Below are 41,093 nucleotides of genomic sequence, written 5' to 3'. Positions count from 1 at the left end.
CGTAGAGGATCGGCGCGAACGTCTCGGTGTGCACGATGTCGGTCTGCGACGGCATCCGCGCCACCGCCGGCGCGACATAGTAGGCACTCGGGTGGCCGGCATCGTGGCGCTCGCCGCCGACCACCTCGCCGCCGTCGGCGCGCGCGTGTTCCAGCGCGCCCACCATGTCGCGGTAGGCAGTCTCGTGAATGAGCGGGCCGACCAGCGTGCCTTCGGTCGACGGATCGCCGATCGGCAGCTGCCGATAGGCGGCGGCGATGCGCTCAACGACCTCGTCGGCCACCGATCGGTGCACGATCAGCCGGCGCAGCGTGGTGCAGCGCTGACCGGCGGTGCCGGCGGCGGCGAACACGATGGCGCGCACCGCGAGGTCTAGGTCGGCCGATGGCGTGACGACGGCGGCGTTGTTGCCGCCCAGTTCCAATAGCGAGCGGCCGAATCGCTGCGCGACCTGCGGACCGACCTGCCGGCCCATGCGCACCGAGCCGGTCGCGGAGACCAGCGCGATCCGCTCGTCGTCGACGAGCTGCTCACCGACCTCGCGGCCACCGATGATCAGGGCGCTCACGGCGCGTGGCGCGCCGACGTCACTGGCCGCGCGTTCAATCAGCGCCTGGCAGGCCAGCGCCGTCAACGGCGTCAGCTCGGATGGCTTCCACACCACGGTGTCCCCGCATACCAGCGCCACCGCGGTATTCCACGCCCACACCGCGACCGGGAAGTTGAATGCGGTGATCACGCCGACCACGCCGAGCGGATGCCAGGTCTCCATCAGCCGATGCCCCGGTCGCTCAGAGGCGATCGTGCGGCCGTACAGCTGACGCGACAGGCCGACGGCGAACTGGCAGACGTCGATCATCTCCTGCACCTCGCCCAGCGCCTCGGAGGTGATCTTGCCGGCCTCGATCGTCACCAGGGTGGCGAGATCTTGGTTGTGCTGGGTGAGCAGCTCGCCCAGCCGGCTCACCAGCGCACCGCGTACCGGAGCGGGGGTGGCCCGCCACGCCGAAAACGCTTGTGCGGCAGCGGCGATATCGCTGTCGACCTGTTCGGGCGTGGTCTGCTCGACGGTGAACAGGACGTCGCCGGTGATCGGAGTGCTCGCCGGCTGGCCGTGCTCGCCGGGCTCACCGAGGGTGACATCACAGCCGACGGCATCCAGCGCGCGGCGGGCGCGGGCGCGCAACTCGTCGACGGCGGGCAGGTGGGTGCTCACGCGAGTGCCTCCTTGCAAAGCGATTCGTAAAGCACGTACGGGTCGTGAATGTGGCGGCCGATCGCCCCCGCCATCCAATCGATGCTGTAGCCGGAGTCGTCGGCGATTCCGGTGGCCGCTATAGTCTCGGTGTCGCGGTCCAGATTGGACCGAAAGATCCCGGCCGCTGAGGCTGGCAGAAAGTCTTCGTAGACAACGGGTTTGGATGGGTCGCCGCCGCGGTAGTAGGCCAGCCCCGCAGCGGCCATCTCGTCGTTGGTCGACGGAAAGTACTGGCCCCAGACTTCGGCGGGATCGTCGTTACCGGAAAGACGAGCCATCGCCGCGTCGTAACGCTGCCGGCCCCTGGGCGTCAGCGCCACGCCGCGTGCCTCGACCTCGCCGAAGCGGACCCGCAGCGAGCCGTCGACAACCGTTCCATCGTCGTGGCGAAACCGGCGTGGTTCGGCGAGGGCGCGAAACGACGTCTGGCGCAACAGCACCGCGGGGCCGTCCCAGCGGGGCGGTCCCTGGATAGCGTCGATCATCGTGACGCCGCGCGCGGTCATCCGCTGGTAGAGCTCGTCGATGTCGAGCACCCGCGGCGTCAGGTGATTGATGTGGGTGGACGTGACTCCGGCGATGTCGGCGGCCACCGCGGACACCCGCGACAGCTCGTCATACCAGGACTTGTCGATCGTTTCACCCGACAGCGCGAACGCCGCCACGGCTTGGGCGACAAAGTCATCGGCCTGGTCGGCGTCGCAGCCGCCGTCTGCCGCGATCACCCGGGCCCGGGCGATCAGCGCCGGATCGAACAGTTGGCGGCGTGCCAGGAACGTGTGCACACGAGCGTTCAGGTCGGCGTCGAAGAAACGTGCATCCCTGAGCGCCAGCATCGACGTGAAAACCCGAAACGGGTTGCGCGCCAACTCTTGCGCGGCGATGGGCCGAAACGCGGTGGAGACCACCGGAACCGGTGAAACGGCGTCGCGCAGATCGTAGTAGCCGACCGGGACCATGCCGAAGGCCGAGAACAGGTCGGCGACAGCGGCCAGCTCGTCGGGCGTGCCGACCCGGATCGCGCCGTGCCGCTCGGCGGTAACCCGGGACAGCGTGCCCAGTCGTTCGGCGCCCGCATGCCGTGCGGCGTAATCCCTGTTGACCTGGGTACTGACCTCGACCAGCGTGGTGTAGGCAGGCACTTCGCTGCCGTACATGGCAGACAGGCCGGCGGCGAAGAGCTCCCGTAGCCGCCACGTCGGCAACCTTTTCGCACGGCTCAACGGCGATCACCGCTGCGATACTCTCCGGCCATGGCTGAGACGCTCGACGACATCGACCGGATATTGGTGCGCTCGCTAGTCGCTGACGGGCGCGCGACATTGTCGGAGCTGGCGGCGAGCGCCGGCCTGTCGGTCTCGGCGGTCCAGTCGCGGGTGCGCAGGCTGGAGTCTCGCGGCGTCGTCACGGGGTACTGCGCGCGGATCGATCCCGAAGCGATCGGGCATCTGTTGTCGGCGTTCGTGGCCATCACCCCTCTCGATCCCTCTCAACCCGATGATGCGCCGGCCCGCCTGCAACACATCGAGGCGATCGAGTCGTGTCACTCGGTGGCCGGCGAGGAAAGCTACATCTTGGTGGTGCGCGTCGAGTCCCCGCGTGCGCTGGAAGAGCTCTTGCAGCAGATCCGGACAGCCGCCAACGTGCAGACCCGCAGCACGATCATTTTACAGACATTTTACGATGGTCGACAATTTGTACCGTAATAAATACTGTGCTGGGTCAAGATACCGTAAAAATTCCTGATAGGGTTGACGTCATGACCGGCGTACTGGAACCCACCGATCTGCACCTCGCACCCGACCACGTCCACGAGGTGCTGGCGCGCAGCATCCTCGTCGACGGCCTGGATTTCGTGCTCGACCTGAACCGCTCGGACGGCTCGTATCTGGTCGACGCCCGCGACGGCCGGCGCTACCTGGATATGTTCACGTTCTTCGCTTCGTCGGCGCTGGGCATGAACCACCCGGCACTGGCTTTCGACGACGACTTCCGCGCCGAGCTCACCGACGCCGCGGTTAACAAACCGAGTAACTCCGACGTGTACTCGGTGCCGATGGCCCGCTTCGTCGACACCTTTGCCCGAGTGCTGGGCGATCCAGCGCTGCCGCATCTGTTCTTCGTCGACGGCGGTGCACTGGCGGTGGAGAACGCGCTGAAAGTGGCGTTCGACTGGAAGAGCCGGCACAACGAAGCGCGCGGCATCGACCCGGAGTTGGGCACCCGGGTGTTGCACTTGCGTGGGGCGTTTCACGGCCGCAGCGGCTACACGCTGTCGCTGACCAACACCAACCCGGTCACGGTTGCTCGCTTTCCGAAGTTCGACTGGCCGCGCATCGACGCGCCTTACCTTCGACCGGGCGTCGAGATGGACGCGTTGGAAGCCGAATCGCTGCGGCAGGCCCGGGCAGCTTTCCAGGCCTACCCGCACGACATCGCCTGCTTTGTCGCCGAACCCATCCAGGGCGAGGGTGGCGACCGGCACTTCCGACCAGAGTTCTTCGCCGCCATGCGCGCGCTGTGCGACGAATACGACGCGCTGATGGTCTTCGACGAGGTACAGACAGGTTGTGGTTTGACCGGAACCGCTTGGGCCTACCAGCAATTGGGCGTTGCACCCGATGTGGTCGCGTTCGGCAAGAAGACACAAGTCTGTGGGGTGATGGCAGGAGGGCGGGTCGACGAGATCACCGACAACGTGTTCGCGGTGGCTTCCCGGCTGAACTCGACGTGGGGTGGCAACCTCACCGACATGGTCCGGGCCCGCCGCATCTTGGAGGTCATCGAAGCCGACGACCTTCTCGACAACGCCGCCGCGGCGGGCCGCTACCTGCGGGCGCGCCTCGACGAACTCGCCGACGACTTCCCGACCGCCGTGCTCGACGTCCGCGGTCGCGGCTTGATGTGCGCGTTTAGCATGCCGACGACGGCGGGCCGCGACGAGGTACTCCGCCGACTCTGGAAACGCGGGGTGATTGTGCTGCCCAGTGGCCCAGTCAGCGTGCGTTTCCGGCCGGCCCTGACTGTTTCACCCGCCGAGATCGACGAGGCGGTGGCCGCCCTCAGCGACGTCCTGGCGGAGCGTTTGTGGGTTTAGAGTCGCCTGCTCATGGGTATGCGGGTGTGGCGCGTGTGACGGCACGCGCTAACAGCATTTTCATCGGCCGGTGGTTCACCAGCAGCTAGAGGTTCGTGATGCAGACACAACGTCACCGCTCAGGAGGCGACCGCCTTGGGCGTGAAGACACCGAGGTGCATGCCGCCATTCGGTTCGCGGTTCTGGCCGCGGTCGCCGGGCTGGCGTTCGTGGTCGTGGCCGCGGTGTGGGCCAGCACCTGTACGGGCGCGATGGCCATCGACACCGTCGCATGTGGCGCCCCCCAGCGGACAATCCTGGCGTTCGGTGCGCCGGTCCTCCTGTTTGCCGCGGGCTGCTGGGCATTTGTGCGCACTTATCGCATCTGGCGCGACTGCGGCACCTGGTGGGCGTGGCAGGGCGCCGGCTGGTTTCTGTTGATGCTGATGCTCCTCACGCTCACAATGGGCGCACCCATCATCGCCGGACCTGCGCTGGGTGGTTGACCGGACTCTCGGCAATTACTTCCGTGCCGTCTCCGGGCGTTCTACCGTGGTAGATACGGCCCAAAGGGCAGGGGAGAGAGGGCCGGAGAAAGGTGCAGTCAATGGGTGACACCTATCGTGACCCCGTCGACCATGTGCGGACGACGCGGTCACACGCCGGCGAGTCGATGATCGATGTTTTGCGCTGGCCCGGCTATCTACTCGTGGTGGCCGGCGTGATCGCCGTCGTCGGTTGTCTGGCGGCCTTCGGGACCGGGCACCAAAGCCAGGGCATGACCACAGGTGTCGTCGCCGTCGGGACGATGACGTTCGGTCTGGTCTGGCTGGCGGTCGAGCACCGGCGCGTGCGCAGAATCGAAGATCGCTGGTACGACGCACATCCCGAGGTTCCGCGCCAACGGCCGGCAAGCTGACGAGCCGAGCACCGACACCGCTCAGTGGTTACGGAGCTTCGTAATCAGCTTGTCCTTGGTCAAGTGCGAATAACCGGAAATGCCAAGCTGTTTGGCCCTCTTTTTGAGTTCTGGGACAGTCCAGTCTTGGTACGAGCCGGACTTCCCACCCGACCTGCCCACGCTGGAACGGCCGCGCGCCGCAGCGGCGTTGGAGATCCGAGCGGACTTTTCCTTGGAGTCTCCTTGCTTGCGCAGCTCCTGATAGAGCTTCTCGTCTTTGATTGACGGATTGGGCATCGCAACCTCCTTCGGGTGCTTTGGTGTTGCTGTTTTTCCCCACCCGGCACCGTGCCAAACGCTGGAGGTTTTATTCGCCGAGGCTAATGGGTATCTGCTCTACACCATGATGAGCTTGCAAGCGGCCGCCGCTGTCCCGGTATCCCGGTCATCCGAGCATCGGCGACAGAATCACGAACGCAACAACGTAAACGGCCACGGCGACCAATACGAGCACAGCCAGCGTGATAACCGCGGCACGCCGAAGGCGGCGGGTGCGCCGAATTTCGGTTGTCTCGCTCGCGTCCATACGAATCGGGCTACCCGGCGGCGATCATGACAAACCGGCTTGAGCACGAGGGTAGTCTCGGTCAAACACTGCCGGAGGGCCCCATGATCGCTGCTGAAAAGCCTCAGAAGAACCAGCAACGCGGTGACCGCGCTGTCGAGCTGCGAGTTGCCGCGCGGCTGGAGAATCTAGCGGTGCTGCGCACACTGGTCGGGGCGGTCGGCACCTTCGAGGATCTCGATTTCGACGCGGTGGCCGATCTCCGGCTGGCGGTCGATGAGGTGTGCACCCGGTTGATTCGCTCCGCGACTCCGGGTGCGACGCTGGCCATTGTGGTCGATCCGCGGGACGACGAATTGATGGTCGAAGCGTCAGCGACATGTGACAACTACGACGTAGTGACGCCGGGCAGCTTCAGCTGGCACGTGCTGACATCGCTGGCCGACGACGTACAGACCTTCCACGACGGTCACGAATCTGCTGGCGGGCACGGTATCTTCGGCGTCACGCTCACCACCCGAAGGGCGGGCCTCCACAGGTGACAGTGCGAGCTGCCGGCGGTTCTGCATCTCGTCCCAACGAATACGCTGACGTTCCGGACATGTTCCGTGAGTTGGCGGTTCTCGACGCCAACTCGTCGGAGTTCCAACGCCATCGGGACAAGATCGTTGAACGTTGCCTGCCGTTGGCCGATCACATCGCGCGGCGTTTCGAGGGTCGCGGGGAACATCGTGACGACTTGGTCCAAGTGGCACGCGTCGGACTGGTCAACGCTGTTGCCCGCTTCGATGTTGATACCGGCTCCGACTTCGTCTCGTTTGCGGTGCCCACCATCATGGGAGAGGTCCGCCGGCACTTCCGGGACAACAGCTGGTCGGTCAAGGTTCCGCGGCGTCTGAAAGAACTGCACTTGCGGCTCGGCGCGGCGACGGCCGACCTTTCCCAACGGCTGGGCCGAGCACCGACCGCCTCCGAACTCGCCGGAGAACTCGAGATGGACCGGACGGAGGTTATCGAGGGGCTGGTGGCCGGTAGCTCCTACAACACCCTGTCCATCGATAGCGGTGGCAGCAGCGGCAGCGGCGACGACGAAGCACGAGCCATCGCCGACACGCTCGGCGATGTGGACACCGGTCTCGAGCGGATCGAGAACCGCGAGGCGCTACGTCCGCTACTCGACGGATTGCCGGAGCGTGAACGAACCGTGTTGGTGCTCAGGTTCTTCGAGTCGATGACACAGACGCAGATCGCCGAACGGGTTGGCATTTCGCAGATGCACGTGTCGCGGTTGCTCGCTAAGTCGCTAGCGCGGCTGCGGGACGAGTTGGAATAGCCGGCGCGGCTGTTCGTTCTCGTCGGGGATGTCGGGCACCGACTCGGCCACCGGCAGCGCGTTGTCAGGGTCGCAAATACGTAGCAACCGGGAGACTGCTTTACCTGGCACCACAGCCCAGTGCACAGCGGCGCCCGCGCACCGGACATTGATGGTGTGCAGCGCCGAAAAGCCCGCCGTTCCAAAGAATTCCAGGTTGCTGAGGTTCACGATTACCGACTTGGAATTCGCCGCGCAGCACTGAACGTAATCGGCGAGCTGATTGGCGTTGGATGCGTCGAGCTCGCCGTGTGCCGTAATGACAACGAACGACGGGTCCCACTCCGCCGTGAAGCGGGCACTGTGGTTTTCCCACGGCTCCGACGGGATTGCGGCATCGGTTCCAAGAACCGGGGAAGCCGAATTGGGGTGTCTCATAGCAAACATCAGGTGACTCCATCAGTCGTCAAGCAGTCTGTGGATCACGTCAAGCGGTTGGCCCCGCACGCGGAGAGAAGCCGGGAGTACTAGCCTCCCCCTACGTTAATTCAACGTTGTTCCGGGCGGCTGTGAACTCAACCTTCTTCGAAGACTACTCCGGCCGCAGGGGGCCGACAACGACCTGAGGACGTTTCTAAGAAACCCCGTTCAGCGCGACAGCCAGTCGCCGCACGGACTCAGCGGCCGCGCTCGCGGCCTGGGTTTGGCCGGCGCGTGCTCGGGCGGCGATCTCACCGGTCTCCAGGTCGAGTGTCACCGCTGCCAGCAACTCGCCCGTCGTCGGCTCGCACACCGCCCAGGAGTAGCTGGTATCCGATGACCACTGAGCGGCGCAGCGCGCGACATAATCCGGGTCGGTTACCCCCAGGTCCGCGAGCGCCGGACGATCGTCGATGCGGTTGTCCGCGCGCAGTGCACGCAGATACCACTGCCCGGCGTTGATCTCGACAGGGTCCATGCTCGCTCCGCAAAGATCTACTTGATCTCGGCGAGAACCGTGCCCTGGGTGATTGCGGCGCCCGCCTCCACCGCCAGCCCGGTGATGATGCCGTCTTTGTGAGCGGTGACCGGGTTTTCCATCTTCATCGCTTCCAGGACCGCCACCAAATCACCGGTGGCGACCTCCTGGCCCTCTTCGACCGCGACCTTCACCACGGTGCCCTGCATCGGTGCGGTGACCGCGTCGCCGGAGGCGGCGGCACCCGCGTGCGCCCCGCGCTTGCGCGGCTTGGGCTTCTTCCTGATGACACCGGCCGCGTCGGACCCACCGCCGTTGGATAGCGCGAAGTCGCCGGGCAGCGAAACCTCGAGTCGTCGGCCGCCGACCTCGACCACGACTTTCTGCCGCGGGCGGGCGTCGTCTTCGTCCAGCGGCTCGCCGCCGGTGAAGGGTTCGAGGGTGTTGTTCCACTCGGTCTCGATCCAGCGGGTGTGCACCGTGAAGCCGTTGTCGTCGCCGATGAACGCCGGGTCGGACACCACCGCACGGTGGAACGGGATGACCGTGGCCAGCCCTTCGACGTGGAACTCAGCAAGAGCACGGCGGGAGCGTGCCAACGCCTCTTCGCGGTTGGCGCCGTACACGATGAGCTTGGCCAGCATCGAGTCGAACTGCCCGCCGATCACCGAACCGGCTTCGACACCGGAGTCCAGCCGGACACCGGGCCCGCTTGGCGTCTCGTACTTTGTGACCGGCCCGGGTGCGGGCAGGAAGCCGCGTCCGGCGTCCTCGCCGTTGATCCGGAATTCGAAGCAATGACCTCGGGGCACGGGATCTTCCGTAATATCCAACTTCTCGCCGTTGGCGATCTTGAACTGCTGGAGCACCAGGTCGATGCCGGCGGTCTCCTCGGTGACCGGGTGCTCGACCTGTAGACGGGTGTTGACCTCCAGGAAGGAGATCAGACCGTCCTGGCCGACCAGATATTCGACCGTCCCGGCGCCGTAATAGTGGGCCTCTTTGCAGATCCGCTTGGCAGATTCGTGGATCTCCTTGCGCTGCGCATCGGTCAGGAACGGCGCGGGTGCCTCTTCGACCAGCTTCTGGAAGCGGCGCTGCAGCGAGCAGTCGCGGGTTCCGGCGACGACGACGTTGCCGTGCTGATCGGCGATCACCTGGGCTTCGACGTGGCGGGGCTTGTCCAGGTAGCGCTCGACGAAGCACTCGCCGCGGCCGAACGCCGCGACCGCCTCGCGGGTCGCCGACTCGAACAGTTCGGGGATCTCCTCGAGGGTGCGGGCCACCTTCATGCCGCGACCACCGCCACCGAAGGCCGCCTTGATCGCGATCGGCACGCCGTATTCCTTGGCGAAAGCAATCACCTCGTCGGCGTCTTTCACCGGGTCGGGAGTACCGGGCACCAGCGGGGCCTGCGCGCGGGCGGCGATGTGCCGGGCAGTGACCTTGTCGCCGAGATCGCGGATCGACTGCGGGCCCGGCCCGATCCAGATCAGGCCGGCGTCGATCACCGCCTGGGCGAAGTCGGCATTCTCCGACAGGAATCCGTAACCAGGATGGATCGCGTTGGCACCGGACTTCTCGGCGGCCTCCAGGATCTTGCCGAAGTCCAGGTACGACTCCGCCGAGGTCTGGCCGCCCAGTGCGAATGCCTCGTCGGCCAGCTTTACGTGAGGCGCGTCGGCGTCGGGCTCGGCGTACACCGCCACGCTGGGCAGGCCGGCATCTTTGGCCGCGCGGATCACCCGCACCGCGATCTCACCGCGATTGGCGACAAGAACCTTGGAGATCGTCGAGCTGGCGTGACTAGGCACTGCGCCTCCTGTATTGCTGAACACTTCTCACGTGTCTAAGAGAAATTCTTACAAGTCGTGTCGGGGGAAGTTTAAGCGCCGCGCCGTGGGCGATATGACCCGGTGCCTACTTCAGCCGGACTCGCGCAGCCGCCGCTTGATGCGGGCCAGCATCCCCGCCATGCCACGCAGCCGCAGCGGGCTGATCAACGCGGCCAGGCCCAGCTCGGTGTAGAAATCGTCCGGCACCGACAGGATGTCGACGGCGGGCTGCTCGTCGAGGCCGGCGGCCAATATCGACGCAAAACCGCGCGTGGTGGGCGCTTCGGCCGGAGCGCTGAAGTGCAGCCGCACCCGGCTGACGTCGCTGGCGTCGACGTGCATAAACACCGGCGATTGGCATTCGGGGACCGGTTCCATGGCCGCCTCTTCCAGGTCGGCGGGGAGTGCCGGCAGGTCGTCGGCGAACTCCAGCAGCAGCCTGAGCTTGTCCTGACCTTGAACTTCGGCGAAGTCGGACACCACCTCCGCCAGCGGCGCGGGCATGCTCATCAGACCGGCACGGCCCCCGGGCTTTCACCGGCGACGATCGGCACCCGGACGGTGTTGCCCCACTCCGTCCAGGAGCCGTCGTAGTTTCGTACGCCGGGGATGCCGAGCAGATGTGTCAGCACAAACCAGGTGTGGCTGGACCGCTCGCCGATGCGGCAATAAACGACGGTTTTGTCGTCCGGCCCGATGAACCCGTAGAGCTGCCGCAGCTCGTCGCGGCTGCGGAACCGCCCACTGTCGTCGGCGGCCTTTCCCCACGGGATCGAACGCGCCGTGGGGATATGCCCGGCGCGCAGCGCGCCTTCCTCGGGATAGTCGGGCATGTGTGTGCGCTTGCCGGTGTACTCGTCGGGCGACCGCACGTCGATCAAAGGCTCGGAGCCCAGGATTGCCAGCACGTCGTCTTTGAACGCGCGGATCGGTTCATCATTGCGCTGCACAACGGGATAGCCGCTCGACGCCTTGGTCGGAACGTCCAAAGTGGTGTCGCGCCCGTCGGACATCCACAGATCGCGGCCGCCGTTGAGCAGCCGCACATCCGGGTGGCCGAAGAGCGTGAAGACCCACAGCGCATAGGCAGCCCACCAGTTGCTCTTGTCCCCGTAGATCACCACGGTGTCGTCGCGGGAAATGCCTTTACGGTCCATCAATTCGGCGAACTGCTCGCCGTTGATGTAGTCACGCACCCGGGGGTCGTTGAGGTCGGTGTGCCAGTCGACCTTGACCGCCCCGGGGATGTGGCCGATGTCGTAAAGCAGGACATCCTCGTCGGATTCGACGATCACGAGCCCGGGCTGACCCAGGTTGCCGGCCAGCCAGTCGGCGGTCACCAGCCGTTCCGGGTGGGCGTAAGCGCTCAGCGTCGGGCTGGGATCTGCTGGTAAAGGCACACTGTGAGCCTACCCGCCAGGTTGCTACGCGTTGTCGTCGCTGGGCACCCGATTCGCCGTCCACAGCTCGGCGACCGCCAGGCCGACACGTTGTAGCAGGGCTCGGGTCAACGGCAGACTGAGCCCGACGACGTTGGACGGGTCACCCTCGATCCGCTCGACGAACCAGCCGCCCAGGCCGTCCAGTGTGAATCCTCCGGCGACGGCCAATGGTTCGCCGCTGTCGATGTACGCTTCCAATTCTGCCGCCGTCGGTGTCGCGAAGTGCACTGTGGTAGACGATGATTCGGACGCCCGCTGGCTAGCGTTGCCGTCGCGCAGCCGCAGCAGGCAGTGGCCGGTGTACAGCTGGCCCGACCGGCCACCCATCGACCGCCACTGGGTGCGGGCTGCATCGGCTGATGCCGGCTTGCCGACCAGTCGGCCGTCGATGTAGAGCATCGAATCACACGCAATGACAACACAATCCGCGGCAACCGCGTTGTCCAGGGTGGCCGCCACCCGATCGGCCTTAGCCTGGGCCAGGACGCCAACGACATCACCAGGGGAGGTATTCGATCCCAAAGCCGCGATGACGGCGTCCTCGTCGATGCCGGACACCACGACCAGTGGGTCGATGCCGGCCTGCCGCAGCACCTTGAGTCGGCCCGGCGAGGCGGACCCGAGCACCATGCGGGTCATCTGCGGGTCATCGCCGCATGTGCATCCGTTCCAGCAGGGTGATCTTCTGCCAGCTGAAGACCGGGTAGCGCAGTTTGTCGACGGGCAACCCCCACCGGCTGTGGTCCGGCGGTCCCGGCTCGCCTCCGCCGCCGGCGGCGCTGCCCAGCACCGCGATCAGCGCGGCCAGCTCCTCGGCGGTCGGCTCGCCCTTGAGCACCTTGATGTGCGGCTCATGCGCTTGGTGCGCTGGCGCGGCGCCCTGCGGCTCTTCAGTCCCGTCGCTCACTGCGTTCGTTTCGCTCACAGCGGAATGTTCCCGTGCTTCTTGGGCGGCATCTGAGCGATCTTGCGCTCCAGCAGCCGCAGTGCCGTCCCGATGTAGCCGCGAGTGTGCGACGGCGGGATGACCGCGTCGACGTAGCCCCGCTCGGCGGCGATGTACGGGTTGACCAGGGTGTCCTCGTACTCCTGCTGCAGTTGTAAGCGAAGCGCATCAACATCCCGGCCGTCGTCGCCGGCTTCTTTCAGCTGCTGGCGGTAGACGAACCCGACCGCGCCGGATGCGCCCATCACCGCGATCTGCGCGGTCGGCCAGGCGACGTTGACGTCGCAGCCCATGTCCTTGGAACCCATCACGCAGTAGGCGCCGCCGTAGGCCTTGCGGGTGATGACCGTGATCTTGGGAACGGTGGCCTCGCCGTAGGCGTACAGCAGCTTGGCGCCGCGGCGGATGATGCCGTTGTACTCCTGGCCGGTGCCTGGCAGGAAGCCCGGCACGTCCACCAGCATGACGATCGGAATGTTGAAGCAGTCGCAGGTCCGCACGAACCGAGCGGCCTTCTCCGAGGCGTCGATGTCCAGGCAGCCGGCGAAATGGGTGGGCTGGTTGGCGACGATGCCGACAGGGTAGCCGTCGATGCGACCGAACCCGATCACGATGTTCTGGGCGTATCCGGACTGCACCTCGAGGAACTCGTCGTCGTCGAGAATGCGGGTGATCACCTCGTGCATGTCGTAGGGCTGGTTGGCCGAATCCGGGATCAGGGTGTCCAGCTCGTGGTCCTCGGCGGTGAGGTTGTCTTCGATGGCGCCCTCGGGAACCGGCACGGCGAACCGCGGCGGATCGGTGAAGTTATTGGGCGGCAGGTAGCTCAGCAGGTCGCGGACATAGTCGAACGCGTCCTGCTCACCAGAGGCGACGTAGTGCGCGGTGCCGGACTTGGCCATGTGGGTGTGCGCACCACCGAGCTCCTCCATCGTTACGTCCTCGCCGGTGACCGTCTTGATCACGTCCGGGCCGGTGATGAACATCTGACTGGTTTGGTCGACCATCACCACGAAGTCGGTCAGCGCGGGGGAGTAGACGTGCCCACCGGCGGCGGCGCCCATGATCAGCGAGATCTGCGGGATCACGCCGGAGGCCAGGATGTTGTTGCGGAAAATTTGGCTGTACAGGCCCAGCGAGACCACGCCCTCTTGGATCCGCGCACCGGCGCCGTCGTTGATACCGATCAGCGGCCGGCCGGTCTTGGTCGCCAGCTCTTGGACCTTGACGATCTTCTCGCCGTACACCTCGCCGAGGCTGCCGCCGAACACCGTCACGTCCTGGCTGAAGATGCAGACGTCGCGGCCGTCGATGGTGCCGTAGCCGGTGACGACTCCGTCGCCGAGCGGACGCTTCTCGCCCAGCCCGAAGTTGGTGCTGCGATGCCTGGCAAGCGCGTCGAGCTCGACGAACGACCCCTCGTCGAGCAGGGCGTAGATGCGCTCGCGGGCGGTCAGCTTGCCCTTGGCGTGCACCTTGTCGACGGCGGCCTCGCCAACCGGGTGCAGCGTCTCCTCGGACCGCTTGCGCAGTTCGGCGAGCTTGCCCGCGGTGGTGTGGATGTCGATGTGGTGCTCGGCCTTCGCTTCCACATGGCCTTCGGCGTGGGTCTCGGAAGTGCTCGTCATGGCTGTCGATCTTAGCGCTCCCTTAAGTTGCGGTCCGAATGCAGCACCGCGTCTCGGGCATGTCGGGTGTGCGCCCATGGCGCCGAATGTGCATCTAGGGCGGGAATTTTGCGAGAATCCCGCCGTCAGCGCACAGTGAAAGCCCAGAACGCACACTCGACCTGACGCGCTCGACGAAAGGAGAACAGCATCGTGCCAGCCGACGCCCTAGACCGCCCGCCGTTGGACGCGGCGGCGTTGCGCGACGGGTTGGCCGGACCTGGCATGCCGTGGCGTCAACTCGATGTGGTCGCCGAAACCGGCTCCACCAATGCCGATCTGATCGCCCGGGCCGAGGGCGGCGCCGACATCGACGGATCGGTGTTGCTCGCCGAATACCAGAACGCCGCCCGTGGGCGTCATGGTCGCCACTGGTCGGCGCCGCCGCGCGCGCAGATCGCCTTGTCGGTCGGGGTGGGTGCGGCGTCGGTTCCCCGGTCAGGCTGGGGATGGTTGCCGCTGGCCACCGGCGTCGCGGTGGCCGACGCGACGACCGCGGTGTGCGGCGTCCCGGCGGGCCTCAAATGGCCCAACGACGTCCTCGTGGACGGCGGCAAGCTGGCCGGGATCCTCGCCGAGGTCGCGACGCCGACGCCGGTGATCGTGCTCGGGTTGGGGCTCAATGTGACGCTGACCGCCGACGAGGCGCCGGACCCGGTGGCGACCTCGCTGCTGATGCTGGGGTCATCGGTGACCGACCGAAACATGTTGGTGCGCCGGATACTTCGCGAACTAGCCGCGCGCATCGATGCGTGGCGCAACGCCGGCGGCGCCGACGCGGCGCTGGTCGCCGATTATCAGCGCTACAGTGTGACGTTAGGTTCTCGGGTGCGGGCCACGTTGCCCGGTGATCGTGAGGTCGTGGGTGCGGCGCGGGCCATCGACGAGACGGGCCGATTGTGCATCGACACCGGCGGTGAGACGGTGGCGATCTCGGCCGGGGACATCACGCACCTACGCCCCAGCGTTTAAGGTGCCAGCGTGGGCTACCCCGATAACGTGCTGGCCGGCGATGAACAGGTGGTCTTGCATCGACACCCACACTGGAAGCGGCTGGTTTGGCCGGTCATCGTCCTTATCCTCGCGAGCGCGGCGGCGTCGTTCGGTTCCGCGGTCGTCAATAGCACCAGTTGGGATCCGACCGCCAAAAGAGTCATCTTTGCCGTCATCGGAGCGATCTGGCTGATCGTCATCGGCTGGTTGACCCTGTGGCCATTCCTGAATTGGCTGACCACACATTTCGTGATCACCGACCGGCGGGTGATGTTCCGGCACGGGATATTGAGCCGCAGTGGCATCGACATTCCGCTGGCCCGGATCAACAGCGTCGAATTCCGCCATCGGCTGATCGATCGGATATTGCGCACGGGCACACTGATCGTGGAATCGGCGTCACAAGACCCGTTGGAGTTCTACGACATTCCGCGCGTGGAGCAGGTCCACGCGCTGCTGTATCACGAGGTTTTCGACACCCTCGGATCTGAGGAATCGCCGAGCTGATTCAACCGGCTGCGGCGTGACCGCCACGCCCGCATCAGGGTGACCGTGCCGTCGCCCCCCTCGAAGTTGTCCTCGAGGACCTCGGCGATCCCGCCGGCGGTAAGGGCCGATTCCAGCGCCTTGTCCTGGCTGCGGCCGACCTCGTCGGGGAACACCCAGCGCCGGAACGCCCAGAAGCGGAACGCCATCTGCAGCAGGTTGCCGATGATGTACGCCGAGATGAAGTCGGCGATGTTCTCCACGGTCAGTGACACGTTCGGCACCCGCAGACCGAAGACGTAGCTGGAGACCCACAACGGCGCCATGCTCAGCAGCACGCCCACGCCGCTGAGCGCAAAGAACAGCAGCGCCTCGTGGTGTCGCTCCCGACCGCCGCGGTCCCGGAAACTCCACTCCCTGTTCAAGATGTAGGACGCGATGACCGCGACGATGCCGGCGATGACCTTGGCGGTCACCGGCTTGGGCTCCAAAATCGTCAGCTTGAGGGTGTAGAAGATCGCCGAGTCGATCACGAATGTGGTGGCGCCGACGATCGCGAACTTGATCAGTTCGTGATGGCGTTCGGCGAAAGGACGCACCGGCTGCGGCAGCCGGGCGATCGTGGCATCGGCAAAGGACACAATGTCGCAGTCTACGTATTAACCGTTAAGCGTGCCCAGCGGCGGGTGTCACCGCCGGTAAACACCCCGTTCAGTGGCCATGACACCATGATTGCCGTGCCGAGTACCCCCACCGCTGCGCCGTTGGTTGCGATGGTCGGCGGCGGCCAGCTCGCCCGAATGACCCACCAAGCGGCGATCGCCCTGGGTCAAAGCCTGCGGGTGCTGGCCGCCGACGTCGACGACCCGGCGGCCCAGGTGAGCCCGGATGTGGTGATCGGCTCACACACGAACCTCGACGATCTGCGGCGCGTCGCCGCCGGCGCCGACGCGTTGACCTTCGACCATGAGCACGTCCCGACCGAGCTGCTGGAAAAGCTGGTCGCCGAGGGCGTCAACGTCGCGCCGCCGCCGCAGGCGTTGGTGCACGCGCAGGACAAACTCGTCATGCGGCGACGTCTGCAGGCGCTGGGGGTCCCGGTACCGCGCTACGCCGCGGTCGAACGCGGCGATGACCTGGACAGCATTGCCGCGTTTGCAGCGCGTGTCGGAGGCCCGATGGTGATCAAGGTGGTCCGCGGCGGCTACGACGGTCGTGGGGTGCGGATGGCGGCCGACCTACCGCAGGCCCGTGAGATCGCGTCTGAGTACTTAAAATCCGGTGTACCGGTATTGGTCGAGGAGCGGGTCGCGATGCGCCGCGAGCTCTCGGCGCTGGTGGCCCGGTCGCCGTTCGGGCAGGGTGCGGCGTGGCCGGTGGTGGAGACGGTGCAGCGCGACGGCATTTGTGTACTGGTGATCGCGCCGGCGCTGGCGCTGCCCGACGACCTGGGCGCCGCGGCCCAGCAGCTGGCGCTGCGGTTGGCGGCCGAACTCGGCGTCGTCGGCGTGCTGGCCGTCGAGCTGTTCGAGACCGTCGACGGGCAGCTGCTCGTCAATGAGTTGGCGATGCGACCGCACAATTCCGGGCATTGGACCATGGACGGGTCGCGGACCAGCCAGTTCGAGCAGCATCTGCGCGCGGTGCTCGACTACCCGCTCGGTGACAGCGGCGCCACGGTGCCGGTGACCGTGATGGCCAACGTACTGGGCGCCGCGCAAACGCCGACGATGACCGTCGACGAGCGACTGCATCACCTGTTCGCGCGGATGCCCGATGCCCGGGTTCACCTCTACGGCAAGGGCGAACGACCGGGCCGCAAGATCGGCCACGTCAACCTGCTCGGCTCCGACACGGCCGAGGTGGCAAACCTGCGTGAACGCGCCGAACGCGCGGCACACTGGTTGTCGCACGGGCAGTGGACAGATGGATGGGATCCGCACACAGATGGCTAAGCAGGCGCGCGTCGGCGTGATCATGGGCAGCGACAGCGATTGGTCGGTGATGGCCGACGCGGCCGACGCACTGGCCGAGTTCGACGTTCCCTATGAGGTCGGTGTGGTTTCGGCGCACCGCACGCCGCAACGGATGCTCGACTACGCACGAAGCGCGGCCGAGCGTGGCATCGAGGTGGTCATCGCCGGTGCCGGCGGCGCGGCCCACCTACCGGGCATGGTGGCCTCGGCGACACCGCTGCCGGTGATCGGTGTCCCGGTGCCGCTGGCACGGCTCGACGGTCTGGACTCACTGCTGTCCATCGCGCAGATGCCGGCCGGGGTGCCGGTGGCCACGGTGTCGATCGGCGGCGCGCGCAACGCGGGCCTGCTGGCGGTGCGCATTCTGGCGGTTTCGGATCCCGCGTTGCGAGGCCGTATCGTCGCGTTCCAAGATCAACTGGCGCAGTCGGTCCTGGCCAAGGATGCGGCGCTGAAGGAACGTCAAGGTAAATTTACCGGCCAGTAGCCTGGCGACGATGCGGGCCGTGTGGCGGCCCGCGGAGAAGCCGGGTCGGAAGGCACAGTGCAAAAGGAGGCCAGCATGGCTCAGTGGGCCGGACATCCGTCATTCGATCTGTTCAAGCTGCCCGAGGAGCACGACGAATTGCGGGCCGCGATTCGCGCGCTGGCGGAAAAAGAGATCGCCCCATACGCCGCGGACGTCGACGAGAAGCCCCGGTTTCCCGACGAGGCGTTGGCGGCGCTGAATGCATCGGGTTTCAACGCCGTCCACGTTCCGGAGGAATACGACGGTCAGGGCGCAGACTCGGTGGCGGCCTGCATCGTGATCGAGGAAGTGGCCCGCGTCGACGCCTCAGCGTCGCTGATCCCCGCCGTGAACAAGCTGGGCACCATGGGTCTGATCCTGCGTGGCTCGGAGGAGCTGAAGAAGCAGGTGTTGCCGACGCTGGCTTCCGACGGGGCGATGGCGTCGTATGCGTTGAGTGAGCGCGAAGCCGGAAGCGATGCGGCGTCAATGCGCACCCGGGCCAAGGCCGACGGCGACGACTGGATCCTCAACGGGGCCAAGTGCTGGATCACCAACGGCGGCAAGTCGACCTGGTACACGGTGATGGCGGTGACTGACCCGGACAAAGGCGCCAACGGCATCTCGGCGTTCATGGTGAACAAGGACGACGAAGGCTTCAGTGTTGGGCCGAAAGAGAAGAAGCTGGGCATCAAGGGCTCACCGACCACCGAGCTGTACTTCGAGAACTGCCGCGTCCCAGGCGATCGGATCATCGGCGAACCCGGCACCGGTTTCAAGACCGCGCTGGCCACGTTGGATCACACCCGGCCGACGATCGGTGCCCAGGCTGTGGGGATCGCCCAGGGCGCACTGGACGCCGCGATCGCATATACCAAGGACCGCAAGCAGTTCGGCGAATCCATCAGCACCTTCCAGGCCATCCAGTTCATGCTGGCCGACATGGCGATGAAGGTCGAGGCCGCGCGGCTGATGGTCTACAGCGCCGCCGCCCGGGCCGAACGCGGCGAATCGCATTTGGGTTTCATCTCTGCGGCGTCGAAATGCTTTGCCTCCGACGTGGCTATGGAAGTCACCACCGATGCCGTGCAACTGTTCGGTGGCGCCGGCTACACCACCGACTTCCCGGTCGAGCGGATGATGCGCGACGCCAAGATCACCCAGATCTACGAGGGCACTAACCAGATTCAGCGCGTGGTGATGTCGCGCGCGTTGCTGCGCTGATTCACCTTGCGCCCGGTCATGATTCGCGCCCCGGCCGTTAACACCCGTCCAAAATGTCTTGGGCAAGTGGTAGCACCGATTCCGCGAGGGCGACTTCAGCCCCAGGGGCCGACCGCTGCGCCGGCTCGCGGCGGCTGCCGGTTCAGGGTCTTGCTGCGACGCCCCACCACGGCCTGAGTCAAACTGACCCACTACCGAAACATCGGCAGGATCGTGGCTGCGAGTTCTGTGCGTCGTGGGCCAGCTCAGCTCAGTCGTCGATGTGCGTCGGTGGGTTGGCGAAGGCGAGATCCCATGGGTGCTGGTCAGGACCCATCAAATCGCAGGTCCTTTCCGGCACGAGGAAGGAACTGGCGCCGCTATACACCAAGTGGGGAACTGCCACGCAACGTTGCCAGGTGCCGTCAGGCTGGACGGGTCCGTCGCACCTGCTGATAACGGGTCCTCCGTACTGGCAGCCGGCACTGGCCGGCGGCGCTGAGGCGATCAGCTCTCCGGCCATCAGCACGGCAGCCAGTCCTCCGACCAAGCAGCACTTCATGGTTGTCTCCCGTCACAACGCCGCTGGTGCGTCGCCGAGTACTTGGGGGTGGCAGATACCGTCGAGCTCAGCCAGCAACAATGACGCTACCGCGAAGTGCGTTTCAGAACCGATCTCGGCGACCCCGCCGCCACAATCTCCTGTGACCTGCCAGGGCGAGCGATTATCCTTCCGCCATGGCATCGAGCGTGTCGGGGAAGATTGCATTCGTTACCGGCGGCGCGTCCGGCATCGGCGCCGCGTTGGCGGCCAAGTTGGTCGACGACGGCGCCGAGGTCTGGATCGCCGATCGTCAGATCGGCCCGGCGCAGGAGCTGGCGCAACGCCTCCACAGTGGTGGCGCAAAGGCGCATGCGACCGAGCTCGATGTGCGTGACTACTCATCGTTCGAGCGCGCCGTCGCCGACGCGGTGCAGCAATCCGGGCGGATCGACTATCTGTTCAACAATGCCGGCATTAGCGTCGCCGGTGAGATCGACTCTTACACACTCGATGACTGGAACGACGTCTTCGATGTGAACCTGCGCGGTGTGGCACACGGCATCCAAGCCGTCTATCCGATCATGATCCGCCAGCACTTCGGACACATCGTGAACACAGCCTCCGGGGCCGGTCTCTTTACCAGTCCGGGCCTGGGGAGCTACACCGCCACGAAACACGCCGTCGTCGCGATCTCGAAGGCCTTGCGGGTGGAGGCCGAGCGCCACGGCGTGCAGGTGTCGGTGTTTTGTCCGGGCGGGGTCAGGACCCCGATCCTCACAGGCGGCCAGTACGGACGGTTCACTACCCCCGGCATCAGCGATGAGGAACTCCTCAAATTCTGGGAGCCCTTCCGGCCGATGGCACCGGAAAAATTCGCCGAGCGCGCCCTTCGTGCGGTGCTGCGTGGAGACGCAATCATTGTGGTGCCAGCGTGGTGGAAGGCAATTTGGTACCTGGAGCGGCTCTCGCCAGCGTTGTCGATGCGATTTGCAAAGGCATCGCTCAAGCGCCTACGTGTACTGGAGTCCACCGCCTCCTGATCGCTGCGGGCCCTCTGCTCAGCCGCACCGGTTCAAACGTCGAGTGTGGCCGGTACGGTGGCTAATGCTCAGGCCCATCAAGCCGTCGCGCCACTGGTAGGGGTTTCGTGTAGGCCCGCTCGTTCGACGCTCAACAAACTCGCTGTCTCGTGTTCTTCCCGGTAGGCCTTGCCGCCGCCGTTCAACCCGAACAGCCGTTTGCTCCACAGCAGCCATATCACCGCAACGATATTGATGACAAGCGCAACAAGCCGGAGCGCTGTGATCTTTTCTGATAGCTCATAGATTTCCAGCGGAAGGAAGACGCTGGTCGCGATCACCGCGAAATATTCACCCCACCGTTGCATCAGCCATAACCCGACCGCTTCGACAAGCTCGATAGCCGCGTAGGCACTAAGGCCCACGGCGATCCACGTCAGCGTCGACGACGACAGCGCGAATGCATGCGCGATCTGATGAATGATCTTGGAGTTGTCCGGATTCCATCCGATCTGGTTCGCCAGCGGCTTGAGCAAAGGCAGGTCTTGCTCGAACGTGTGGCGCAACCGCTCGCGTGACCCGTTGACCTTGAACACCCCGGCCGCCACCAACAAAAAAATCACGCAGCGAAGCGCGCGTTCCACGGCGAGCGCTCGCATCAACGTCCGATCACGCAGCATTCGCCCGCGCGGGATCTCCGGCGCCGTGTTGGCCGGGCCGCTGCTGCGGGGAGGGCCCACAACGAAAGTCTCGCAGCGCAAACAACGCCACGCCTCCCCGGCGGGAGTGTCGGCCGTCAAGCGCTCCCGAAGCTCCGGCTCATCAGGGGCGAACGTCGCGTGGCCACGCAATCCGCACGAGCGCAGAGCAAAATCCACCATGAGTGCACGGTAGCGCGGCCCGCAGCGAGGGCCTAACCCCGGTCTGACCAGTACGGTAAGCAGAATGAGCACCGCACGCGACAAGATACGCAACGGATTGTTGCTCGAGGGCCTGGGCAAACCGGTAGACCTCAATGCCGTGGATTGGCATGTCAGACACCGCAATCGGTCGGCAGCACCGTCGGAAATACAAAACGAAACCCTCGAGATTATTCGCGATGTGGTGAGCGAAGGTCTCTTCCGGCTGGGGTCGATGAGTGAGAAGGGTGGTCGTTTCGTCGCCTGGAGACGATCGCTCGATCATTCGATGCACAAGATTTCCCACGTCTACGTCAAGCACTACGACGACCCCGAGAGGTGGATGTTCTCGGCGTGGCTGGCGCTGACTGCAAAAGGCGAGGAGCTCGCGGAATGCCTGGAAGAGAACGACATCGATCTATGTCCCGGCCGAGGTGCCTGAGGCTTGGTGAGCGGGCGATCGGAGCTGCGGGTCAGGCCCGCCGCCGAGGATGACCTCGCGGAGGTCTGCAAGATCGTCAACTACTTCATCGAGAACACGGTCATCAATTTCCGGACCGAGCCACAGAGCCTCGACGAGTGGCGCGATAACTGGATACGACTGCACTCGCGGTTCCCCTGGCTGGTCGCCACCGACGACCGGGTTGTCGGCGTGGCATATGCGGCGCCATGGAACGAGCGGGACGCCTACCAGTGGACCGTCGAGGCAACCGTGTATGTCGCTCCCGCGAGGCAGCGTTGCGGGGTGGGTGACGCGTTGTACACCGAGCTGCTCGGTCGCCTGCGCCGCCAAGGGTTCCACAGCGTCGTCGCGGTGATCGCCCTGCCCAATGAACCAAGCGTCCGGCTGCATGAGCGACACGGGTTCGTCCGGAGCGGCCAGCTGGTCGATGCCGGTTACAAGCGGGGCGGCTGGCACGACGTCGGGTTCTGGCAATGTTCGCTGCAGGGCGGCGGCGGTGACGTGTCATCGCCGCCAGAGCCGGTCGAGGTCGGCGAGGAATGAATGCCGATCTGTGGAGAACGGGTGTCACCGTGTGCGGGCTGATGTTGTTGGCCCTAACATCGCGTGGTGACCATCTCGCGCCCGACCGGCACTCCTGCCGGAATCGTTGACGAGGCTTGCTGCGCAGAGTCTCGGCTCGCCGCGTCGCGGGATGCGGCCTGGCAGCGTCGTGCGCGGTGGGCGTGGGCACTGGCGTGGGTCAGCATGGCGGCGATGCTGACCGAGGGTGTGATCGGGCTGTGGCAGGGCCTGGCGGTCGGATCGATCGCGCTGACCGGTTGGGCGTTGGGCAGCCTGCCCGAGGCTCTGGCCAGTGCAATGGTGGCGTGGCGGTTCTCCGGCTCGCGGATGTTGTCCGAGACGGCTGAACGACGCGCGCAGCGCGGCGTCGCGTTGTCGTTCTGGCTGACGGCGCCGTATATCGCCGCGGAATCTGTGCATCACTTATTTGATGCGCGTCACGCTGACACCTCGGTAATCGGTATGGCGCTGACGGCCGCCTCACTGGTGCTGATGCCGATCCTGGGACGGGCCAAGCACGTCCTCGCCGGGCGTCTGGGCTCAGCGGCCACCGCCGGTGAAGGCACCCAGAATTACTTATGCGGCATGCAAGCCGCGGCGGTTCTGGTTGGCCTTGCCGTCACTGCCGCCTGGCCGGGCTTCTGGTGGTTCGATCCGGTCATCGGCCTGGGCATCGCCGCTGCGGCAATCTGGCAAGGCTTCAAGTCGTGGCGTGGCGAGGACTGCGGCTGCTGAACAAGGGCGGCCGGCCGCAGGCGTCCAGTCTGTGGGCAATCAAGTCCGCAGCATGGTCCTGCTCCTCCGGCCGGACGTTGCCGGGGGCGGCGGACCTGAGTTGCCATGCCGTGACGCCGCCATCGGGGCCGGTCAACTGTCCGGTCGCGAGCGCTTCGTCGATCAGGGAGCGAACGCGTTGCTCGTTGATCGGGTCGGTGGCGAAAAGTATTCGCAACGTGACGATTTCACCGTCTGCGAAGTTGGCGACGTAGTGGGGTGCGAGAGGGCACGGAGGTGGATGGTTGCAGTGCCCGCACAGCGCCATCGTGATCGCGCCGCCGAGGGCGTTAGGGCTGCCGCCAGGCTGCAGCGCCACCACCGCGTCGTGAGCGTAAGCCTGGCGGACCACAGGCGCTGATGCTAAGCGTCGTCGTCGTGTGGCGGTGAGTCGGTACCCCAAGTTCTCGGCATCATCGGCATGCGCGGGCCGCTGCCGAACTCGTCGTCGGTCAGGGTGGCCAATCCGCCGGCCGCAGCTGCGGTTTCCTTGGCGGCGGTCCCGGGGAAACCGAGCGATCCCGCACCCCCATCCGAGGGGATGACGGTCGGCTCTGGCTCCAGGTCCATGTATTCGTGGCCGCGGCCGAGCATCTCTACGCCTGCTCGACGGCGTCGGCGTGCTGGAGTCTCAGTGGGGGGTAATGCCGCCACCGCCGCGGCCGCGGCAGCGGCGAGTTCCGGCGCGTTCGCCTTGGCGCTGGCACTGGCCGCCCTGCGGGCAGCCGCGGTCAGGCTTCCGACCATGTAGCCAAACGCCTGCGCGGTGACCACTGATGGCGGCGCCGACGGTGTTGGCGGGGCGCCGGGGGCGGCGGGCGCGGGCGCGGCGGCCAGCGCCGGGGCCGGTGCGGGGGCCAGGGCCGGCGCCGCGATGGGAGTCGGAGTCGGTGCCAGTGCCAGCGCCACCGGCGGGGGGATCGGGGGGATCGGCACCGCAGGGATGGCGGCCAGCCCCGCCAGACCCGCCAGGCCCGCTAAGCCGCTTGCGCCCAACGGGATGACAGCCAGCGGGACAAAGGGAACGGTCAACAGCGGCAAGACGGTCGGGAGCAGCACAATAGCCTGCTCGAGCAGAGTCTTCAGCAGCGCGATGGTGTCGGTGATGATCGTGCCGATGGCTTCGACGGTGTCGAACACGATTGTGAGACCGACGGTTGCCGGGTTACCCGAGGCGAATGCCGCCGTGAGATCGGCCCCGATGTAGGCGAAGGTTTCCGACAAATAGGCCACGTAGGAACCAATATCCATCGGGTATCCGAGGGCGAACGCGACGTTGTACGGGTCAAGGAAGATCAGTGGATTGCCGAGCTCGGTCAGATACGGGTCGAATCCGGAAAAGAGATTTATCAAATAGGTGTTGTTGTCCAGGTCGTTGATCAGCGGCTGCAAGACATTGTTGTAGAAATTCGCGTACCCGATGTTCTGCATGAATGTCAGCCATTGGTTCTCGGTGTCGGAATCGGCGATGCTCGCTGCGGCATTGGCTTTCACGATCTGCGGCGCGGGCGGGGTTTGCGGCGAAGCCGCCACTGCCGCGGTAGTCACACCCTGATAAGTGCTCATCACGGTGGCGGCCTGAACCCACATCCGCACATAGTCGACCTCATTGAGCGCAATCGGGATGGTATTGATACCAAAGAAATTCGTCGCTAAGAGCACGGCGTGGGTGGCGTGGTTGGCGGCGAGCTCGCCCAGGGTCGGCATGGCCGCCAGCGCGGTGGTGTGAGCGGTGGCTGCGGTTTGGTGCTGCGCGGCAGTCGCGGCAGCGTCGGCGCTGGCCTGCATCAGCCACACCAGATACGGCACATGAGCGGCCACATATGCCTCCGCGCTCGGTCCCTCCCAAGCCCCAGCCTGCACGCCGCCCAACACCGCGGACAGTTCTTCGGCGGTTTCGGTGTATTCGGTGCTCAGCGAGGTCCACGCCTCCGCGGCCGCCAGCAGCGATCCGGGGCCCGGGCCGCTGCTCAGCAGCGCAGAATGCACCTCCGGCGGTGCGGCCATCCAAATCGGTGCGGTCATCGATCGCCTCCCTCAGCCATGACGAAAACCCTTGCCGGAGCGGTCGACTGGGTCGGGATCCAGCCCGAGGTACTTAGCCCGCAGCCGGTCCCACAGTTCCAACTGCGTCCACGCCGGCTGGTCACGAAACTGCTGATCGTTGGTCAAAAACGGATTGGGCAGCATCAGCGTCATCATTTGCTCGCCGCGCCCGTTGTAGAGGCGCGCTCCCCACGAGGTGGGGGACCCGTCGTCGGCGATTCGGCGATACAGCTCGGCGCGCGAACACCTGCCGATCCGGCCAAGTTCGGGTCCGCTTTCTCGGTGCTCGCCGATGCACAGGTGGAAATGCCAGCGACCGAAATCCACAGTGGCGTACCCGTCGTACATCGAGATGCGCTTCGGTGGATTGGGCGCCGCCACTTCCCAGGCCGCGCCCTGGACCAGGGTGCCGAACCAGATTTCGTCCCAGTACTGCTCGAAGCACAGGTGGATCAAATCGAGCAGGCTTTGTTCGTCGGTGGGTAGCGGCCAGACTTGTTCGCGGCCACCGCCGTCCGCGTCGACGACGGCGGGGTTGGGGTCGGTCATGATGTCACCTTTCCGCGCTCCGGGGCAGGGTCGTGAACACGCAGTCGCCGCACAGCCCGCCGCCTGGGACGCGGTAGTAGAGGCAGCAGCTGGTCCGGCGGTAGCCCGCATCGTTGAAACAGATTGCATCCGAAAGTCTTTCGTCGGCACATAAGGTGCGGGCCAGTTGCCATCCGGGTCCGGGTGTGGCGCCGCGGTCAAAGACCCGCGCGGCGCCGAGCAGCGCGGAGGCCGCATTGCCCCGCAGCAACGTTCCCGAGATCGGCCCGAGTCGGCTCAGCGCCGCGGCGAGCGGCGCCACGTGCTGGTCGAGCACCATGTCGGCCAGCGTGGGCTCCAGGTCGTCGCCCTGCCAGGCGACGGGACGTTCGATATGCAGCCGGATTTGCCCGCCGGCCTCGCGGAAGAGCAAGCGCTCGGGCGCCAAGTCGGGCAGCAGCCGGTAGCCAGCCACCGCGCCGAGGCCGATCGACCACAGCCGCGCGGCGAAGCCGAGGAACAATGTCGACGCAGCGACTCGCTGCTCTGCGGTGTTCATGCGAGCCTGTAGGCGGCCGACGATCCCTTCGAGCAGTGCGGCGTCGGTGTAGAGGTGCGCTACCGGCCGCCAGCCGTTATCAACGGGCCCGGTGCCCACCGCGAAGTAAGGACCGATGTCCGAGAGTTCGGCGAACAGCGCCACGGCTTTCGCCTCGGGCGCTCGGTTACAAGGACGACGTGACATCGACGTCTAACAGCTCTCTCGGGGTCGACCGCCCCGGTTCGCAGGATGCGACGACGCGAGTGTCCTGGCTCTCGGATCGCTGCTCCCCTCGCCTTCCAGCTCGCAGCCGTGGCGGTTGAGGGTCGCTCCCCGATGACAGTGGCGGGACCGCGCCGGATTTCCACCGGCTTCCTACATCGTCATCGCCTTACATGCGACATTGTCGCACTTCGCTCATTCCAATCGGTACCGAATCGGGCGCGAACTGTTAGCGACCACCGCCACCGACGACGCGTTGTGCAGGATCGCGGCGAGCACCGGCGACGATGCACCGCCGGCCTCACCTCACCCCGCGCTTGCGCTCAACGCGTCCACCGCTGCATCGATGTTCGGGATGACCGCCGGACCGTAGCGGGCGACAATCTGGCCGAGGGAGCGGGCGAGGTGGGGCCCCACCGCGTCGGCCAGCAGCACATCCTCGGCGATCACGATGCCACCGACCACGTGTGCCGCCCTCAACCGGTCGTCGGGAGTCAGCTCGTAGCGCCAGTCGCCGATCTGCAGTCGTGCGGGTTGCGACCGGAACACTCCCCGACGGGCGGCGGTATGCGCAACGCCCGGCAGCCCGGCAAAGACGTTGATCACCAACGCGATTCCACCCGGTCCAGCCAGCGCGCCGGTGACGGTGCGGCTCACTCGCTCGGCGTCGAAAGCCGCCATCAGTCGTTCATGGCGAGAACGAACGACGGCACGATCGTTTCGGCCGTGCCGCTGCGACGCACTGCCGTCCCGGCCGCGTAGAACTCCACCGTGTGGTAGCCCCAGGCGTAGTTTTGGATGGCGAAATGCACGCCGACGACTCCTGATGCGCCGTCGCGCTCGCCTTCGCTTTGCATACGCGACATCGCCAACTCGCGCGCTTCGTAGTTTCCCTTCGTCCACTGCGGCATCTCGACGTTGCGGCCCATCTGTCGCATGGTCTGCAGAAAGCCTTGCGCGGCAATGTGAAAGACGCAATTGCCCATGACGAACGCCACCGGCGCGTAGCCTGATCGAAGCAGCGTCGCCATGTCCTGCCCCGACAGATGACTGGAAAAAGCCTGCCCGTTACCGCGCCGGAAGGCCCCTGGTTTAGGGGTGTAGCGCACCGCGGTTCCGACCGCGATGAACTCCAAGTGCTCGGCTTCGGCGCCGTGCTGGCGCCATTCCAGGCGGACACCGACCACACCGTCGGCGCCCAGCGCGTCGGCTTCGGCCTGCATTCGGGCCATGGCGTTCCAGCGCGCGCGGTAAGTCGCCTCGGTGAGCACGGGGAGCTCGGATTGTTGCCGGATGCCGGCGAATTGGTAGCCCACGTGGTAAACCGAGACACCCATCACCAGATCGAGTGGTTCGAAACCGGACCCGTGCAGGATCGCGAATTCGCTGATCGACAGGTCCGACGTGAAGACTTTGTCGGCATGCGACAGCCGTTCGCTGGCAACGGGGTCGAGCGGGGTCGATGACACGTGGGTATCCTTTCGCCAGTTGCGCACATCCTACGAGGCCGAGGTCGGCCGGGCGGATGCTTCTCCAGCGGTTGGTCAACCCTTAGCCTGCCAGTGGCCTCAGTACGCCGACCCGACCGTTGCTTAGTCCAAGCGGTACCGAATCAGCCGGGAACTATTGGCGACGACGGCCACCGACGACGCGTTGTGCAGGATCGCGGCAAGCACCGGCGACAATGCGCCGCCGGCACCGATGAGCAGCCCGGCGGCGTTGACCGCGATCGACATGCCATAGTTCTGGCGGATGACTTCGACCGCGCGGGCGCCCAAGTCGCCGACGTCGAGCAGGCGATTCAGATCGTCGTTGGCCAACGCGACGTCGGCGGTCTCGACCGCGACGTCGGTACCGGCCAGGCCCATAGCGATGCCGATGTTGGCGGCTGCCAACGCCGGGGCGTCGTTGATGCCGTCGCCGACCATGCCGACGATGTAGCCCTCGTCCTGAAGTTGGCGTACCACTTCGAGTTTGTCCTCGGGCAGTACTTCGGCGCGCCACTCGTCGATGCCCAGCTCGCCGGCGACCACCGTTGCGATGTCGGGGTGATCTCCGGTGAGCATCACGACACGGCGGATTCCGTTGCTGCGCAGCTTCTTCAGCACATCTGGCGCTTCGGGCCGGACTTCGTCGCGCAGGCTGATCAGCCCGACCAGTGTGCCGTCCACCGCGAGCAGCAACGGGGTCTCGGCCTGACGGCGCAGCTTGTCGACCCAATCACCTGCCTTCTTCGACACCTTGACGTTTTCCGAGCGCAGCAGCGACGGGCTGCCCAGCAGCAGCGTCCGCCCGTCGGCCCACGTCCGCATGCCAAGGCCGACCAGCACCTCGCATTCCTCGTGCGGCGGAATGATGATGCGGCGTTCCTCCGTCGAGCGGATCACGGCCTCGGCCAACGGGTGACGGGAGTGCAGCTCTGAGCTGGCCGCATAGGCGAGCACCTGCTCAGGCTGCCAATCCTTGTGTAGTGCAATGATATTCGTCACCACTGGGCGTCCGACGGTGAGCGTGCCGGTCTTGTCGAAGACGATCGCGTCCACCCGGCTTGCCTGCTCGAGGTGCGACCCGCCCTTGATCAGAATGCCGCGGCGCGCGCCGTTGCCGATCGCGGCGCTGATCGCCGTCGGCGTCGCCAAGCCCACCGCGCACGGGCACGCGATGAGCAGCATGGTCATCGCGCGCCGGACGTCTCCGGTGATCGCCAGGGTGATCGCGGACACGATGAACGAGATGGGAACGAAGCGACGGGAGAAGTTTTCGCCGACGGTCTGTATCGGTGCCCGATCGTGTTGTGCCTCTTCGACGCGGCTGATGATGCGGCCGATGGTGGTTTCGTTGCCGACGGCGCTAGCGCGGACTACCAGCCGTCCGCGCAGCACGACCGAACCGGCGTGCACCGTCGACCCGGCAACAATGCTGACCGGCAGTGTTTCGCCGGTGATTGCGGACTGGTCGACGATGGCCTCGCCGTCGACCACGTCACCGTCGACGGGTATCGCCACGTGATCGTGGACCACCACGTCGTCGCCGATCTGGATGGTGTCAATCGGGACCTGTACCTCGGTGCCCGCCTGCGGGCCGTCGGCCAGTCGGATCCATGCCGTGTCGGCGGTGCCGCGCAGCAGGTCCGATATGGCCCGACGGGTCCGTCGCAATGTCAAGTCCTGAAGGTACTCACCGATATTGAGCAGCCATAGCACGGTGAGGGCGACGACGTTCTCGCGCAGCACCAAGCTGGCCACGGTCGCAGCGGTCACCAGCGCATCAGTGCCCGCGCGTCCGGACCGCAGCGAGCGCAACGCGCCGCGCAGGAAGGGGTAGCCCATGAACACCGTCGCGCCGGTTGCAACCAGCCGGCCGCTCGGGCCCAGCAGGGGCGGTCGTTTGAACACGTAGCGGCGCACTCCGAGTAAGGCCAGCGCCGTACCGCCGATCACCATGCGCAGCACCTCGGTGTTGCGCACGTCGGATGATCGCGGCGTGCGAGCCGGGATCAGCTGAGCGGCAACGTGTTCGGCTGAGGTGATCGCCGCCAGCACCGCCTCACGATCGCAGCGCCTCGGCGAATACCAGACGACGACCGAACCGGTGTGGGGATACGCGTGCACGGCCCGCACCCCGTTCTGCCGATCCACCGCCTCTTCGACGGCGACGGCGCGTCGTGAATTCGCCCGCACCCAGGGGACGTGCACGCGCATCCGCCCCGCGGCGTCGGAAACGACGACTAAGTCAGGGCGATCAGGCACGGCGGGCAATCAGTGCTCGTGGTCGTGGTTGCCGATGGCCGGAGGCTGGGCCTCCTCACCGATGCGCTCGCGGGCTTCGGCCACCACGTCGGCCAGCTTCAGCCGGGCTGACTCGGCTGCTTCCTCGGCGCGTCGAGTTCCGCGCAGTCCCCACTCCGTCGCGGTCACGGCGGCGTCATGAAGCGGCGCCTTGGCCAGGGCCTTACGTACAACCTCGTAGGCGCTGACCCCGACCAGACCGGTTACTACCGTTCCGGCGGCCTTCCCCAAAAGCCCGTGCACCAACATCGCGAAACGACCTCCTCACAATGGCTTGCCGGCCTGAATTTACCGCTTTCCGACGACGCTAACATTGAAATATTGCGATATCAACATGGATTGTCTTGGCGCGGGTGATGCTCGCCTAATCGAAGGTACGGGTGACCTTCTCGGTCTCGATCTTGCGGGGCAGCGTGGCCAGATCGGGGTTGGCCACCTGCACCAGCGACCCGCCGATTGCCAGCACCGCGAGCAAACTGTCGATCATGTCGTCGGGCCTATCCCAGGTTGCCGTCGAGAGCACCCGATCGCCTGCCGTCAAACCCCGTGACATCGCGGACTCTTGGCAGGCGGCCATCACCTCGTCGACGGACCGGCCGGCCAGGGCGGGGCCGGTATGGCGCTCGGCGACGATCTGGTCGCCATGTACCCGCACCGCGGTCGCGTAGTCGGTGACGCCGACCGGCAGATCGGGCTCAGGGCGGCCGAACGGGTCCAGCGACAGCACCGCCACCTCTCCGGCGCCGGTGGTGTCGGCCTCGTCGAGTCGAGCCATGGTGCATAACGCGACATCCGCCTCTGAGCCGCCGAGTACCACCTCGGCGCCGATCCACCACACCCCGAATAACACCGCCGCCGTCTGCCAGTGCGCCGGTAGCAATACCGCCACCCGGCTGGTGGGCCCGGCGGCCAACTCGTCGCGTAGCAGGTTGCCGGTCTTGGCCGCCCAGTTGGCCAGTGTCGCCGCGGACAGCTCGATGCGCTCGCCGGTGGCGTCGTCGTAGTAGGTGATACGCGGGCCGACCGGGTCGGCGCGCAGCATCGGGTCCAGAATCGCTTCGCTGAGGGTCGGCACGTCAGTTGACGCACTCGGGGTGCTCGGAGCCGGCGGTCAGGATCGGCGACGGCGGGGGAGCGTTGTTGTCGGCCGCGCCGGAGTTCGGCGAACCGGCCGTCGTCGCGGTGGGCCCGTCGCTCAAGCCCGCGCCCGGGCCGGTGTAGTCGTTGGACAGCACCACCCGCACCGATCCCGGGGGGACCGATGCATTGGCGATGACGGGAAGTCCGCCGAGATCTTTGGCGACCGCTTGGGCGCCCAGGTCGTCGGCCTTGGCGGCCTGAACCTGGCTGGCCGCCACGTGGGCAGCGTCGTTGTTGCCGACAGTGCCTGCGGCAAACCCCTTGGAGCTCAGCACTTGTGATACCGACGCAGCGAGCCCGTTGATATCGGTGTCGTTGAGCACACTGGCGGTGGTCTTGTCTGGCGTGTAAGCCAGCTCCTCGGTCTTGCCCTGCGCCTGATTGTGCAGCAGGCCCCCGACCCAGTCCTGCACTTGATGGGGATCTACCCGCACCACGCTGTGCATCCCGTCGTCGCTCCAGCCGGACTCGTCGAGCACCGGGATGGTGGCGAACGCGATCTTGCCGGCGGCGAGCTTCTGCAGCTGATTCACGAAATCCATGATGTCCCAACCCGATGACAACACCACCGAGCGCTGGATAGCCTGCTGCAGCCGGTTCATCGTTGCCGGGCTCGACAGCGTCTTGCCCGAGATCACCTGGTGGGCCAGCGACGCCATCACCACCTGCTGACGGACCACTCGGTCCAGGTCCCCGCGGGGCAGGTCATGGCGCTGGCGAACGAAGCTCAGCGCTTGTGGGCCGTTGAGCTTCTGCCAGCCAGCGGGAAAGTCGGCGCCCGAAAGTGGTTCGTATACTGGCTCTTTGAGGCATACATTGACACCGCCGAGGGCGTCGGTGATCAACGCGAAGCCCAGCAGCCCGATCTCTGCGTAGTGGTCGACGGTGACACCGGTGAGGTCGGCCACCGTCTTGATCAGCGCCTCGCGGCCGGCCTCGGTTCCCTGCGCCTCGGCCTCGGCGGGCGCGACGCCGGATTCGACCAGGCTGACCCGCTTCTCCTCCTTGGTCTGGCCGTAGACGCCGTTGATTTTGGTCTTGCCCAGCCCGGGGGCGGAAACGTAGGTGTCGCGTGGAATCGAGATCGCGGTCGCGGATTTCCCGTTGTTGGGGATGCGCACCAGGATGATGGTGTCGGTGTTGGAGGCCACCTCGTCGCCGGCCTTCAGCGTCGCCAATTCCTGGGCGCTCAACGGGTTGCCGTGCGCATCGGCGCGGCTGTCCATGCCGACCAGCAGGATATCGATCGCGCCGTCGTCGCCGCCCTGACCCAGCGACGGCGCGAAGACGTGGAAGATCCCGTCCTCGAAGGAGCGGACCTTGCTCCATGCCACCCCGGTACAGAGCACGACCATCACGGCCGCGACTGTGGCAATCACACGAACCACGCGATGCACAGACATCACTCCAGACTACTTTCGTCACAGCAGTATCGCCGGTAGCGGAGCTTCGGCGTGCCAGACTCGTGACGTGACCGGGCCGACGACGATGCGGTGGGGGCACCCCCAGCCGCGCAGCGGCGAGGGGACAAAGCGATGAGGTGGGGGTACCTCCCGCTTGCGGGGGAGAGCGGGTCGTCGTGACAACGCCCAACCGTTTGGTCATTGCCGGTGCCGGTGGGCAGGCCGGCAGCTGTTTGGCGGCCGAGGCGATTCGGCGGGGACGCAACGTACTGGCGCTGACCTCGTCGCAATGGGACATCACCGATCCGCAGGCCGCCGGGCAGATCGTGCAGACCGGCGATGTGGTGATCAACTGCGCTGCCTACACCAATGTGGACGGCGCCGAGGGCGACGAGGAGCGCGCGTACGCCGTCAATGCGGCCGGCCCCGAGCGCATCGCCCAAGCCTGCGCCCGCGCCGGCGCGCGGTTGATCCACATCTCCACCGACTACGTGTTTAGCGGCGACTTCGGCGGATCAGCGCCGCACCCCTACGAGTCCGACGACGAGACGGCGCCGCTGAGCGTGTACGGGCGGACGAAACTGTCCGGCGAACACGCGGTGCTGGCGGCGTCGCCGGAGGCCGTGGTGGTGCGCACCGCCTGGGTTTACACCGGCGCAAGCGGCAAGGACTTCGTGGCCGTTATGCGCAAGCTGGCCGCCGGCGATGGCCTCGTCGAGGTGGTTGACGACCAAACTGGATCGCCGACCTACGTCGCCGATCTGGTCGCCGCGCTGCTCGAGGTGGCCGATGGGCCGGTCACGCGGCCGCCAAACGGAATTGTGCATGCCGCCAACGCGGGGGCGGTCTCCCGCTTCGGGCAGGCCCGCGCGGTGTTTGAGGGCGTCGGTGCGGATCCCGAGCGGGTGGTGCCGGTGTCCAGCGCTCACAATCCGCGGCCGGCGCCGCGACCGCCGTATTCGGCACTGTCCTGTCGGCACTCGGAGCGGGCCGGCTTGTCGCCGCTGCGGCCGTGGCGCGACGCGCTCGCCCAGGCGCTGGCTGCGCCGCTCAGACTTTGATCGTTACTCTCTACGCGTGAGTGACGTCCTGCCAGTCGTGACGGTGACCTATTCCCCGGGCCCGCACCTGGACCGGTTTTTGGCGTCGCTGTCGCATGCGACTGAGCGCCCGGTGAGCGTGCTGATGGCCGACAACGGCTCCACCGACGGGACGCCGCAGGCCGCCGTCGAGCGCTACCCGGGTGTGCGGATGTTCTCAACCGGGTCAAACCTCGGCTACGGCAGCGCGGTGAATCGCGCGATAGCGCAGCTGGACGATGCCTTAGAAGATGTCGGAGAGTGGGTCCTGGTGGCCAACCCGGACGTGCAGTGGGGCCCGGGCAGCATCGACGCGCTGCTGGACGCCGCCGCGCGCTGGCCACGGGCAGCGACCCTGGGTCCGCTGATCCACGACCCGGACGGATCGCTGTACCCCTCGGCGCGCCATCTGCCCAGCCTGATCCGTGGCGGCATGCACGCCGTCGCCGGACCGTTGTGGAAGCACAATCCGTGGTCGACGGCCTACCGCCAGGAGCGGCTGGCACCCACCGAGCGCCCGGTGGGCTGGCTGTCGGGCTCGTGCCTGCTGGTGCGGCGCGTGGCCTTCGAGCAGATCAGCGGCTTCGACGAGCGCTACTTCATGTACATGGAAGATGTCGACCTGGGCGACCGGTTGGGCAAGGCCGGCTGGCTGAACGTCTATGTGCCGTCGGCCGAGGTGCTGCACCACAAGGGCCACGCCACCGGACGCGAGTCGGCGCGCAACCTGGTGGCCCACCACAAAAGCACCTACCTCTATCTCGCGGACCGGCATGCTGGATGGCGGCGCGCGCCGCTGCGCTGGGCCATCCGGGCGGGGTTGGCGGTGCGGGTACGGCTGATGGTGCGCGGCTCGCGGCGGACGTCGGCAGAAGGGCGATGACGATGGCCGGCGTGGATGCCGTTGTCTTGGTCGGCGGCAAAGGAACCCGGCTGCGGCCGCTGACGCTGTCGGTGCCCAAGCCGATGCTGCCCACCGCCGGGCTGCCCTTTCTCACCCATCTGCTCTCGCGGATCGCGGCGGCCGGTATCGATCACGTCATCCTGGGCACGTCCTACCAGCCGGCGCTGTTCGAGGCGGAGTTCGGTGACGGGTCCAAACTGGGTCTGCAGATCGAGTATGTGATCGAGGAGCATCCGCTCGGCACCGGCGGCGGCATCGCCAACGTCGCTTCGCGCTTGCGCCACGACACCGTGATGGTGTTCAACGGCGACGTGCTCTCCGGTGCCGATCTGGGTCAGCTGCTGGACTATCACCGCGAACAGCAGGCCGATCTCACGTTGCACCTGGTGCGGGTCTCCGACACGCGCGCATACGGCTGCGTGCCCACCGAAAACGGCCGGGTAACCGCGTTTCTGGAGAAGACGGAAGACCCGCCGACCGACCAGATCAATGCTGGCTGTTATGTCTTCTCTCGCGAGATCATCGACCGGATACCGCGGGGGCGCGAGGTATCGGTGGAACGGGAGGTGTTTCCAGCGCTGCTGTCCGACGGGGACGTCCGCGTCTACGGCTACGTCGACGCCAGCTATTGGCGAGACATGGGCACGCCGGAAGACTTCGTGCGTGGATCGGCGGATCTGGTGCGTGGCATCGTCCCGTCGCCGGCGCTGCACGGCCACCGGGGCGAGCAGTTGGTGCACGACGGCGCGGCGGTGTCTCCCGGTGCGCTGCTGATTGGCGGCACGGTCGTTGGGCGGGGCGCGGAGATCGGCCCCGGCGCGCGGTTGGACGGCGCGGTCATCTTCGATGGCGTCCGGATCGAGGCCGGCAGCGTGATCGAGCGCTCGATCATCGGCTTCGGCGCGCGGATTGGTCCGCGGGCGTTGATCCGCGACGGGGTCATCGGCGACGGCGCCGACATCGGCGCACGCTGCGAGTTGCTGCGCGGGGCGCGGGTGTGGCCCGGGATTTCCATTCCCGACGGCGGAATCCGCTACTCCAGCGACGTGTGAGTGGCCCGGGAGACGAGGTAGGCCAGCGCCTCGTCGGACCCTTCGGGCAACTCCTCGGCCGGCCACCAACGTAGGTCCATCGACTCGTCACTGATCGCGATCTGGGCGCCGGCCGGAGCATGCGCCACGAACTGCAGATCAAGATGACGGGTCGGCACACCCAGCGAGCAGGTGACCGGGTGGACGTGCACGGCGACCAGGTCGGGTTCGATGCGCAGGTCGGTCACGCCGGATTCCTCGGTGGCCTCCCGCAGCGCTGCCGCGACGATGTCGCGGTCGGTGTCGTCGCAGTGTCCGCCCAGTTGCACCCAGCGGCCCAGCCGCGGATGCAAAGTGAGCAGGACTTGGCCGCCGGAGTCGTCGAGCACCAACGCCGACGCGGTGACGTGTCCCGGTACGCATTCGCGACGGCAGGCGTCGTCGCGCGCGTCCATAAACGCCAACACGGCGTGGCGCAGCGAGTCCTGCCCCCGGTTCGGCGCCTCCCACTGGCGGAGCAAGGCGATGGCCGACTGCTGAATGCTCACTTGCGCACCAGCAGGTCGGTGACGGGCACCGGGTCGCGCGGGTCCGCTGACGCTTCAGGCGGATAGCCGATCGCGATGGCGCCCAACGGCTCCCAGTCGCCGGGCAGCTCCAGCTCTTGGCGGACCAGATCGGCGGCGAAGATCGTCGAGCCGATCCAGCAGCTGCCCACCCCGCGCACGGCCAGGGCCACCAGCAGCGCCTGCACGGCCGCCCCCACCGCGACGGTGAACATGGTGTGCTCGGCGTCGTTGCGCGCGGCGTCTGGGTAATCGTGCGCACCTTCGGGTACCAGCATCGGGATCACGACTTCTGCCGCCTCATAGAGGATCTGGCCGCGCGCCACGCGCCGTTCGACGGCGTCGGCAAGCTTGCCGTCACCGGAAAGGTCGGACCGCCACTTGTCCCGCATGCGGTTCAGCAGCCGTGTGCGAATCGCGGGTGTCTGCAGCCAGACGAAGCGCACCGGCCGGGTGTGGTGGGGGGCCGGCGCGGTGAGCGCCTCCGCGACGGCGGCCTCGATGAGCTGCGGCGGCACCGGCTCGTCGGCAAACTGGCGCACCGAGCGGCGCAGCAACTGCGCCTGTCGGCGGCCCAACTCCAGGGCCTCGGCGGTGCCCAGCCAAAACAGGTCGTCGGTGCCGGACCGCACCAGGTGGCGGGCTGTGTCGCCGGTGTCGGACACGATGCCGCCGGGCAGTCCGCGCACGACGGCCGCCGGTATCGCGGTCAGCTTGCCCTTGACCAGATCGGCCGCGGCGGCGATCTCGTCGGCAATCGCGATCTCGGTGACCAATAGTTCATTGCCGTGCCGGTCGACGGCGCCGGCGTAGCTGTGCAGGACGGCCAGGCCGGCCGCGCCGACGGCAGCGTCGGTTTGGCCGTTGCGCCATGCTCGGCCCATCGTGTCGGTGACCACGACGGCGACGGTGACGCCCAGCCGTTCGCGCAGCCCGGCGCGCAGGGCCGCAGCGCTGGCGTCGGGATCGACGGGCAGCAGGGCCAATTCGTCGGCGCCGACGTTGGAGCCGTCCACGCCGGACGCGGCCTGAACGACGCCGAGTTTGTTCTCGGTGATCAGCGTGCGACCTTTGCGGGCCAGCACACGAACGGCCTCCGAGGCGACAAGCTTGCGCCGCAGGACGTCTCGCGCCTCAGGGTCGTCGGGCGCGTCCACCAGCCGGCCTTCGCATTTGGACACCACCTTGCTGGTGACCACCAGCACGTCACCGTCGCGCAGCCAGGGCGCGGCCGCCGCCACCCCCGCGCTCAGGTCGTCGCCCGGACGAAATTCGGGAAGCCCGGTCACCGGCAGGATCTCAACCGCCGAGGCGGTGCCGTGCTCCCCGCCGGCCGGCGGCGTCGCCGGCGGGGTCATGCTGCCACCCCCGCGAGGTCCAGTCCGGCGCTCACCATCTCGGCCGTCGCCTTCGGATCGGTCATTATCAGCGGTACCGACTGCACTGCAACCCCGTCGATTTCGGCGTGGTCGCCCTCGTGTATCAGCCAGCAGTCCAAGATGCCCGTGCCGGCTCGCGCGCCATAGTGGCGTCCCACCGCCTCTGCGGTAGACGCCACGCCGACTACGGTCAGGCACGCATCTGCCATGCCGCGCAACGGCTTTCCACCGATGATTGGCGAGTAGCCGACGATAGGCGCCTTGGTTGATCGCAGTGCTCCCCGGATGCCGGGGATGGCCAGGATCGCGCCGACGCTCACCACCGGATTTGACGGCGCCACCAGGATGATGTCGGCGTCGGCGATGGCTTCGGTGACTTCAGGCGCAGCGTGGGCCTTTTCAGCACCGATGAATGCGAAGCTGTGGGTCGGGACCTGGGCTCGGTAGCGCACCCACCATTCCTGGAAGTGGATCGCACGCTGAGTGTCGTCGGTGGGATCGGTGATGACGACGTGGGTTTCGCAGCGGTCGTCACTGGCGGGTAGCAGCCTGGCTCCGGGTTGCCAGCGGTCGCAGAGCGCCGCGGTGACTTGCGAGAGCGGGTAGCCGGCCCTCAGCATCTGGGTACGCACCAAATGGGTAGCCAGATCACGGTCGCCGAGCTCGAACCAGTCGGGCTGCACGCCGTAGCGGGCGAGTTCCTCTTTGGCGTGCCAGGTTTCATCGCGATGGCCCCAGCCGCGCTGCGGGTCGACGCCGCCGCCCAGGGTGTACATGCAGGTGTCCAGGTCCGGACAGATGCGCACCCCGTGCATCCAGGCGTCGTCGCCGATGTTGACGACCGCGGTTAGTTCGTGATCGCCGGTGGTCGCAGGCGCGGAGGTGAACTGGCCCAGACCGAGCAGCTGCTGCACACCGAGGAGAAAGCGGGCGCCGCCAACCCCGCCGACCAGAACCGTGACCTTCACACCGCACGACAGTACGCCCGGCGACGATGCGGCTCGAACCCTCGCGGCGGGGGTCCGTCTGGGTGCAAAAAAAGGGGGTGTGATCGACACGCCGGAACCTCAACGGCTTCAGTGTCGCAAAAAAATGATCACGAGATGGTATGGAATTCTTCCGAATCGCTTGCAAAGCGCACCTCACCCGTGTCTAATCACATCAGTGTCATTTCCCGGTTAGCCGGCCGGATTCGGTGTCGCAGACCGAGATTCGATCATTTGTTCGAATCGAGATGACCGACATCAAAACAGTGGTGACATTCACGATCAAACGACACAAGTGAGGGGAGGCGGAGCATGTCCTATGAGCACCTTCGGGGCGTAATGGGAGGCACACCGCACACCACTACCGGCTCGACAATCCTTGGGGCAACGGCAAGGCCCCATTTGAGTTTGGTTCCTGTTCCCGATGCGGTCGAAGTATTTGACCCCGACCCGGTCACCACCGACCAGTGGCAGGACCGCGCGTTGTGCGCGCAGACGGACCCCGAGGCGTTCTTTCCCGAAAAGGGCGGCTCCACCCGTGAGGCCAAGAAAATCTGCCTGGGCTGCGAGGTCCGGTCGGAATGCCTCGACTACGCGTTAGCTCACGACGAGCGGTTCGGCATTTGGGGCGGCCTCTCCGAGCGGGAACGCCGCCGCCTCAAGCGCGGAATTATCTGACGCGGTTAAGTCGGCGGGCGACCCGCCGCGCCCGGCTACGCCGAGCTTGCGATCGTCCGCTCGGCTCACTCGTCGTCGATCGTCGGGTCGATGACCGAGGGTTCGACGTCCAAATAGGTAGCCACTTGGGCCACCAGGATTTCATGCAGCAATTCGGCAAGTTCGACTGTGTCCTTCGCTCGCCGCTCGATCGGCTTGCGGAACAACACAACTCGCGCCCGGGTAGCGCTTCCGCGCACGTCGACGCCGGCCCCGATCAACCGGGCCAGTGCGATCGGCCCGTCGGCGACAACTTCGGGCGGCCATTGCACGCTGTCGGGATCCTTCGCCGAGATCCGTGGGATCTCGTCGACCGCCACGTCGAGCCCCGACAATCGCTCCTGCCAACGTCGCTCGATGGGCTCATAGGCCTCGAGCACGGCCATGTCGAAGCGCTCGGCGCGGCTGCGCCATCCGGGCACCGTCGGCGGCAACAGCGGCCCGCGCATCTCGCGGCCGCGGCGCGAGACTCTTCGGCCCGCAGGGTGTCGGTCGGGGCGAGAGCTGCGCGAATCGCTCACCCGGCGATGGTAACGGTTGGACATCGTGGCTTGGGCGAATGCGCGTGTCCGGCGCTCTGGGGACGTTTTCGCACGATAACCTCTCGAACGTGAACGTTCCGCGTCGCTGCTGCCGGCCCGGGTGTCCGCATTACGCGGTGGCGACGCTGACGTTTGTCTACTCGGACTCGACCGCGGTGATTGGCCCGCTGGCCACCTCGCGCGACCCGCACTCCTGGGACCTATGCGTCAGCCACGCCGGTCGTATCACCGCGCCGCGCGGCTGGGAACTCGTCCGCCACTCCGGACCGCTGGCCACCAACCCCGACGAGGATGATCTGATCGCGCTGGCCGAGGCGGTGCGCGAGGGTCGCGATGCCGTCGCCGGAGGTCCGCCGGTCAACGGATTTCACGATTTCGGCGGCGAGCATGCCGGTGCGCCGACCGCGCCACCCTCCGGTGGCGTGCTTGCTCCGGCCGGGCAGCGCTCCGGCGGCACCGGGCGCCGACGCGGCCATCTTCGAGTGTTGCCCGATCCCACCGACTAATCCGGTGTGAATAGCCCCACGGGCAAAGCGCCCGGCGCCGGTGACCGTCCGACCGGTGCCTAACCGCCGCGCTGCGCAGCCAGCGCCAGGCTATGCGCGGGGCTCCTTAACCCGAACAGCTAGCCGGTGGCTTCGCGGATGTACTCGCCGATTTGTCGCAGTGAGCGCGTCGCTTCGGGCACCATTGGGGCGGCGAGTTGGAAGTCGTGCATCTGGCCGCGCCAGACCCGGACTTCGGTCGGCACGCCGGCGGCCGCCAGCCGGCGGGCGGCCAACCGCGCGTCGTGCAGCAACACCTCGGATCCCGACACGTGGATCAACGTCCG

At 66.5% G+C, this 41,093-nt stretch carries 48 protein-coding genes, 2 pseudogenes and 1 riboswitch; of the genes and pseudogenes, 20 read left to right on the top strand and 30 right to left on the bottom strand.

All coding sequences use genetic code 11. The features are described 5' to 3' along the window. A partial coding sequence (locus VNW74_RS00320; protein ID WP_414686563.1) for an aldehyde dehydrogenase family protein occupies nt 1–1,216 on the bottom strand: 1,216 nt, incomplete at its 3' end. Next, entirely contained in the window at nt 1,213–2,481 is a 1,269-nt protein-coding gene (locus tag VNW74_RS00315; RefSeq protein ID WP_325674608.1) for a VOC family protein, read from the bottom strand. The genes VNW74_RS00315 and VNW74_RS00320, both read right to left, overlap by 4 nt. 30 nt (nt 2,482–2,511) lie before the next feature. Between VNW74_RS00315 and VNW74_RS00310 the strand changes: the two genes are divergently transcribed. The 4 genes from VNW74_RS00310 to usfY all read left to right on the top strand — a co-directional run bounded on the left by VNW74_RS00310 (nt 2,512) and on the right by usfY (nt 5,253). Then, on the top strand, nt 2,512–2,964 hold the full coding sequence (locus VNW74_RS00310; RefSeq protein ID WP_325674607.1) for an Lrp/AsnC family transcriptional regulator: 453 nt from the start codon (nt 2,512–2,514) through the stop codon (nt 2,962–2,964). Between the two features lie 53 nt (nt 2,965–3,017). Beyond that, the gene (gene lat, locus VNW74_RS00305; RefSeq protein ID WP_325674606.1) at nt 3,018–4,355 is read left to right on the top strand and encodes an L-lysine 6-transaminase; all 1,338 of its coding nucleotides are present in this window, start codon (nt 3,018–3,020) and stop codon (nt 4,353–4,355) included. 98 nt (nt 4,356–4,453) lie between these two features. Further along, nucleotides 4,454–4,840: a hypothetical protein gene (locus tag VNW74_RS00300; RefSeq protein WP_325674605.1), complete on the top strand. Its 387-nt coding sequence runs from the start codon at nt 4,454–4,456 to the stop codon at nt 4,838–4,840. A 101-nt stretch (nt 4,841–4,941) separates the two neighbouring features. Continuing rightward, complete coding sequence (gene usfY, locus VNW74_RS00295; RefSeq protein ID WP_324441264.1) at nt 4,942–5,253, top strand: protein UsfY; 312 nt, start codon at nt 4,942–4,944, stop codon at nt 5,251–5,253. Between the two features lie 21 nt (nt 5,254–5,274). On the opposite strand, the gene VNW74_RS00290 is transcribed toward usfY, so the two are convergent. Next, the gene (locus VNW74_RS00290; RefSeq protein WP_325674604.1) at nt 5,275–5,532 is read right to left on the bottom strand and encodes a DUF7218 family protein; all 258 of its coding nucleotides are present in this window, start codon (nt 5,530–5,532) and stop codon (nt 5,275–5,277) included. A gap of 372 nt (nt 5,533–5,904) precedes the next feature. Here VNW74_RS00290 and VNW74_RS00285 point away from each other — a divergent pair, with 372 nt between their 5' ends. Then, nucleotides 5,905–6,342, top strand: coding sequence for an ATP-binding protein (locus VNW74_RS00285; protein WP_325674603.1), 438 nt, complete (start codon nt 5,905–5,907; stop codon nt 6,340–6,342). Further along, a complete protein-coding gene (locus tag VNW74_RS00280; protein WP_325674602.1) occupies nt 6,339–7,133 on the top strand; it encodes an RNA polymerase sigma factor SigF in 795 nt (264 codons plus the stop codon). Before VNW74_RS00285 ends, VNW74_RS00280 begins: the two co-directional genes overlap by 4 nt. Here VNW74_RS00280 and VNW74_RS00275 read toward each other — a convergent pair. From VNW74_RS00275 to VNW74_RS00240, 8 genes and pseudogenes are all read right to left on the bottom strand, one after another. Further along, a complete protein-coding gene (locus VNW74_RS00275) occupies nt 7,104–7,550 on the bottom strand; it encodes an STAS domain-containing protein (RefSeq protein WP_325674614.1) in 447 nt (148 codons plus the stop codon). The two genes, VNW74_RS00280 and VNW74_RS00275, sit on opposite strands and share 30 nt — an antisense overlap. Before the next feature lie 196 nt (nt 7,551–7,746). Continuing rightward, nucleotides 7,747–8,070, bottom strand: coding sequence for a hypothetical protein (locus VNW74_RS00270; protein ID WP_325674601.1), 324 nt, complete (start codon nt 8,068–8,070; stop codon nt 7,747–7,749). Nucleotides 8,071–8,087: 17 nt separating this feature from the next. After that, entirely contained in the window at nt 8,088–9,884 is a 1,797-nt protein-coding gene (locus VNW74_RS00265) for an acetyl/propionyl/methylcrotonyl-CoA carboxylase subunit alpha (protein ID WP_325674600.1), read from the bottom strand. A 111-nt stretch (nt 9,885–9,995) separates the two neighbouring features. Beyond that, on the bottom strand, nt 9,996–10,415 hold the full coding sequence (locus tag VNW74_RS00260; protein WP_325674599.1) for a SufE family protein: 420 nt from the start codon (nt 10,413–10,415) through the stop codon (nt 9,996–9,998). Further along, entirely contained in the window at nt 10,415–11,305 is an 891-nt protein-coding gene (locus VNW74_RS00255) for a sulfurtransferase (protein ID WP_325674598.1), read from the bottom strand. Before VNW74_RS00255 ends, VNW74_RS00260 begins: the two co-directional genes overlap by 1 nt. 24 nt (nt 11,306–11,329) lie before the next feature. Continuing rightward, nucleotides 11,330–11,986 carry a nucleoside triphosphate pyrophosphatase gene (locus VNW74_RS00250; RefSeq protein ID WP_325674597.1) on the bottom strand — a complete coding sequence of 219 codons (657 nt, stop codon included), beginning with the start codon at nt 11,984–11,986 and terminating at the stop codon, nt 11,330–11,332. 7 nt (nt 11,987–11,993) lie between these two features. Further along, nucleotides 11,994–12,278 (bottom strand): annotated as a pseudogene (locus tag VNW74_RS00245) (acyl-CoA carboxylase subunit epsilon); the annotation flags it as partial. After that, nucleotides 12,269–13,921, bottom strand: coding sequence for an acyl-CoA carboxylase subunit beta (locus VNW74_RS00240; RefSeq protein ID WP_325674596.1), 1,653 nt, complete (start codon nt 13,919–13,921; stop codon nt 12,269–12,271). The gene VNW74_RS00240 and the pseudogene VNW74_RS00245, both read right to left, overlap by 10 nt. A 264-nt stretch (nt 13,922–14,185) precedes the next feature. Between VNW74_RS00240 and VNW74_RS00235 the strand changes: the two genes are divergently transcribed. Both VNW74_RS00235 and VNW74_RS00230 read left to right on the top strand, forming a co-directional pair. After that, nucleotides 14,186–14,932: a biotin--[acetyl-CoA-carboxylase] ligase gene (locus VNW74_RS00235; protein ID WP_414686565.1), complete on the top strand. Its 747-nt coding sequence runs from the start codon at nt 14,186–14,188 to the stop codon at nt 14,930–14,932. 9 nt (nt 14,933–14,941) lie between these two features. Continuing rightward, nucleotides 14,942–15,460 (top strand): PH domain-containing protein, encoded by a 519-nt coding sequence (locus tag VNW74_RS00230; protein ID WP_325674594.1) that lies wholly within the window; start codon nt 14,942–14,944, stop codon nt 15,458–15,460. Here VNW74_RS00230 and VNW74_RS00225 read toward each other — a convergent pair. Further along, nucleotides 15,415–16,080 (bottom strand): GtrA family protein, encoded by a 666-nt coding sequence (locus VNW74_RS00225; RefSeq protein WP_325674593.1) that lies wholly within the window; start codon nt 16,078–16,080, stop codon nt 15,415–15,417. The genes VNW74_RS00230 and VNW74_RS00225 overlap by 46 nt on opposite strands. Nucleotides 16,081–16,167: 87 nt before the next feature. On the opposite strand from VNW74_RS00225, the gene VNW74_RS00220 reads away from it, so the two are divergent. From VNW74_RS00220 to VNW74_RS00210, 3 genes are all read left to right on the top strand, one after another. Further along, nucleotides 16,168–17,394, top strand: coding sequence for a 5-(carboxyamino)imidazole ribonucleotide synthase (locus tag VNW74_RS00220; protein WP_325674613.1), 1,227 nt, complete (start codon nt 16,168–16,170; stop codon nt 17,392–17,394). Next, nucleotides 17,366–17,902, top strand: a complete 537-nt coding sequence (gene purE, locus VNW74_RS00215; protein WP_414686562.1) for a 5-(carboxyamino)imidazole ribonucleotide mutase — start codon at nt 17,366–17,368, stop codon at nt 17,900–17,902. Before VNW74_RS00220 ends, purE begins: the two co-directional genes overlap by 29 nt. A 75-nt stretch (nt 17,903–17,977) precedes the next feature. Beyond that, a complete protein-coding gene (locus tag VNW74_RS00210; RefSeq protein ID WP_325674591.1) occupies nt 17,978–19,147 on the top strand; it encodes an acyl-CoA dehydrogenase in 1,170 nt (389 codons plus the stop codon). Between the two features lie 250 nt (nt 19,148–19,397). Here the strand turns inward: VNW74_RS00210 and VNW74_RS00205 are convergent, their stop codons facing one another. Next, the gene (locus VNW74_RS00205; RefSeq protein WP_325674590.1) at nt 19,398–19,688 is read right to left on the bottom strand and encodes a CDGP domain-containing protein; all 291 of its coding nucleotides are present in this window, start codon (nt 19,686–19,688) and stop codon (nt 19,398–19,400) included. A gap of 176 nt (nt 19,689–19,864) precedes the next feature. Here VNW74_RS00205 and VNW74_RS00200 point away from each other — a divergent pair, with 176 nt between their 5' ends. Further along, a complete protein-coding gene (locus VNW74_RS00200; protein WP_325674589.1) occupies nt 19,865–20,710 on the top strand; it encodes an SDR family oxidoreductase in 846 nt (281 codons plus the stop codon). A gap of 77 nt (nt 20,711–20,787) precedes the next feature. Here the strand turns inward: VNW74_RS00200 and VNW74_RS00195 are convergent, their stop codons facing one another. After that, entirely contained in the window at nt 20,788–21,570 is a 783-nt protein-coding gene (locus VNW74_RS00195) for a DUF2127 domain-containing protein (protein WP_325674588.1), read from the bottom strand. 64 nt (nt 21,571–21,634) lie between these two features. On the opposite strand from VNW74_RS00195, the gene VNW74_RS00190 reads away from it, so the two are divergent. From VNW74_RS00190 to VNW74_RS00180, 3 genes are all read left to right on the top strand, one after another. Continuing rightward, nucleotides 21,635–22,030, top strand: a complete 396-nt coding sequence (locus tag VNW74_RS00190) for a hypothetical protein (RefSeq protein WP_325674587.1) — start codon at nt 21,635–21,637, stop codon at nt 22,028–22,030. Between the two features lie 6 nt (nt 22,031–22,036). Continuing rightward, nucleotides 22,037–22,594 carry a GNAT family N-acetyltransferase gene (locus VNW74_RS00185; RefSeq protein WP_325674586.1) on the top strand — a complete coding sequence of 186 codons (558 nt, stop codon included), beginning with the start codon at nt 22,037–22,039 and terminating at the stop codon, nt 22,592–22,594. A gap of 204 nt (nt 22,595–22,798) precedes the next feature. After that, nucleotides 22,799–23,350, top strand: a complete 552-nt coding sequence (locus VNW74_RS00180) for a cation transporter (RefSeq protein ID WP_414686564.1) — start codon at nt 22,799–22,801, stop codon at nt 23,348–23,350. Here VNW74_RS00180 and VNW74_RS00175 read toward each other — a convergent pair. The 11 genes and pseudogenes from VNW74_RS00175 to VNW74_RS00130 form a co-directional block, all read right to left on the bottom strand. Continuing rightward, a complete protein-coding gene (locus VNW74_RS00175; RefSeq protein WP_325674584.1) occupies nt 23,316–23,741 on the bottom strand; it encodes a hypothetical protein in 426 nt (141 codons plus the stop codon). The two genes, VNW74_RS00180 and VNW74_RS00175, sit on opposite strands and share 35 nt — an antisense overlap. Nucleotides 23,742–23,752: 11 nt before the next feature. Then, nucleotides 23,753–25,414, bottom strand: a complete 1,662-nt coding sequence (locus tag VNW74_RS00170) for a PPE domain-containing protein (protein WP_325674583.1) — start codon at nt 25,412–25,414, stop codon at nt 23,753–23,755. Nucleotides 25,415–25,426: 12 nt separating this feature from the next. Then, nucleotides 25,427–25,984 carry a DUF7676 family protein gene (locus VNW74_RS00165; RefSeq protein WP_325674582.1) on the bottom strand — a complete coding sequence of 186 codons (558 nt, stop codon included), beginning with the start codon at nt 25,982–25,984 and terminating at the stop codon, nt 25,427–25,429. Between the two features lie 4 nt (nt 25,985–25,988). After that, nucleotides 25,989–26,666 (bottom strand): (2Fe-2S)-binding protein, encoded by a 678-nt coding sequence (locus VNW74_RS00160; RefSeq protein WP_325674581.1) that lies wholly within the window; start codon nt 26,664–26,666, stop codon nt 25,989–25,991. A 79-nt stretch (nt 26,667–26,745) separates the two neighbouring features. After that, nucleotides 26,746–26,925: riboswitch (cobalamin riboswitch) on the bottom strand. Further along, nucleotides 26,922–27,026 (bottom strand): annotated as a pseudogene (locus VNW74_RS31805) (hypothetical protein); the annotation flags it as partial. (Overlaps the previous riboswitch by 4 nt.) 6 nt (nt 27,027–27,032) lie before the next feature. Further along, on the bottom strand, nt 27,033–27,407 hold the full coding sequence (locus VNW74_RS00155; protein ID WP_325674580.1) for a DUF5073 family protein: 375 nt from the start codon (nt 27,405–27,407) through the stop codon (nt 27,033–27,035). Then, the gene (locus VNW74_RS00150; RefSeq protein ID WP_325674579.1) at nt 27,407–28,195 is read right to left on the bottom strand and encodes a heavy metal-binding domain-containing protein; all 789 of its coding nucleotides are present in this window, start codon (nt 28,193–28,195) and stop codon (nt 27,407–27,409) included. The genes VNW74_RS00155 and VNW74_RS00150 overlap by 1 nt, the downstream gene beginning before the upstream one ends. Before the next feature lie 123 nt (nt 28,196–28,318). Next, complete coding sequence (gene ctpC, locus VNW74_RS00145; protein ID WP_325674612.1) at nt 28,319–30,427, bottom strand: manganese-exporting P-type ATPase CtpC; 2,109 nt, start codon at nt 30,425–30,427, stop codon at nt 28,319–28,321. 57 nt (nt 30,428–30,484) lie between these two features. After that, on the bottom strand, nt 30,485–30,763 hold the full coding sequence (locus VNW74_RS00140) for a DUF1490 family protein (RefSeq protein ID WP_325674578.1): 279 nt from the start codon (nt 30,761–30,763) through the stop codon (nt 30,485–30,487). Between the two features lie 115 nt (nt 30,764–30,878). Continuing rightward, entirely contained in the window at nt 30,879–31,556 is a 678-nt protein-coding gene (locus VNW74_RS00135) for a TIGR03089 family protein (RefSeq protein WP_325674611.1), read from the bottom strand. Nucleotides 31,557–31,590: 34 nt separating this feature from the next. Next, a complete protein-coding gene (locus VNW74_RS00130; protein ID WP_325674577.1) occupies nt 31,591–33,057 on the bottom strand; it encodes an LCP family protein in 1,467 nt (488 codons plus the stop codon). A gap of 176 nt (nt 33,058–33,233) precedes the next feature. Here VNW74_RS00130 and rfbD point away from each other — a divergent pair, with 176 nt between their 5' ends. From rfbD to VNW74_RS00115, 3 genes are read left to right on the top strand one after another with little or no spacing between them, the layout of a single operon-like run. Further along, a complete protein-coding gene (gene rfbD, locus VNW74_RS00125) occupies nt 33,234–34,118 on the top strand; it encodes a dTDP-4-dehydrorhamnose reductase (RefSeq protein WP_325674576.1) in 885 nt (294 codons plus the stop codon). Nucleotides 34,119–34,134: 16 nt separating this feature from the next. Further along, nucleotides 34,135–35,019: a glycosyltransferase family 2 protein gene (locus tag VNW74_RS00120; RefSeq protein WP_325674575.1), complete on the top strand. Its 885-nt coding sequence runs from the start codon at nt 34,135–34,137 to the stop codon at nt 35,017–35,019. Continuing rightward, the gene (locus VNW74_RS00115) at nt 35,016–36,092 is read left to right on the top strand and encodes an NDP-sugar synthase (RefSeq protein ID WP_325674574.1); all 1,077 of its coding nucleotides are present in this window, start codon (nt 35,016–35,018) and stop codon (nt 36,090–36,092) included. Before VNW74_RS00120 ends, VNW74_RS00115 begins: the two co-directional genes overlap by 4 nt. Here the strand turns inward: VNW74_RS00115 and VNW74_RS00110 are convergent. Genes VNW74_RS00110 through cofD form a run of 3 tightly spaced genes read right to left on the bottom strand, consistent with a single transcriptional unit; the run spans nt 36,074 to nt 38,984 of the window. Next, a complete protein-coding gene (locus VNW74_RS00110; protein ID WP_325674573.1) occupies nt 36,074–36,619 on the bottom strand; it encodes an NUDIX hydrolase in 546 nt (181 codons plus the stop codon). The genes VNW74_RS00115 and VNW74_RS00110 overlap by 19 nt on opposite strands. After that, a complete protein-coding gene (locus tag VNW74_RS00105; RefSeq protein WP_325674572.1) occupies nt 36,616–37,995 on the bottom strand; it encodes a coenzyme F420-0:L-glutamate ligase in 1,380 nt (459 codons plus the stop codon). The genes VNW74_RS00110 and VNW74_RS00105 overlap by 4 nt, the downstream gene beginning before the upstream one ends. Beyond that, nucleotides 37,992–38,984 (bottom strand): 2-phospho-L-lactate transferase, encoded by a 993-nt coding sequence (cofD, locus tag VNW74_RS00100; protein WP_325674571.1) that lies wholly within the window; start codon nt 38,982–38,984, stop codon nt 37,992–37,994. Before cofD ends, VNW74_RS00105 begins: the two co-directional genes overlap by 4 nt. Before the next feature lie 330 nt (nt 38,985–39,314). Here cofD and VNW74_RS00095 point away from each other — a divergent pair, with 330 nt between their 5' ends. After that, entirely contained in the window at nt 39,315–39,680 is a 366-nt protein-coding gene (locus VNW74_RS00095) for a WhiB family transcriptional regulator (protein WP_414686561.1), read from the top strand. 65 nt (nt 39,681–39,745) lie between these two features. Here VNW74_RS00095 and VNW74_RS00090 read toward each other — a convergent pair whose 3' ends face one another. Beyond that, a complete protein-coding gene (locus VNW74_RS00090; protein WP_325674609.1) occupies nt 39,746–40,168 on the bottom strand; it encodes a metallopeptidase family protein in 423 nt (140 codons plus the stop codon). 161 nt (nt 40,169–40,329) lie between these two features. Here VNW74_RS00090 and VNW74_RS00085 point away from each other — a divergent pair, with 161 nt between their 5' ends. Further along, nucleotides 40,330–40,767, top strand: a complete 438-nt coding sequence (locus VNW74_RS00085) for a DUF3499 domain-containing protein (RefSeq protein WP_325674570.1) — start codon at nt 40,330–40,332, stop codon at nt 40,765–40,767. A 119-nt stretch (nt 40,768–40,886) separates the two neighbouring features. Here VNW74_RS00085 and VNW74_RS00080 read toward each other — a convergent pair. Then, the coding region (locus tag VNW74_RS00080; protein ID WP_325674569.1) for an alpha/beta hydrolase fold domain-containing protein at nt 40,887–41,093 on the bottom strand (207 nt) is incomplete at its 5' end.

It is taken from the genome of Mycobacterium sp., assembly GCF_035570115.1.
Taxonomy (GTDB): domain Bacteria; phylum Actinomycetota; class Actinomycetes; order Mycobacteriales; family Mycobacteriaceae; genus Mycobacterium.
Note: the sequence above shows the minus strand (reverse complement) of the source record. Positions and strands in the feature narration are given on the sequence as shown.

Coding starts and splice junctions, on each gene's coding strand:
- VNW74_RS00310 (WP_325674607.1), top strand. CDS start 2,512: ATGGCTGAGACGCTCGACGACATCGACCGGATATTGGTGCGCTCGCTA.
- VNW74_RS00240 (WP_325674596.1), bottom strand. CDS start 13,921: ATGACGAGCACTTCCGAGACCCACGCCGAAGGCCATGTGGAAGCGAAG.
- VNW74_RS00275 (WP_325674614.1), bottom strand. CDS start 7,550: ATGAGACACCCCAATTCGGCTTCCCCGGTTCTTGGAACCGATGCCGCA.
- VNW74_RS00180 (WP_414686564.1), top strand. CDS start 22,799: ATGGCGGCGATGCTGACCGAGGGTGTGATCGGGCTGTGGCAGGGCCTG.
- lat (WP_325674606.1), top strand. CDS start 3,018: ATGACCGGCGTACTGGAACCCACCGATCTGCACCTCGCACCCGACCAC.
- VNW74_RS00200 (WP_325674589.1), top strand. CDS start 19,865: ATGGCATCGAGCGTGTCGGGGAAGATTGCATTCGTTACCGGCGGCGCG.
- VNW74_RS00135 (WP_325674611.1), bottom strand. CDS start 31,556: ATGCTGCGCGCCGACCCGGTCGGCCCGCGTATCACCTACTACGACGAC.
- VNW74_RS00130 (WP_325674577.1), bottom strand. CDS start 33,057: ATGTCTGTGCATCGCGTGGTTCGTGTGATTGCCACAGTCGCGGCCGTG.
- VNW74_RS00170 (WP_325674583.1), bottom strand. CDS start 25,414: ATGACCGCACCGATTTGGATGGCCGCACCGCCGGAGGTGCATTCTGCG.
- VNW74_RS00155 (WP_325674580.1), bottom strand. CDS start 27,407: ATGGCGGCTTTCGACGCCGAGCGAGTGAGCCGCACCGTCACCGGCGCG.
- VNW74_RS00220 (WP_325674613.1), top strand. CDS start 16,168: ATGATTGCCGTGCCGAGTACCCCCACCGCTGCGCCGTTGGTTGCGATG.
- VNW74_RS00190 (WP_325674587.1), top strand. CDS start 21,635: ATGAGCACCGCACGCGACAAGATACGCAACGGATTGTTGCTCGAGGGC.
- ctpC (WP_325674612.1), bottom strand. CDS start 30,427: ATGCGCGTGCACGTCCCCTGGGTGCGGGCGAATTCACGACGCGCCGTC.
- VNW74_RS00235 (WP_414686565.1), top strand. CDS start 14,186: ATGCCGTGGCGTCAACTCGATGTGGTCGCCGAAACCGGCTCCACCAAT.
- VNW74_RS00285 (WP_325674603.1), top strand. CDS start 5,905: ATGATCGCTGCTGAAAAGCCTCAGAAGAACCAGCAACGCGGTGACCGC.
- VNW74_RS00260 (WP_325674599.1), bottom strand. CDS start 10,415: ATGAGCATGCCCGCGCCGCTGGCGGAGGTGGTGTCCGACTTCGCCGAA.
- VNW74_RS00205 (WP_325674590.1), bottom strand. CDS start 19,688: ATGAAGTGCTGCTTGGTCGGAGGACTGGCTGCCGTGCTGATGGCCGGA.
- VNW74_RS00165 (WP_325674582.1), bottom strand. CDS start 25,984: ATGACCGACCCCAACCCCGCCGTCGTCGACGCGGACGGCGGTGGCCGC.
- purE (WP_414686562.1), top strand. CDS start 17,366: ATGGATGGGATCCGCACACAGATGGCTAAGCAGGCGCGCGTCGGCGTG.
- VNW74_RS00250 (WP_325674597.1), bottom strand. CDS start 11,986: ATGACCCGCATGGTGCTCGGGTCCGCCTCGCCGGGCCGACTCAAGGTG.
- VNW74_RS00290 (WP_325674604.1), bottom strand. CDS start 5,532: ATGCCCAATCCGTCAATCAAAGACGAGAAGCTCTATCAGGAGCTGCGC.
- VNW74_RS00300 (WP_325674605.1), top strand. CDS start 4,454: ATGCAGACACAACGTCACCGCTCAGGAGGCGACCGCCTTGGGCGTGAA.
- VNW74_RS00090 (WP_325674609.1), bottom strand. CDS start 40,168: ATGCGCGGGCCGCTGTTGCCGCCGACGGTGCCCGGATGGCGCAGCCGC.
- VNW74_RS00195 (WP_325674588.1), bottom strand. CDS start 21,570: ATGGTGGATTTTGCTCTGCGCTCGTGCGGATTGCGTGGCCACGCGACG.
- VNW74_RS00270 (WP_325674601.1), bottom strand. CDS start 8,070: ATGGACCCTGTCGAGATCAACGCCGGGCAGTGGTATCTGCGTGCACTG.
- VNW74_RS00210 (WP_325674591.1), top strand. CDS start 17,978: ATGGCTCAGTGGGCCGGACATCCGTCATTCGATCTGTTCAAGCTGCCC.
- VNW74_RS00095 (WP_414686561.1), top strand. CDS start 39,315: ATGTCCTATGAGCACCTTCGGGGCGTAATGGGAGGCACACCGCACACC.
- VNW74_RS00115 (WP_325674574.1), top strand. CDS start 35,016: ATGACGATGGCCGGCGTGGATGCCGTTGTCTTGGTCGGCGGCAAAGGA.
- usfY (WP_324441264.1), top strand. CDS start 4,942: ATGGGTGACACCTATCGTGACCCCGTCGACCATGTGCGGACGACGCGG.
- VNW74_RS00140 (WP_325674578.1), bottom strand. CDS start 30,763: ATGTTGGTGCACGGGCTTTTGGGGAAGGCCGCCGGAACGGTAGTAACC.
- VNW74_RS00105 (WP_325674572.1), bottom strand. CDS start 37,995: ATGACCCCGCCGGCGACGCCGCCGGCCGGCGGGGAGCACGGCACCGCC.